Genomic DNA, 57,671 nt, shown 5'->3' with positions numbered 1-57,671 from the left:
AAACCTTATTAGATGTGTTTATGGGGTTTATCACCCGATTGGGGCTGATGCACGTGTTAAGAAACGCTGCCAAACCGATGACAGCTGACTTTGATCCTTTGTTTGATATCCTATGGCAAGCTATTTCACGGCATGACTAAGAGAATAACGCATTTTACAAATACACGAACAACAATCTAGGAATGTTTGTCCGCTATTATTAATAAATGAACGGTCCAGCACTGGCTGTAGCGCTTGCGCGCTATGTTTTTCTCTACGCAGAATAGCATTTATCTGTCCACACACCCTTGCGCTATCAATAAACAATAAATTAAAGCAGTTAGCAAATTCCGCTATATTCTTATCAATTATAATTATTAAGCTTTGTTATTATTCTGTGGAATAATAGCGCCATTCGATGATGTTTGATAGCGCTTGATAGCATTTCATCTCGAAAAAAATGAAAAATTTTGAGGATAAGGACAAATTGTCCTAAATATTGCATAAGGTATTGTAATGAAAAAAGTTTCTGCTCTACTTATTTCGGGGTTTAGTATTAGCTTGCTATTAGCAGGTTGCGAGCAAAATACCACCAAATCTGCCAATGCGGCAACCACCAATGAAGCACAGACCAATGACACTAAGAGCGGTGATTCAAAACCACTTGAAGAAGTGCGTATCGGATTACAAAGTTCAGGGGCGTTGGTGTATTTGCGTGAAAGTAAGCTGCTTGAAAAGTCGCTCGAAAAATCGGGCATCAAAGTCAATTGGGTGCAGTTTCAATCGGGACCGCCGCTGCTAGAAGCGCTAAATACCAACAATATTGACTTTGGCACCACAGGGGACACGCCGCCCATTTTTGCCCAAGCTGCGGGTAGTAATCTAGTGTATGTGGCCTATGAAAAACCTTCACCACAGTCTGAAGCCGTCATTGTCCCCGCGAGTTCAACCTTAAAGTCAGTGGCTGAATTAAAAGGTAAATCTGTGGCGGTGACTAAAGGCTCTAGTGCCAACTATACGTTACTAAAAGCATTGGAACGTGACAACTTGAGCTTTGCTGACATAGATGTCAAGTATTTACAGCCATCTGATGCCCGTGCTGCCTTTGAATCAGGGAAACTAGATGCTTGGACCGTTTGGGAGCCTTATCTATCGAGTGCTAAAATTGAGCTAAAAGCGCGAGTGTTGACCGATGCTACAGGTCTTAAGCCCAATAATACATCGTTTTATTTGGCATCAACGGATTTTGCTCAAAAACATCCCGATGTGGTTAAAGACATTGTCAAAGCCATTGATGAAGCGGATAAAGCCATTACCGCTGACCCGGTAGCTTTTAGCAAAATGATCCAAAAAGTCACCAATCTAAAACCTGACGTGGCGTTAGCCTCGGTGAAATCAAGAAATTACGGTGTCAACTATATCACCGATGACATCATTCAAGCGCAGCAGCAAGAAGCGGATACTTTTTATAAAAATAAATTGCTGCCAAAACAAATACAGGTAAAAGATATTGTCTGGTATCCACCCAAGTAAACCCTATGGCTAGTAAAAAAGGGTAGGTAACCTTTATGACGCTAGCTTGCACTTACTACTTTGAAGCGATACAGCCGACAGTTAAGCTTTTAACAGTCATTAATAAAGTTGCATTGATAAATTTGCATTGAGAGATTGTTTATGAAAACGTCAAGTTTTGTTGCGGATAATTCAGTGGTAGCGGCATCAAAGCCGCTACCGACGAAACCGATAAGGGTGAATGCGCCAGTCAAGACATTGTCAACCCGCAAGGTTGTTAAAACCCTATTTGGGCGTACAGGGGGTTGGTGGTTGCCGTTACTCATGTTGGCGGGTTGGCAACTGGTAGCAAGTTTTCAATTACTGCCTGAAGCTTACCTTAAAAATATTTCGTCACCCAGTGCCGTTCTTCAAGCAGGCTATGAACTCATAAAAAGTGGTGAGCTTTGGCAGCATCTCGGTATCAGTGCGCTGCGAGCGTTTGCGGGGTTGTTGATTGGCGGGTTGTTTGGGTTGGGGTTTGGGCTATTGACCAGCACTTTGCCTGTATTTCGCACGTTATTGGATACCACCTTTCAAATGCTGAGAAACATCCCACATTTGGCATTAATTCCCCTGGTCATCGTGTGGTTTGGGATTGATGAAGCGGCAAAGGTTTTTTTGGTGGCAGTTGGCACATTTTTTCCGATTTATTTGAATACCTATCACGGCGTTCGTAATGTAGATAAACATCTGGTCGAGATGGCAAAAAGCTATGATTTAACAGGTTGGGCATTGTTTAAAGAAGTGATTTTGCCTGGGGCATTGCCGAGTATTTTGGTGGGGGTGCGTTTTTCATTGGGCATTATGTGGCTGACGCTGATTGTGGCGGAAACCATTTCGGCTACCACAGGCATTGGGTATTTAGCCATGCACGCTCGCGAATTTTTTCAGATTGATATCATTATGTTCTCAATCTTGGTTTATGCATTATTAGGGTTTTTAGCCGATTTTATTGCCAAAAAGCTTGAATTTGTTTGGCTCAAATGGCACCCCGCTTATCAACAAGGAGCACACTAATGTCAACGCCATTGTCAGCACCATTGTCAGCGTCATCCAGAACGCCATCAAAAACCTCAGCAGGATTGGCTTTAAGCTTAACCAATGTGGTCAAAAAATTTGACAATCGAGAAGTCATTAAAAACCTAGATTTGCACATTCAAAGTGGTGATTTTATCGCTATTGTCGGGCACAGTGGCTGTGGCAAATCAACACTGCTGCGTTTACTTGCTCAGTTAGAAACGGCGAGTAGTGGGGAGTTGACAGCCATGTCAATTGCCAATCAAGCAATGTCGCCTCAGGCATGGCGACAATCTACGCGGCTGATGTTCCAAGATGACCGATTATTGCCTTGGAAAACAGTGCTGGAAAATGTGGGGCTTGGGCTAAAAACGCCAGACTGGAAAGCGCAAGCGTTGAAAGCGTTAGCGGAAGTCGGCTTGGCAGAGCGGGCTGACGATTGGCCATCGGCATTGTCAGGGGGGCAAAAGCAGCGAGTGGCTTTGGCTAGAGCGATTATTCATCGTCCCCAGCTGTTGCTACTTGATGAGCCATTGGGAGCGCTAGATGCATTAACTCGTCTTGATATGCAGCAACTGTTGGTTAAATTATGGCAAGAACATCGATTTACGGTGATTTTAGTGACCCATGATGTCAGTGAAGCGGTCATCACTGCCGATAGGGTGATTTTAATTGAACAAGGCAAAATTGGACTGGACTTGCCAATCTTATTGCCGCATCCTCGTAATAACATGACTAAAACTGCGCCACTTGAGCAAATTGTGCTGGATAAGATTTTAGCGGTGCATTGAGTCTCCCTATCGCTCAATGACAAGCCACTGATACCTTTTGGCACTCTTTGGCACCCTTTATTTAGCAAAAGCCCATTAAAAAATTAATGGGCTTTTTTAACGATAAACTTAATCGATTTGATTTTTTCTGTCTAGGCTAGTCAAAGCTTTGCTCAGCGCTTTTATTGGCGCTAAGTCAGTAAGTAAAAAACACCTAAACATTATGCGGTCACAGTACCGCCTGTTAGCATAATTTCTTATATTCATATCAGTTATGGTTATTAAGTATAATCAATAATTTATGAAATAATGCCTTTTTTATTTGATGCAAGTGTTATATCAATATTGGGAGAAAGGAGCGTGAGGTCATGAAATTTTTAAAAAATGAGGATAATTGGTCGGTTGTGCTGGGACTATTTATTGTGGTGGTGATTTGCACCTTGTATATATTGCAAATACCTATCGCCAACTTAAATGTCAAAATAAAACCTTGGTCAGACTTTAGTGAGTTATTTAACCTAATTAGCCATTCAATCCTAGGACTGCTAAGCTTAGGAATTGGTTTCGGGTTACTGCTATTTTTGGGCGCCAAATCAGCGCAACCTGAAATAAAGTTACCCCTATTTTTAGCCAAATTTATCCTATTGTTTTTGATGGCGGCGGGCATTTTGATTTTAAGCAGTAATAAGACTGTCAAAGCATGGCAACTAGAAAGTCCTTTAGTAGCCTTGTTCATTGGTCTGTTACTTGGCAATTTTACCTCAATTGCTGATAAATTAAAGGAAGTGCTGAGAACCGAATACTATGTCAAAATTGGTATTATTTTAATGGGGGCGACCTTACCCTTCACTACGATTTTAAAAGCGGGTCCGGCGGCCATCGTACAAGCCTTAATTGTTTCGGTTGTGACTTTTTCTACCATTTATTTCGTAGCAACAAAAGTGTTCAAGCTTGATAACCGATTTGCAGCGACCCTTGGGGCAGGTGGTTCGGTGTGTGGGGTGTCAGCGTCGATCGCCATTGGCGGTGCCTGTAGAGCCAAGCATGAGCATGTGGCGGCGTCAATTTCGTTGGTGATTGTGTGGGCGGTAATTATGATTTTTGCGCTGCCATTTGCTTGTAAGTTATTGGATTTGCCCCCTGCGATTGCCGGTGCTTGGATTGGAACGTCTGAATTTGCAGATGCTGCTGGTTTTGCGGCGGTTGAAGCGATTGGTAATGAGTCTGCTACCCAAGCCTTTACATTAATGAAAGTGGTAGGCCGAGATATGTTTGTTGGATTATGGGCATTTTTGGCAGCTTATTTATCGGTCACTGTCTGGGAGCGTGCTTCAACGAACGAGCGAATTGATAAATCAGAGATTTGGCGTCGATTTCCTAAATTTATTATCGGTTTTTTTATTGCCTCAATCATCACTACCTTATTTGTATTGATTGCACCCAACGCTGAAGCCTTTAATAAACAAGCATTGGGTCTTATCAAGGACTATCGCGGTTGGTTTTTTACCTTAACGTTTTTATCAATTGGTATGACAACGCGATTTAAAGCATTGGCAAGCGTGGGCATTAAACCTGTACTTGCGTTTACAGCGGGTGTTTTGGTCAATCTACCGCTAGGCTATTGGCTCTCTAACCATGTGTTTGCAAACTATTGGATAAATTTATGATTACCCAATCAACCACTATCAAAAGTCAAATCCCATTGCCAAAGACGGTGTTAGCGCAATTTGGCTTTAGCAATCATTGCTCCCAAGCCGTCTTTGATACGTGGGAGTTAAAAAAAGCCCTCAAAGCAGCGGGGATTGATGAAAATCAATATCAGCTGACAGTAAATTATCACCGGCAGTGGGGATATTTTTGATGGTTTGAAAAAAACTATGGCGACAAATTAGCTTTGTTATTGGTTTGAAATTTATCCAACAATTTACCTGTTGGTCTAAGCCCTGAGATAAGCCCATTAAAAAATTAATGGGCTTTTTTTATGTTTACCCAATCAATTAAATGACATGCTGTTCATCACATTTCTTGCTATAGATAGCAAAATATCTTGGTTATCTTTGCGAAAAAAAATCTTTACCATGATGTCTTATTCAAGCATTTAGCGGTAAGGAATTAGCATGACGGATTTTAATCAGCCACTTGATAAATATGCCAAAGCGCAACGCATTGTCACTGATGAGCAAGCCATTCAAGCTGCCAAGCAAGTGGCGGATTTTGCCCTCATCAAGCGCGACGAGCGCGACCAACAGCGACAATTACCTTTTGCAGTGATGGATCTATTTAGCCAAACCGGGCTTGGCGGCATACGTATTCCCAAACAATATGGCGGCGCCGAAGTGTCAAATCGCACCTTGGCAGACGTCTTTCGCATTTTGAGCAAAGCCGATGCCAATATTGGTTTGATTCCACAAAATCAAATCAGCCTACTCAATATCATCAATATCATCGGCAATGACAGTCAAAAAAGCTTTATTTTTGGCGAGATTTTATCAGGTAGTCGCTTAGCCAATGGCGGGCCAGAACGTGACACCAAAGACAGCAAAACCTTGGCAACGACATTGACCATTGCCAACAATGGTTACTATCTTAACGGGGAAAAATTCTATTCAACAGGCAGCAGTTTTGCCGATTACTTGGCGATTAAAGCCTTACACCCTGAGGGTCATGTGGTACTTACCATTATTGATAAAACCGCAACGGGCGTTGAGGTAGTAGATGATTGGGATGGTTTTGGACTGCGTACCACCTCAAGCGGCACGGTCAAACTCAACCAAGTCAAAGTCCTACCTGAGCTAATTTTTGATGAGCGCTTGCTTAGCGATGCACCGACGTATCGTGGGGCTTATTCTCAGCTGATACAAGCGGCGATTGATGTCGGAATTGCAGAAGGGGCGTTTGAAGATACCTTAGCTGTGGCAAAAAAAGCCCGTCCCATTGTCGATGCCAAAGTCGAAGCTGCGCGCTTTGAGCCGTATTTGCTACAAGTAGTGGGAAAGTTAAAAGTACGCTTGGATGCGGCTACCCTATTACTGCAAGAAGCGGCTGATTATTTGGATGCGCTGGATAGATTGGATTTTGTCACCGCAGAAGAGGCAGCACTCGCGTCTATCAAAGTGGCAGAAGCCAAAGTATATGCCAATGACGCCGCTCTCACGATTTCTGAAAAACTGTTTGAAATTGGCGGTAGTCGTTCATCACTTAGCGAGCATGGCTTGGATCAGCATTGGCGAAATGCCCGCGTGCATACTTTGCATGACCCAGTGCGCTGGAAGTTACACGCATTGGGCGATTATTACTTAAATCACAAATTGCCCAACCGTCATGCTTGGATTTAGAAAGTAAGGAAAACACCATGTCAGATACCATCACCCGTCCAGTAACGGACGCTCAAGCCTCGCTAGTCAAACCTGCGCCAGTCGCCCATATCATCAAGTCGGACAACGAAGCATTAGAAATCGCCTATCAGCTTGCCCAATCGTTTAAACAAGAACGTATAAAACGAGACCGCGAACGGCTATTACCCTTTGCAGAAATTGAAAGCTTGAGCCAATCAGGGTTATGGGCAATCACCGTGCCAAAACGCTTTGGCGGCGCTGATGTATCAAGTTGGACCGTCGCTCAAATCATTGCGCTATTGAGTGGTGCAGATGGGGCGATTGGGCAAATTCCGCAAAATCATTACTATGCGTTAGAAGTATTAAAAAACACGGGGACAGAAGCCCAGCAGCAACGCATTTTTGCTGAAGTATTACAAGGGGCGCGGCTAGGCAATGCGTTGGCTGAGTTTAAGCCCAAAAATGCCGTTGATAAAACCACCAAACTCACCTCGACGGCAGGCGGTTATCTAATCAATGGCGAAAAATTCTACTGCACAGGCAGTCTGTTTGCACACCGTATTCCGACCTTGGTAAAAGATGACAACGACCGCGAATTTTTGGCATTTGTGCAGCGAGGTGCCAAAGGTCTCACGCTGATTGATGATTGGCAAAGTTTTGGTCAACGTACCACAGGCTCAGGCACGGTCTTATTTGACCAAGTTTTTGTGGATAAAGACGATGTCATTGCTTTGGATACAGCCTATCAAAACCCAACGGTTTGCGGGCCGTTTGCCCAGCTGTTGCACGCCGCCATTGAGACAGGTATTGCACGTGGGGCGTTTGATGAAACCTTGGTACAAGTGCGGCAAGCTCGTCCTTGGATTGATTCGGGCGTGGATAAAGCGACCGATGACCCACTCACGCTATTGCAAATTGGGCGCAGTGCGGCAGATGTGCGAGCGGTGGAGGTGTTGCTCAAACACGCTGCCCAAACCATCGATGCCGCTCGTCCAACGCCCAATGAGCAAAATATTGCCCAAGCGTCATTGGCGGTCGCGGCAGTGCGCGCATTAAGCACCGAAGTGGCACTAAAAACCTCCTCACAGCTCATTGAGCTGGCAGGCAGTCGCGGTAGCCAACGTGACAAAGGGCTAGACCTGTATTGGCGAAACGCACGGGTGCATACCTTGCACGATGCGGCACGGTGGAAATACTACTTTATTGCCAATTATGCACTCAATGGGGTATTGCCGCCACGGCGAGGGACGTTGTGATGGGTGAAATGGTAAAAAAAGAAAATAACCCGCCAAAGCCGATTATTCTCAACGCCTTTGATATGAATTGCGCTGGGCATATCAATCATGGTTTGTGGACGCACCCAAGGGATGAATCTTATCGATTCAATGAGCTTAGCTATTGGACAGGCTTGGCAAAAACCTTGGAGCAAGGGCTGTTTGATGGGTTGTTTTTGGCGGATATCACAGGCTGTTATGACGTTTATCAACATAACATTGATGTGACCCTTAAAGAGTCGGTGCAATTGCCAAGCCATGACCCGACCACCTTGGTGTCTGCCATGGCGTCGGTGACCGAGCATTTGGGCTTTGGTATCACTATAAATTTAAGTTATGAGACGCCTTATCAATTTGCTAGACGTATGGCGAGTCTAGATCACTTAACCCAAGGTCGTTTGGGATGGAATATCGTGACAGGGTATTTGGACAGCGCTGAGCGATTGATTGGTAATCAAGGGCTAAAGGCGCATGATTTACGTTATGAGCAAGCGGACGAGTTTTTGCAGTTGTGCTACCAGTTTTGGGAAGGCTCATGGCAAAACGATGCAGTCAAAATAGACAAACAGACGCGCATTTTTACTGACCCTGCCAAGGTAAAAGCGATTCACCATCAAGGGCGTTTTTACCAAAGTGACGGCGTTTTTCAAGTGATGCCGTCTATTCAGCGCACGCCGGTGTTATTTCAAGCAGGGGCATCAGCCAAAGGTTTGGCATTTGCCACCCAGCACGCGGAGGCGATTTTTATTGGGGGTGGTGAAAAATCAGCGATTAAACGGCAGGTGGAGACGATTCGCCAGTTGGCAAAAGCACAGGGTCGCAATCCCAATGACATCAAAGTGCTGATGGGAATCACAGTAGTGACTGACAAGCGTCACGACCTTGCCCAAGCAAAACTGGCAGAATATGAAGGCTATGCCAGTAGCGAGGCAGGATTGGCACATTACTCAAGTTCGGTGGGGATTGATTTATCACAGTATGCCGATGACGAGGTGATTGCCTACCAACAAACCAATAGCATTGCGTCGGTAAACCAGCGCTTTCAGCAGCAGCAGGTTACCAAGGCGCAGCTGATAGCCGAGCATCGGTTAGGGGGACGCTATCCGCTAATCGTGGGTGATGGACGTGAGGTGGCTGAAGCATTGTTGACCTGGGTGGACGAGACAGGGATTGACGGTTTTAACGTCACTCGCACGGTCACGCCTGAGTCTTACGAGGATTTTATTCAGTATGTCATTCCTGAGCTACAACGTCGTGGACGCTTCAAAACCGAATACAAACAAGGCAGTCTACGCCACAAGCTCATTGGCAAAGGTGAGCGGTTACCCAGTTCACACCCAGTGCAAAGCTTTCGATATTAAGGGCTTGTTTAGAGGATATTTTTTAGTGCTATCAGTTTTTTATGTTTTAAGCAGCTATTTCTAAGCAGCTATTTTTAAACCATCATTTTTAAGGAGCTATTATGGCAATCGCAGCAAAACATCGTGCTACTGTTTTAGGGGTAACTATCATTGCTGTCTTGGTGTTACTGAGCGGCTGGGCATTTTACAATAAAAGCCAAGCATCAAACGTCACCAAAGATAAACCGTTAACCATCGGTATTAGCCCGCCTTTTGCCAATCCACTTAAAGAAGCAGTCGCGGCGGCGAAACAGCAAGGTATCAACGTTAAATTAGTCGAGTTTACGGATTGGAATACCCCAAATGTAACACTTAACAGTGGCGACATCGATGCCAATTATTTTCAACATCAGCCGTTTTTAACCAATGCACTCAAACAGCATCCAGAGTATAAGCTATCGGCTTTGGGGAAAGGGGTTGCCACCCATGTCGGTTTGTATTCTAAAAAATACCAAAGCCTAACAGCATTGCCGACGCGTGCCCGTGTGGTGGTGCCAAATGACCCTGTTAATCAAGGGCGAGCGCTACTACTGCTGCAACAGGCAAAATTAATTGGGCTAAAAGACCCAAATAATTTTCTGTCTAACTTAAACGATATCAGCAGCAATCCAAAACAATTGCAATTTGTTGAAGTCGAAGGCCCGCAGACCGCAAGAGCGGTTGATGATGCTGATTTGGTGTTTAGCTACCCGCATTATTTGCGCTTAGCCAAAACCATTGACCCCAATCAAGCCTTAATCCTTGATGATACCACCAACAACCGCTATGCGATTTTATTTGTCACCCGGGATGATTTTGCCCAAAAAAATCCTGAACGAGCCGAACAGCTGAAAAAATTTATTCACATTTATCAAACGTCACCCAACGTAAAACAAGTGCTTGATAAAGAAATCGGGGGAAAACTTTGGTTTCCAGGTTGGACCTCGTAATGCGTTAACAAGTTTTAGCCATAACAATTACAAAGGATCATGCTATGCAGTCGTTTACTCATATTACCCAAGATGACAGTCATTCATCACCTCCCTATATCCGAATCGATAAGGTCAATAAGTTTTATCAAGGACAAGCGCAAGCGATTCATGCACTAAAAGATATCTCGCTTGAGGTGCCAACAGGCAAAATTCTGGGTATTATCGGCAAAAGCGGGGCAGGCAAATCATCTTTATTACGCATTATCAACGGCTTGGAGTCGATTAGTGATGGCCATGTTTATATCGATGATAACAATGTGGCGGCACTCAACCAAGCACAGTTACGACAGCTTCGACAAGGCATTGGTATGATTTTTCAGCATTTTAATCTGCTGTCGAGCAAAACGGTACAAGACAACGTCGCCTTGCCATTAAAAGTCGCCAAGGTAAGTCAGGCTGATATCAATAAACGGGTGGCGCAAGTGCTAGAGATGGTGGGGCTCAGTGATAAAGCATTGATGTATCCTTCTCAGTTATCAGGCGGTCAAAAACAGCGGGTGGGCATTGCGCGGGCGCTCGTGAATGAACCCAAAATTTTATTGTGTGATGAAGCCACGTCAGCACTAGACCCAGAAAGTACCCAGTTAATTTTGCAGTTACTCAAGCAAATTAATAAAAAACTTGGCATTACCATTGTGCTCATTACCCATGAAATGCAAGTCATTCGAGATATTTGTGACCAAGTGATTGTCATTAACCAAGGGCAAATCGTTGAAACAGGACCGGTGTGGAAAGTATTTGCCTCACCCATGCACACCATGACGCAAGAGTTACTAGGCTATAACCAGTCATCCATTGATTTGGGTGAGGATAAACTCACCGACAAACACAATGCCACTCATACCTTGCTCAATCTAAGATACGTTGCCCCAGTAAAATCTGCGCCTGATTTAAAAGCAATTTTTGCGCAATTTGAAGCGCCCGTCTCTTTGTATCAAAGTCAAGTGGATACCATTCAAGGCTACTTGGTAGGCAATATCGTCGTTGGCGTCGCAACCACGGGTTTAGATGTCGCCCAGTTGGCGCATCGCTTGGGTCATCAAATTTTGCATGTGGAGTTAATCGGTTATGCTTGAGTTGTTACTGACGGGGTTGACTGATACGCTGATTATGGTTGGCGTATCAGCGATTTTAGCGTTTTTATTGGGGTTGCCGATCGCATTGTTATTGGTCAATTCAAGCGAGCAAGGTATTGCCCCATCATTTTTGACCAATCTAAGTTTGGGTTGGTCGGTGAACATCGTGCGTGCTATTCCCTTTTTGATATTGATGGTGGCTATTATTCCAGCCACTCGAATGATTGTCGGTACAAGCTATGGTGTGTGGGCAGCCGTGGTACCGTTAACCTTAGCAGCGACCCCTTTTTTTGCTCGAATTGCCGAAGTGAGTCTGCGTGAAGTTGACCCAGGGCTCATAGAAGCGGCACAAGCGATTGGCTGCAACCGTACACAGATTATTCGGTATGTCTTATTGCCCGAAGCATTGCCTGGCATTATTGCCGGGTTTACCGTGACGATTGTCACCATGATTAATTCGTCTGCCATTGCTGGCGCGATTGGGGCGGGGGGCTTGGGCGATATTGCCTATCGTTATGGCTATCAGCGCTTTGATGTGCAAATGATGGTATCAGTCATTGTGGTTTTGGTGACATTGGTGATGTTGGTGCAAGCCACAGGCGATAGTTTGGCTCAATGGGTCGATAAACGCCAATTGTAGCCATGCAGATTTACCACTTTGATATGGCAAATTTGATATAGCAAAAAATCAGCTAAATAATGCAGATATTGTTGTTTCACAAACGGCTTAATTTTTCGTTTAATGGGCTTATCGAAATGTCATCGATTTATCTGATTACACTAAATTAAGGAATAAAGATGTCTGCGACTCAACATCTAACCAATCAATCAAATCCAGCCATGCCACTCAATATCGTTGCGGTATCAGGTGGGCTCAACACACCATCAAAAACCGAAAGTCTGGTACAAAATATTGTAGATGAATTGGCACAAGCCACGCCCATCAACGTACATTTTATCAAACTTAGTGAAATCGGGCCTTTACTCAGTGGGGCGATTTATCGTAACCAACTGCCAGAGCGAGTACAAAACGACTTGGCAGCGATTGAGGCGGCGGACGCCTTGATTGTAGGAACGCCAGTGTATCGCGCGTCTTTTACCGGATTGTTTAAACACTTATTTGACTTTGTGGAGCAAACCGCGCTCGTGGATGTGCCGGTATTATTGGCTGCCTCTGGCGGTAGCGATCGTCATGCACTGGTTCTAGAGCACCAACTTCGCCCATTGTTTAGTTTTTTCCAAGCCCAAACATTACCAATAGGCGTGTATGCGACGGATAAAGACTTTACCCCAGAATACACCGTCTCAAGCCAACAGTTGCGTGACCGTATTGTGTTAGCGGTGGCGCGCGCGTTACCGATACTTGAGTGGGCACCCGCCAAAGGCCGACGCGCCCAAGCCATTAAAGAAAAATCAGCGCAAGCCAATCAGCAGTTAGGCATTAATAAACAAGTCGAACAAGCCGAAATATTACCCTCTGTGGCAGTGCCAGATTTATCGAGTGCCGAAGCCAGACTACACCCGCAAACTACTCAATCATCCCCTAAAAACCATCCATCCGTCGCCTAAAGGGCGCATGTCTTAGTGCGTATTAGCTGATATCAAAGGTTCAGTATGAGTGAATACAACCCGAGCAACAAACTGTTTGGGTTATTCAAATTTTGTTTTTTGTGTGATTGGTATATGTAATTTTGGAATATGAATTTGTTTGATAGGCGTTTGTTGTCCTAGGCCGCTCGGCTTACACTAATTTTATTCATTATCGGATTATTTGGGGCAACAGACTATGAACTTTCAACAACTTCGTATTATTCGAGAAACGGTACGCTGTGACTATAACTTGACGGAAGTAGGCAATGCATTATTTACTTCACAATCGGGTGTGTCCAAGCATATCAAAGACTTAGAAGATGAGCTTGGCGTCGGGCTGTTTGTGCGTAAGGGCAAACGGCTATTAGGTTTGACCGAGCCGGGTAAAGAATTGTTGGTCATTGTAGAGCGGATGCTACATGATGCCAACAATATCAAAACCTTGGCTGAACAATATACCAGCCAAGATAAAGGCGAATTGACCATCGCAGCCACCCATACCCAATCTCGTTATATTTTGCCGCCCGTTGTGCAAGCGTTTAAACAGCTTTTTCCTAAAGTGCATTTGCGCTTGCTACAAGCCGCGCCGCCAGAAATTGCGGCAATGCTACTTGATGGACGAGCGGATATTGGCATTGCCACCGAAGCCTTGTCAAGCTATAGCGAGCTTGTGACTTTTTCTTATTATCACTGGTATCATGCGATTGTGGTGCCGCCAAACCATCCGCTAACCCAGCTTGAACAGGTAACGCTTGCCGACATTGCCCATTATCCGATTATCACTTACATTAGTGGTCATACCGGGCGAACAATGATTGATGAAGCGTTCGCCAAAGCAGAATTACAGCCTGATATCGTGATGACGGCGTTGGATTCTGATGTGATAAAAACCTATGTGGAATTTGGTATGGGCATTGGTATTATCGCGGATATGGCGTTCAATCCCAATAAAGACACCCAGTTAACATTACTCAATTGCGAGCCGCTATTTCATCAAAATACCACCTTGCTCGCGGTGCGACAAGGGCATTTTTTACGAGGATTTGGCTATCAGTTTTTAGCCTTGTGTAACCCTACGTTAACCCAAGCAACAATGCATGATGCCATACAACCTAGCAGCTAACACTAAATCCTGATAAGCAAGGTTGCAAACTTATCGTGTGTTACATCCGAAATACGCGTCAAATTCGCTTGTTGTCTCGCTTGCTGTGCTATTTTTAAGATTTGGGCCTGTTTATCTGGTGTCGATATCAATTCATTTGACGATAAAACGCTTTATGGTGAAAACTGTAAAGCGTTTTTTGATGTCACTGCTTTAGCGATTAAATTGATAGGGTTAGCAGCAAAATTATTAAGTATTTTTTGTGCTAACCAAAGCAGTTTTTGTTATTTTTTATTGAGCGATATTTGCTTTAAGCTTATGGCTACCGATAAACCGCCCATGACAAAAGGCGAGTTATCTTAATCAATTTTTGAGCTTACAAGCAGGGGTTACGATGAAAATTTTTTGGTTTATACCGACACATGGCGATAGTCGTTATTTAGGCACGAGTAAAGGGGCAAGAACCGTTGACCATACTTATATGAAGCAAATTGCAGTGGCAGCCGATAATCTTGGCTATGAAGGCGTGTTGATTCCGACAGGTCGCTCATGTGAAGACCCTTGGTTGGTCGCTGCTAGTCTCATTGATGCGACCACTCGCTTAAAGTTTTTGGTGGCATTACGCCCTGGGGTGACGACACCCGCGCTTGCCGCTCGTATGACAGGCACCTTTGATCGTTTATCAAATGGTCGATTGCTGCTTAATCTGGTCACAGGCGGCGACGAACAAGAGCTTAAAGGCGATGGCATCTTTGAAGACCACGCGACGCGTTATCAGACAGCCAGTGAATACACCACGATTTGGCGAGAGATTTTAACCCGCTCGCACACAGGCGAATCCTTCACCTTTAACGGTGAACGCTTGCAAGTCGAAGATGCCAAATTGCTATATCCCCCTCTACAACAGCCATATCCGCCGTTGTGGTTTGGCGGTTCATCTGAGGCGGCGCAAACACTGGCTGCCGAACAAGTTGACAGTTATTTGACGTGGGGTGAGCCGCCTGCTGCCGTCAAAGAGAAGATTGAGCAGCTTAAAACCAAAGCCGCTGCCAAAGGTCGCACGTTAAGCTATGGTATTCGTCTGCACGTGATTGTGCGTGAAACCAATGAAGCCGCTTGGCAAGCCGCTGATGAATTGTTGAGTTATGTCACTGACGACACCATTGCCGCTGCCCAAGCCAAATTCGCCCAAATGGACTCGGTGGGACAACAACGTATGGCGGCCTTGCATGGCGGTCGCCGTGATAACTTAGAAATTTCGCCTAACTTATGGGCAGGGATTGGACTGGTGCGTGGTGGCGCAGGCACGGCACTGGTGGGCGACCCACAAACCGTTGCCGCGCGTATTCAAGAGTATGCCGATTTGGGCATTGATAACTTTATTTTCTCAGGTTATCCACACTTGGAAGAAGCGTATCGGTTTGCTGAATTGGTTTTCCCATTATTACCGATTGACACCCAAAACACCTTGGTCAAGCCAAATTTGACAGGACCATTTGGTGAAATTGTCGCTAATAACTATGCACCCCCGCAACAAACTAGCGGCATTGCAGCCTCAAAAACACCCGCCACTGAAACACCCAAACAAGCTATTGCCTCTTAAAGGCGTCTTAAATGCCTGTGATAAAACGTGCTAACTAAGGCACGTTTTACGCTTTGGCTATAATTATCTATATCTATCATCTGACAGGGTATGTGAGATGCACCCGAGCCATGATAAACCTTTTAACTGATAGACCTTTTTTTTAAAAGTGGTAGCCAGTTATGCGATGAGATTAGACCAACAACCTATTTTGCTAAAGTTAATCATCAAGGTGTCAATATCCCAACTTTTTTTTAGCAAATCCATAGCAGGAAAAACGACTCCTCTATAAATGGGTTACATTCACAATTTGAATAAATTATTGATAGCAATTAAAATTTTTAAATTACTACTGTTAATTTTGCAGTTTGTAGTATGTCATTTTTTAATCAATAGTTTAATTATGTAATTTTATGGGTGATAAAAGTTAATTTAGCGCTTTTTACTTTTTACGGCTTATATAATTAAAAAGATTTAAATTTTAAATAATAAAACAATGGGATAAATAAATTTAAATCATGCACCTCAATTAATGATCAACTAACTATAAGGGCAATAAAACATGACAACTGAAAACAACGAAAAACTTTCTTTATTAGATGATGTGGCATTGAAAGCACAAATGCTCATGGCAAACTTCAAAGAGGGCGCTAATGATGGCTATGACCATTCTGTCACCAGTGCCGGTGAAAAGGGCTTAAAATCAGGCAAAGTGTCTGAACTCACCGCCATCGCTCCCTTAACCAAAGATGGGGCAGCTCGTATCAAGCGAATTTTAGAAATCACCAAAGGCAATCTTGCAGGGGCGACCAATGTAGGCACCTTGCATGATTTGCGGTTGGTGTTTTTAGACAATGACACCAAGCTACTGTTTTGTACCGCCTATGATGGCGATTGGGACGCCTACATCAACGACTTTGCTACCAAAATTCCAGAACTCATGGACTTGATTTTTGGCAATGTAGAGGGTTGGCCTGGGATTAAGAGCCCGACTGTCAAGCAATTCATCCTTGACCATCAGATTACCGCTACCGGTTGGTATGTGGGTGTACCCCATCTAACGGTTCGTGATATTGCGCGTAATGACAAAATCGTGCGTGGCATTAATAAAGCCATTGAACAAGCCCAATAAGCCGACTTAGAACCTGTATTCACCATATCACGTTTATCGTACTATTATAAGGGTACTATTCCAAGCGTACGCTGAACGGGCAAGCTTTAGGTTAAAATTTCGATACAAAAGCCATTTGTTGCGTGATTTTTACCATAGGCGATATTTAGCGTGGTGTATGGTGAGCAGGTTCTTAGCATCAAATTTTTGAAATTCTCTGCTAGGAACGACCATGAATAACGACAACCCAGCGAATGAAAGCCTACTTGGCAAATTAAAAACCCATCTACAAGATGGTATTGAGCATGGCATAGAGGCCGTTAAAGACAAATTTGAACACAGCGATACACCCGCTGAAAAAGGCAGTGTCAAAGAACGGGTACACGAAGCCACACAAAAAATCAGCACGCAGCTGCACAGCGTCACCACACGGGCAACGAACGCTATCTATCCCAATATCGCTACGATGGAACTTGAGGATATTCAAGCCATCATCTTACATGACCGCCCTGCGCCTTACTATGGCACGCTTGTCGCGCTAAAAGTCAATGACAGCAACGCGGGTCGTGAATTACTAAAAGCGGTATTACCAAACGTCACAGGCTCAAAAAATTTCCAAAAAGATATGGATGCCAATTTGACTATTGTGATGACGTATGAGGGGCTAAAAGCTTTAGGCTTACCGCAAAGCTCGCTTGATTCTTTCCCAGAAAATTTCAAAACAGGTATGGCAGGTCGCTCTGATATCTTGGGTGACAAAGGCGATAATGACCCTAGCAACTGGCTTGCGCCATTTGGTGATAAAGGCGATATTCATATTTGTGGCGCGGTAATTGCCGATAGCCAAGAAAAATGGCAAGCCAAACTTACCGAACTTAAACAGGCGTTTGCCCCTTATCTAGATGCCAGCCGTAACGCTATCGAAATCTTGGTAGAACATGATTTTGGCGCAGATGGTGACGTCAAAAACGTGTTTGGTTATCGCGATGGCATCAGTAACCCAGAAGTTGATGGCAGTGGTATCACCCTTGAAAATAACACCGAACGTCCGATTGCGGCGGGTGAATTTGTGTTAGGTTATAAAGGTGAAGCGGGCGTCGTACCCCCCATGCCACAGCCTGAAGTATTGGGTAAAAACGGCTCGTTTATGGTACTGCGAAAATACCGCAGTAATGTGGCTGACTTTCACCGCTATTGCCTAGAACAAAGCGACAATGACCCAGCTAAAGCCGATAAACTGGGGGCAAAAATGTTCGGTCGCTGGCGTTCGGGTGCCCCCATCACCCTAAGCCCAGATCACGATGATGAAGCCCTCGGCAAAGACAATGTAGCAAACAATAAATTTGACTACACGGACGATCCCTATGGCAAAGGCTGCCCGTTTGGTGCTCATGCTCGCCGTATGAACCCACGCAATACCAAAGACTTTATTCTAAGCGATGTGCGTCTTCACCGTATCATCCGTCGTAGTGTATCGTATGGCGATATCGTGCCGCCCAACGTGACCCAAGACGACGGTCAAGACCGGGGTTTATTTTTTATCGGTATCAACGCGCATGCCATGGACACGCTTGAGTTTTTGCAAAGCCAATGGATTAATGACGGTAACTTTATGAACCTTGGGGAAGAACGTGACCCAATGCTAGGCGTACACGCAGGTAGTGACGCTGATAGCGATGTGTTCACTGTACCCGATGAGCCAATTCGTAAGCGTCATACCAATATTTTGCAATTTAATACCCTACAAGGCGGCGAATATCTTTTTGTACCAAGCTTGTCGGCACTCAAATGGATTAGTGAGCTTAACGAAAATTCATATTAGAGTAAAACTAAATAAAAAAAGGTTAGGCGTTTTTAGTACTGCTAATCTTATAAAATAATGAAAATAACAAAGGACAATCATCATGTTAAATAAATTATTCGGTCGTCGTTATGCGAAGTTTGACCCAGCCATCGACCAGCTTACTAGTGACGATGAAAAAGCCATCGACCAAATCACCGCAGATATTCGTGACTATATCGGCAAATCAGACACGGTTAGCAAAATCAACTATCACACACGAGATGCCCATGCCAAAGGCTACTGTGCGTTAAAAGCCAACTTTGAGATTTTACCAAAACTGCCCAAAGAATATGCCCAAGGTATCTATGCCAAACCCGCTCGCCATGAAGCGGTGATTCGTTTTTCTAATGGCTCATCTCGTGTGGCTGCCGACAACAAGTTGGGGCTTTCTCAAGGGTTGGCGATTAAAGTCTTTGGTGTCAAAGGCGAAAAATTACTGCCAGATGAGCCAGATAGCCCAAACTTTGACTACAATTTGATTAATTTTCCTATTTTCTTTTGTAACACCATTCAAGACTATAGTTATATTTCACGGCTATTTTTACAATTAAATGATTATTTTGCCAAAGGCGCAAAAGGTCAAGCCAAATTTGCCTTTGACTGGGTTACCCAATATGGCAAAAAACTGCCATCCAAAGAATCCCTCAAGACTTTTAGGGCTTTTAGTAAATTTAAAACCATCAAACCGCAAAATACCTTGTTATACAGTTTTTATTCACAAGGGGCAGTGCGTCATGGCGACTATATGGCAAAAATCCGTGTCGCCCCGACCAAAGCGTCACAAGCCAAAATCAAACGCCGTGACCTAGATGTCAACGCCACCAGCGAGGCGATTCGTCCTCTGATTTTACAAGAAATCCGTGAGCACGATTATGAGTTTGATGTGCAAATCCAGCTGTGCCGTAACTTAAAAGACCAACCCATCAATGACTTAACCAAAGAATGGGATGAAAAAGACGCACCGTTTGTGACAGTGGCAAAACTTACCATCCCTTGCCAAGATGTGCCGGATGACGGCAACTTTGACATTATGGAGCATTTGTCATTTACCCCGTTTCGCTGTATTGAAGCCAACCGTCCGATTGGTAATTTGCAACACGCAAGACTGCGTGCCTATCAAACCGCCTCGACCACGCGTCATCGTTTAAATCATAAAAAACGTGCCGAGCCAACCAACCTAAAACAGGCATTTGATAAAGATTTTTACAGCCTGTAAATTTGGCAAAAAATCAGTAGCGGGGCGGTTATAGGGGCATTGTTTGAGGTAAGATTTCACCCATTGGGTGAAAAACTACATCGCCCTCAATCATTCAACAACCGTTAGCCTGTGACTGGGCTAACGGTTTTTTTTCTTTTAATCTAATCAAAAATAGTCGACAGCAAATACGATAATAGCAAAAAATTTCCCTCACTCAGCTAATATAAAGTTGCGTATTTGCCCGTTAATCTAGGAGTATTGTATGTCAGAGTCGAATCCTCTTGTGAATTTTACCCATATCACAGTCGCGGGCAGTGGTGTTTTGGGCTATCAAATCGCCGTACAAGCGGCGTTTCATGGTTTTAAAGTCGTTGTGTATGATATCAATGACGAGGTACTCAATAAAGCCAAAACCAAATTTGCCGATATCGCCAAACGTCATCAGGCTGATTTGGGTGAAACAAGCGAACAAGCCAAACAGGCTGAGCAAAATTTGCGTTATAGCTCAGACTTAAGCGCCGCCTTAAAAGACGCCGATTTGTTGATTGAAGCGGTGCCCGAAGATGTCGCCATCAAAAAAGATTTTTATCAAAAAGCCTCCGCAGCCGCCCCCGAAAAAACCGTATTTGTCAGTAACTCATCTACCATGTTGCCCAGTGATTTGGTCAAATTTACCGACCGTCCTGCTAAGTTTTTGATGATGCATTTTGCCAATGAGATTTGGAAGCGCAACCTTGCCGAAATTATGTCACATGCCGATACCGACCCTAATGTATTTGATGCGGTGGCCGCGTTTGCCAAACAAATCGGCATGGTGCCTATTATCGTCAACAAAGAAACCTCGGGCTATGTACTAAATTCACTACTCAATCCTTGGTTAAATGCAGGGATGCAGCTGTATATCCAAGGCATTGCTGACATTCAAACCATCGACAAAACTTGGATGCTTGGCACAGGCTCGCCGATGGGACCATTTGCTTTTTATGATATGCTGGGGCTAACTACCCCTTACAATATTTACAAGCTTGCTGTGGCTAAGGGCAAACAACAAGACCAAGCGGTCGTCGATATGCTTAAAAAAGAGTACATCGAGCAACATAAACTGGGCGTGCCAACGGGCGAAGGATTTTATCAATATCCCAATCCCGCCTTTAACCACCCTGATTTTTTAAAACCACCCAAAGCGGATTTATCCAAAGTACCTTATAAAAATATTACTGTGGCAGGCAGTGGTGTATTAGGCAACCAAATTGCGGTGCAATGTGCGTTTCATGGGTTTAACGTGACTATTTATGACATTAACGATGACGCGATTGCTAATGCGAAAACCCGCTTTACCGACCTTGCCAATCAGCATCAGCATGACCTAGGTGAAACCGATGCCCAAGTGGCAGCAGCTAGTAAAAATTTAGCTTACACCACGGACTTAAATGAGGCGTTAAAAGATGCAGACCTATTGATTGAAGCGGTGCCAGAAAGCTTAGACATCAAAAAAGATTTTTATCAAAAAGCCTCAGCCGCCGCCCCTACCAAAACCGTGTTTGCCAGTAACTCATCAACGCTATTGCCAAGCGTGTTATCGACCTTTACTAACCGCCCAGAAAAATTCTTGATGCTGCACTTTGCCAATCACATCCATATCCGTAATACGGTGGAGTTGATGGCGGCAGCAAGCTGCGACCCACAAGTCTATGCTGACGTCATCGAATTTGCCAAAGCCATTGCTATGTTACCGATAGCGGTGAAAAAAGAACAATCAGGCTATGTACTTGATAGCTTATTGATTCCGTTATTGGTAGCGGGGTTAAAACTGTGGGCAAACGGCGTTGCCGATGCCGCAACCATTGATAAAACGTGGATGATAGCCACGGGCTCACCCTTTGGACCGATGGCGATTTTGGATAAAAATGGCATGAAAACCAACTACAACATCTTTAATGAACTGGCAAAAACGGACCCTTCTTTGCAGCAGCCCGCTGCAAAGCTTAAAGCAGAACTGGTCGATACCAACAAACTGGGTGAAGCCACGGGCGAAGGGTTCTATCAATATCCTAACCCAGCTTATTTAGCGAAAGATTTTTTAAGCTTATCTGACTAAACTGCGTTTGGTAGAGGAGAATAAACAAGGGTTAATTTGCTAACTTGACGTATCTACTGTTGCCACTACCGACATGCCGGGTATCAACTCATTCAGACGACTTTGGTTGCCATCGATGTCGATGCGTACAGAAATGCGCTGTACCACTTTGGTAAAATTCCCAGTGGCATTGTCGGTTTTAATGACACTAAATTCTGACCCTGTTGCGGGGGAGATGCTTTTGACTACCCCCGTAAATTTTTGTTTGCCTAGGGCATCGACAGTAAACCACGCTTTTTGCCCCATTTTCATTTTATCAATTTGGGTTTCTTTAAAATTGGCAATGACCCACATCGATTTTGGAATGAGGTAAACCAACTGCGTGCCTTGTGTCACCAACTGACCGGTACGGATATTGATTTGCCCTAATCTACCTGAGGTCGGGGCGGTGATTAAGCCATACTCTTGGTTGGTATTGGCTTGATTTAGCTGTGCATTGGCGCTTTTAATCTGTGCTACCAAACCAATTTTTGCCACTTCCGCGGTTTTTTGACCTTCGCGAGCGACATCGACACTGGCGATTGCTTGGCTCATCAGTGCTTCATTGTTTTTAACTGCCGCTTTGGCAGTGTCGACTTCATTTTGTGACACGGCGCCAACACCGACCAAGGATTCAAGTCGTTTCAGCTGTTGGATAGACAATTCTAGCTGGGTTTTAATTTGTGCTACTTTTGCCTGCGCGGCTTTGACATCGGCTTTGCGCTGCTCGATGATTTGTTGTTGGTTGGCTAAATTAGTAGTCGCTTGTTCCAGCCCTGATTCGGCTTGTACCACTTGCTGTGAGTAGTTAGCACTGCTGACTTTAACTAACGGTTGACCTTGTTTGACGTCCTCAAAATCGGTGACGTAGACTTTTTCGATATAACCATTAATTTGTGCCGACAATAGGGTGATATTGCCTTTGACATAACTGTTTTCGGTTTGTTGCAGTGGGGAGTTAAACGGACCCAAATGCCATGCCCATAAAATCACCCCAACACCGAGCAAAAAAACCACCAACATGATAATTAAGGTAAGCGGTCTAGGGTTGATAATCTTTTCAGGCGCCTGTGTGGGTTTATCATCGCTGTCATTAGCTGGCGCATCATTTTGGGTTGTTGCTTCACTACTCATGAGTTGGGTTTTCCGTAAGCATTTTATTGATGATTAAATTTTATTGGTCATTCAATTTATCATTAAACTGTTATTTAAAAAACCAGTTATCTAAAAACAGTTATCTAATTGGGTCGCCTTGTTATAAGCATCTAGCTTATCAAGTCTATGTTTGCTTAATTGCTGCTTTTTGCCGATTTTCAATGTATTTTTTGCGGGCGATATTAATCATACCCCAAGCAAATAAAAACGTGGCAATGTAACTGTTCACAGTAATGATATCGCCATACGCTTTAATCTGCGCTTCTCGCGTGACAATTTGGTTGAGGGATTGTTGGGCTTGTTGCTGCGACAAATTGCTGTCGGTGATGACGGGTTTAAACCCTGCTTGGTATTGTTGAAGCCGCTGGGTTACTGTGGCATCTGTCGATTGCATTTGCTGCAAAATACTTTGTTTATGATACTGGGTGCGCTGCTGTTGCAGGGTGCTATAAAAAGCCGAGCCTACCAACCCGCCAAAGTTTTGGGTAGCCCCAAACAATATGATAAAGGTGATGACATGATTGACGCTTTGTCGTAGCGTCAGCCCAAATCCCATCAATACCAATGGACCCATAAACAGTGAGCCTGCAAACGCGACTGCAAATTGACTGAGATAAAAATTTTGGGGTCGTACGTCACTGGTGAGCATATTGGCATCATACACACTGGCAATCGCTACGAGCAAAGTCGCTACCACCATCGGCGGAATCAAATGATCACGTGAAAAGGTCAGTGCGCTGACTATCAAACCTGCCAACATACCAAAAAATATGACCGTATAAAAACCCACAAACTGGTCGGACATGAGACCTTGGGATTTTAAAAAATTCACCACCGCGTAGCTTTGCTCAGACATAATCAAACGCAGTAAAAAAGCGCCTATTACAAAACGCCATAACGCAAAACTCCCCAGCCAGCGGGTCATAATCAAAGGATTTTTGCGGTAATGCTCAAAGAAAAAGCCTGACATCAACAGCGCCAACGCGCCAATGAGCATATACGCCAATAACGGTGAGTTTTCCCACCATAAAATAGGCCCTTGTACCAACACCCCACACAGTAACCCAAAACCGGGCGCCAATAACAAAAAGGTGAGAATGTCTTTCTTTTCATACACTTCGATCCGTAAACTTCGTGGCAACTTGACGGCGACCACCATCGCAAAACAACACAGCGCCAAACCAAACTCAAAGGTGTAAAGCCGAGTCCAGTCATTCACATTGACCAAATAAGGCGACATTATCCAAGCCAACGGAATCGCCAGCGCACTGACCCCAAAACCAATATACAAACCTTGCAGGCGATACTGACTACTAAAGGCTTGCATCACATAATAAAGCCCGAGTGAGGATAACGGCGCCGCGACAAAGCCTCCTATCGCCCTGACCAGTAAAGCCATCGGATAGTTTTGCACAAATATATGAATAAACATCACCAGCATGAACATCAGCAGGGATATTTCAGAAAACCAGCGTAATCCAAATTGTTGACGCGCTTTAAACAGCAGCAGGTTGGCGCTGACATTTGCCATCACATACACAGCAGGTATCCAAGCCACTTGTGAGAATGTCAGCGCATATTCGCCTTGGATTTGCGGTAAATTGGCGGTAATAATGCCATTGCCCAAGCCACCACAAATTGCAATAAAAACACCGATGACAAAGTACACAATGCTTTTTGATCGAGAGTGAGCAATACTCGGTGGGGAACCGGGTAACGCGGGTTTTTCATCCTCGGTCCAATTGGGTGGCGTTTCTAAGATTCTAGGTGATTTCAAAGGGTAGCTCGATTTTGATACTGTTAAGACAAGAGAGGTTGGCTATAGTGTAATCAAAAATAGGCTTAGCGTCAGCGACAAAATAGTTCGATAAATGTGAAATGATGCATATGACATGGACTAGCGCTATGCTAGACATCAATACCCAACCCATCATTATCACACTGGTCATTGAAACCCATTAGGCAAGCTACGGTCAAATTCATCCAGTAAATACACCCAGTCGATTAAGGTCTAACATTTTTAAACAAAAAAATTCGATTTTTTTTGGCACATAAGTATTTTTTAGTTGCCAAAATGCGCTAGGCTATCTGTTCATTCATCACTGATTCATCACTGCTATGAACCCGCTTTATCAAACCGATTTGCCGACACTGGGGCGCAATACTGACATTGACCACCATGCTGATTTACAAGTGTTGCAGCGTATCAAACGATTTTTATTGCCCCGTGATTTTGAGGTGTCAAAGGATTTATTGCAACAGATGCAGCAGGGGTATGGTGTTGCAGATCAGCCTGTCGATGCGCTGTTATCCAGCGGTATCAAATTCGCCAAACCCCTGCAGCAATTGATTTTGCATGAGCAAGGGATAGCGCAAACGGGTAATGTATCGGCAGCTAAAGCGTTATTGCAACAGCCAGCGTTTGAGGCGCTGTATCAGCAGTTTTGCCAATATCCGAGCTGGTATGATGCCAAGCTTGCCGAGATTGGCGCAATTGCCTATCGGCGCTATCCGTTGATGCTGATTTGGTTATTGCGTAATGTCGCGCTAATGGCAGGCTATAGTATCCCTGCGCTCTCATTGCCACTCATCAAAACAGGGGCATTAGTGCATGATGCATTGCCGAGGCTCATGCGAACCTATGCATATATTTTGGCAGTGTCTGAGTATCCAGCGATTAGCCGCAATCAGCAACCACCGTTGGCAATTGGCACAGAAGGCTGGCGACAAAGTCTGCAAGTGCGTCAGACACACGGTCTGGTACGACAACACTTATGCAGTCATGATTGGGACAGTGCCTACTGGGGGTTGCCCATTAACCAAACTGATATGGTGGCAACCCACTTGCAGTTTTCGCTACTCATTATGCGCGGACTAAAATTACTGGGGGCAAGAATCAGCGCCGAAGAATCACAAGGCATTATGCATTTATGGCAACTGGCGAGTTGGTGGATGGGGATTGAGCTGGCACGCATTCCTGAAGATGAAACCGAGGCGTGGGCATGGCTTTATAGCTATTTGGCAACCCAGCAATTAGATTTTGAATTTGGTAAACCCCTCGCCAAAGCGCTGCATGATTTACCCTCGCAAATCATGGGCGAGGATAACAGACGTGGACAGCTGGTTGAGCGGATCAATGCCAGTGTCACACGGACTTTAGTGGGTGATGATATTGGCGATGGCTTGGGACTACCTAGCCCAAAATGGCGCTATGGCGTGCTTGTCAGTGTGCCGATTGTATTTGGGCTTGATACCGCACGAGCGCACAATGCGGCTATTGCCAAAAGATTGGCGCAATTTCGCGCCAAACGCCAAGATAACATGAACTGGTGGCTCAAAAAGCACGACAACTATTACCAATGAACTAGCACATACGACGTTAGTAATTTATAACAGTGACAGTAACGCTTATCTATGCCGAGTTATATAGGCAAAGTTATCCATACAAGGTTGTCTAGGCATTGCAATCACTAGGCTTTTAATATCACCTTCATCATGTTCCAAAAGGTCTTGCCATACGGTGGTTGGAGCAAATGCGCGAAGTTAAGGTGACTTTGTTTAAACACCGCTTTTGGATGAGAGAAGGTGTCAAAGCTATATTTGCCGTGGTAACGCCCCATCCCTGATGCCCCGACACCGCCAAACGGCAGATTTTGCTGGGCAATGTGAAAAATCGTTTCGTTAATACACGCGCCGCCACTCACCGTATGCGCGAGCACGTAGTCGGTGTCGGTTTTGTCCTCGCCAAACACATACAGCGCCAGTGGGCGGTCACGCTCATTCACATACGCCACCGCTTGCGCCAAGTCTTGGTAGGACACCAGTGGCAATACAGGGGCAAAAATTTCCTCTGTCAGCAACTTAGCATCGCTTGGTAAATCAGTGACAATCATCGGTGGGAAAAATCCAGTCTCGAGATTCACTTCATAATCGGTCAGTGGAATGAGGGTGGCGCCGCGCTGTTTGGCTTCATCGAGATAACCTTGCACGCGGCTGGCTTGTTTGGGATTGATGACAAAGCTATAGTCAGGGTTGTCTGCAAGATTGGGGTAGTGGGCGTCAAGCCATGCGGTTGATTGTTCGATAAAGGCGTGTTTTTTATCCCCCTGCATCAACACATAATCAGGCGCAATACAGGTTTGTCCTGCGTTCATGGTTTTGCCTGTCCATACGCGGTTGACAGTTTTTGCCAAATCAGCGCTTGGCGTCACCACGACAGGAGATTTGCCGCCCAGCTCAAGGGTGACAGGGGTCAAATTCTGGGCAGCGGCTTTCATGATATGTTTGCCCACTGTGGTAGAACCGGTAAAAAACAAATGGTCAAACGGTAATTGGCTAAAGGCTTGCGCGACTTCGACACCCCCTGTGATCAAAGTCACTTCGTCTGCGGCAAAATACTTGGGTAACGCATTAGCCAGCCACCGCTCAAAATTCGGTGACGCTTCTGAGACTTTGAGCATCGCACGATTGCCTGCCACCAATGCGGCAGCCAGCGGCGCAATCACCAAATACAGCGGATAGTTCCAAGGTGCAATAATGCCCACGAGTCCTAACGGCTGCGGCTGGATATAACTACGAGCGGGCAAAAACCAAATCCCAGTTTTGACGGGCTGTTTGGCAGACCAAGCCTTGCCGTGCTTTTGTGTATAACGAATGGCTTCAAGCGTTGGGAACAGTTCAAGCATGGTGGTTTCAGCCGCTGGGCGTTGTCCAAAGTCGGCATGAATAGCGGTGATAATCTCGCTTTGGTTATCCATCACCAGCTGCTCTAATTTTTTTAGCCGCGCACTACGAATTGACCAATCGACATGTTGGTCTTGACGGCTAGCCGTTCGCATGATGTCAAACTGCTGCTGCATGGCATTGATAGTTGCATCCGAATTAGTTGCATCTGAGTTGTCTTGAGGTGTCATGTGTATTATCCCAATCATTTAGTTAAATTTTAACTCAACATAGCAGTTAAGCCGGTATCTTGCTAGCATCTTTTTGCACAACTGTCACGTTTTGCCTTGTGGTATCCGCAGGGTACGGTGACTGGGTTACTTTGTGTGGAATATGGCTCATGGCATGCTCTGTCAATGCTGTTATGGTGAGGCTTGGGTTGACGCCCAAGTTGGTCGAGATATTGCTGCCATCGCAGACATAAAACCCTTGATAATTAAACAATCGGTGGTACTTATCGACCACGCCATCTGCTGCTGAGTTGCCCAGCGAAATCCCACCCATACAATGCGCGGTGGTCGGGATGTTCAAAAATACTTCCGACAACACGCCATAACCGATTCCTCCCATTTGGGTTGCCATCTGCTCGGTAAATGCGCTTGCTTCTGGGATAAAGGCAGGGATGGCAGGACCATAGGTTTGCATCTGGTAGCGACTACCTAACCAAGCCCGCCACCACGGGCTTTTTTGATAGCGCATTTCAAGCGCATAGGGCGTGCTTTGCATACATAGCAAGATAAGACTTTGTTTTGCCATATTATGTGGTCGAAATGCACGCCACGCTTGACGGGGCTTGAGGATAAACTGCGCTATAAAACACCATAACCAAGCCAGTAGCGACATTTTTTTGCCGTTTTTATAATTGCTTAACGTCGCCAAAAAGGAGGCAATATTAAAACCTTCAGGATAGCGTGTCGCCTCAATGTGTGTGCCATCGCCCAAATAAATCCCAGAGCCGATAGCCACGCCATCGCTCATGGCGCCATGTTGCTCATCCAAAAATCGCACGCCTAGCAAAGATTCAGCATTGGTATAGATACGCTTGCCAAGATAAGGGGAAATATGGGGCATATTGCCTTTATGGCGCTGCTCAAACAGCAGTTTTTGGCTACCGAGGCTGGAGGCTGACAGTACAATCTGTTGGGTGGCGATTTGATACTCACCTTTATCCGCTGATTGCAGCGTCACCCGATAGCCTTGCGAACCGTTTTGATAGGCAGGGTCGCTTGGCGATTTGCTAGCATCTGCTATCGGTACTATATCCGTGACTTTGGTTTCAGCGAGCAGGGTAGCGCCATTCTTTTGGGCAAAATACAGGTAGTTTTTATCTAGGGTATTTTTGGCGCCATAACGGCAGCCCACCATACAGCCACCACAGCCTATACAGGGACTGCGCTTAGGACCTGCGCCGCCAAAATACGGGTCACCATTGACAGAAGGGTGAGCATACTTGTCATGTTCACTAAAGTAGGCGCCCACATCGGTAAGATAAAAACTATCACCCACGCCACTTAGGTTTGCCATTTTTTGTAGCATCAAATCTGCGTTGCCGATTTTTTTGTTTTGGCTCACGCCTAGCATGCGTTTGGCGGTCTCATAATGTTGTGGCATCACCGCTTGCCAATCGTGAAGCCCTGCCCAGCTACCTTGTTGCCAAATTTTGTCTTCTGGCTGTAATAAGGTGTTGGCATAAGTGATTGAGCCACCGCCCACTGCATTACCATGCAGCACCATAACATGCTTAAATAGCTGAAGCGAAAAAAAACCTTTGTACTTGAGCGCAGGCAACCACAAAAATTGCTTGATATCGCGCACGGTTTTGGGCATGGTTTCAGGAGAGATATGCTTGCCTTGCTCCGCGATAATCACGCGATAGCCTTTTTCGGTCAGTCGCATCGCTGAGACGCTACCGCCAAAGCCTGAGCCTATGACCAAAAAATCCGTATCAAATGATTGACCTTCCATGTATCGCTTTCCTTATTTTCCTTAATAGTTGTCCTTAATAGTTATCTTGAATAGTTGTCCTTACAGCTGACCTGCCGCGGGCTACTTTGCAGTGACTTTTTGGCTGTATCTGTCTTTCTATAACAGCGGTTTACTGCTAAACAGTTCAACCCGCTACCTGATTAGGGTATACTAATTTTTCAGCAGGCTACTGCAACTGTGACATTTGGGTTCGTTTTGTTTTGATAACTTAAGTAAAGGATTGAGTTGAAAGGATTAACGCGTGCCAAAGCCAACCTTCACACCGCTTCCATCGCCCACGGGTACGAGTATTGAGTCGAGCTTGAGTGATTTTGGACAGCAGGCGCATATCATGGGCAATGCCAACACCGTGGTCAGACGCTCGCTCGCCATAGCGCTGCTCAAATTCATGGAATCCACCCCATTTGCTGATATCAGCGTCACCGAGCTGACCCAAAAGGCAGGTGTGAGTCGCATGGGCTATTACCGCAATTACGATAGTAAACTTGCGTTACTCAAAGACTATTTGGCGCAGATTGAGCATGATTTTCCTTTTATCGACTTGACGGCGGCAAGCGAGTCCGAGTTTTATGCGTTTTTGGTACGCGTGTTTGACTATCTGAGCAAGTTTGAGTTATCAACCAAGATTTTGCTCAATCAAGGCTTTGAAGGGTTGATTTTAGACACCCTCCTTAATAGCAAAATTTTTGTCGAATACCGCAAAAAGCAGGCATTGACTTGCCAAGCTATGACCGCGACACAGGATAAAAGCGGGGAGTACAATTTGGTATTTGCCTCAGGAATGCTGTATCACACCTATATTCATTGGGTGCGACAAGGGCAAACAGAAACGCCACAGCAACTAGCAAGCTGGCTCATGACGGGTGGGTTTTATCGGTTATTTCACCCTACTGATGACTAAACTGATTGGGTTTTATCAAACGCTGTCACTATTCCCATACCCACTAGCATGGCGATAAAAAACACCATCCCCTGCCAGATACCCATGCCCATGAGTACCACCGCAGGGGCAGGGCAGATACCAGCGATGCCCCAACCGATACCAAATATCATCGACCCAATCGCCAAGCGCTTATCAATACCGCGGCGAATCGGTGGAAACGGCGCACCCGATAGACTGGTCTTTTTTAAGTGACTTAAGTTAAAACCGATGGTGGCGACAATGAGCGCGGCAACCATCACAAACATCAACGCAGGATTCCAATCGCCTGCTAGGTCAAGAAAGCTTTGCACGGTTTTTGGGTTTGCCATATCACTGACAATCAAGCCTGTACCAAAAACCAACCCACAGATACCACTAATCAATAACACAATTTCTTTTCGCATGATATATGCCCCTAACGTCTCAATTAAATCAATGACAACAAATGACGACCGATAAACACCGTCACAAACCCTGCGGACATAAAGGCAATGGTTGCCACCAATGAACGGGGCGAAAAGCGCGCATTACCACAGATGCCATGACCACTGGTACACCCTGAGCCCATCCGCGTACCAATACCCACTAGTAAACCTGCAATAATATACAGCCAAGGCGATGAGGTTACCTCAATGGTTGGCAAACCAAATAACTGACCAACCACCCAAGGCGATACCACTAAGCCAATAAAAAACGCCAATTGCCAAGTAAAATCGGGTGAGTTTGGTTGCAATAAACTTGACACAATGCCACTGATGCCAGCAATCTTGGCAATACTCCACCACAGCATAACCGCAGAGAGCCCAATCAACATACCACCCACCAATGGATGACTATAATCTGCAATAGAAAATAACAACATACGCCACCTAAGCATTTCACAATAATATATATTATACAATATTGTATAATATATAGCGCGTTTAAGGGTGAATTTTTTTTAAAATGGGATAATAATCAACGAAAAAACGCCGACCAACGCGCTTTTTGCAAAAAAACTATGTTAGATTAAAGCTAGATTAAAATAAGTACAAAACCATGATGATAGGGCTTCACGGCTTAACAGTTTAATAAGGTAACCCATGTATAAACTCACCACATACATACCGACCGACTATCTAGAGGCTGTAAAGCAAGCCTTGTTTGACGCAGGGGCAGGGCAGATTGGCAATTATCAGTATTGCTGTTGGCAAGTGTTGGGTACAGGACAGTTTATGCCATTGGCAGGCAATCAAGCCTTTATTGGTATCACCAATCAATTACAAACAATCGAAGAATGGCGAGTCGAGATGGTGGTTGCAGATGAGCGCATCAAAGCGGTGGTGCAAGCCTTAAAACAGGCACACCCGTATGAAACCCCCGCTTATGATGTGCTAAAGCTTGAAGATATTTAGTCATCCAGTTTATCGTCACCCGATGACTGATTCGCTTACCTATCTACTTACATGCCTAAGGTTATTAAACGCCTTTTTTGGCTCGACTACAAGTGAAAAGTATGACCAGAATATAGGGTAAAAAGCGATTGTGGCTTGGTTTTAAATGGTCTATAGTCAATAGTAAATAATTTGTTACACTTTACTTTAACCCATCAGCCGACCATTGAATTTAAGGAGTGAGACATGGCAAATCCTCCCAATAGCACAGCGGTAAATAGCGCCAAAACTGACAGTACCAAAACTGACAATGCCAAAACGGATAAAGCGAAGCCCCAAAAGTCGCAGCCTACCAAGACCCTAGCTGTAAAGACCCCAGCGCGCCGCAATACTAAAACACCAGCGACCGAGCGCATTGACCAGCCTTATGAGACCGATCCCACAGTGTTGCTTGAGCAGTCTCAGCAAGCAGGGGTGAGTGAAAAAGCCAATGCCAAAAAACGCGCCATCGAAAGCATCATGAATAAAGACCTGACCACAGGCAATGTCGAGAAAATGGCAGAGCACTTGCAGGCGCTGATCAATGGTATGTCCAATGATGAAATCAACGAAGTCAAAAAACTATTTAGCAGCCAAACCACCACCGTGCAAAGCAAAATCAACAAAGACGATGAATTGGCGGACAACTGGCGTGAAGGCGGTTATCCCTACAAAAACCGTATGTCACGCAAAAACTATGAAGCCCAAAAATACGAGCTACAAGTTGAACTATTAAAACTGCAAAAATGGGTCAAAGATAGCGGGCAAAAAATCGTTATCATCTTTGAAGGTCGTGATGCCGCAGGTAAAGGCGGTACCATCAAACGCTTTATGGAACACTTAAACCCGCGCGGTGCCAAAGTCGTTGCCCTTGAAAAACCCACCGAGCAAGAAGCGGGTCAATGGTACTTCCAGCGTTATGTCCAGCATCTACCGACCAAGGGCGAAATCGTGCTATTTGACCGTTCATGGTATAACCGTGCTGGTGTCGAGCGTGTCATGGGTTTTTGTACCGAAGAACAATACAATGACTTTATGCGCCAAGTCCCAGAGTTTGAAAAACATCTGATTAGCTCAGGTATTCATTTAATCAAATTTTGGTTCTCAGTCAGTCGTGAAGAGCAGCGCCGCCGTTTTGCCGAGCGTGAAGCGCATCCGCTCAAACAATGGAAACTCTCGCCCATTGACAAAGCGTCACTCGACAAATGGGATGATTATACCCTTGCCAAAGAAACCATGTTCTTTAACACCGACAGTGCAGAATCGCCTTGGATTGTCATCAAGTCAACCGATAAAAAACGCGCGCGTTTGAATGCGATGCGCTATGTATTAAGCAAACTACCTTACGACAATAAAGACCCGAAAGTGGTAGGCACGGTTGACCCATTGATTGTGGGTCGTGCCGGGGCTTTATATGAAAAAGGCGAATATAACGAATTGGCGGTACCCAATATCTCGTTTAAAGCCCACAAATAATTACCCAGTAAAATAATGGGTCAAACACCGCAAAACAACAACACAATAACCCCAGTGCATGGCATTGGGGTTTTTACTTTAAAGAGAGCAACAAGTAGTTCACTACTATTGCTGCCAAACCATTGTTGCCAAAAGGTGGGGACATATCAAAAAAGCCAAAACTACATTTTATTATCGACAATCGCCTATTTTTCGTCACCCAAAGTCAAGCCAGCCAAATTCAAGATAGACGGCAAGCGTATTCAATACCCCCGAATTTTGTTAAAATAGGCAAAAATTTATCTAGCTGAGAGCCCCATGAATTCAAATAACTCAAACAACTCGACAACCAACCAATTACTGTTTAAACAAGCCAAAGCCCATATTCCAGGAGGCGTGAATTCACCTGTGCGGGCATTTGCGGGCGTGGGAGGGACGCCTGTCTTTATCAGCCGTGCCCGTGGCAGCAAGATGTATGATACCGAAGGCAAACCCTATATAGATTATGTGGGCTCATGGGGACCGATGATTTTGGGTCATGCGCACCCCCATATTATCGAAGCGGTCAAAAATGCGGCAGATGACGGGTTAAGCTTTGGCGCCCCCACCACGTTTGAGACCACGGTGGCGGACAAAATCTGCGAATTGATTCCCAGTGTTGAATTAATCCGTATGACCAGCTCAGGTACTGAAGCCACCATGTCCGCGATTCGTCTAGCACGGGGCTATACAGGGCGCGACAAAATTGTCAAATTTGAAGGCTGTTATCACGGTCATAGCGACAGTCTGCTGGTCAAAGCGGGTTCGGGCATGCTAGATATCGGTGAACCCAGCTCAAAAGGGGTTCCTGCTGATTTTGCCAAACACACCCTCACCATTCGTTACAACGACCCGCAAGCCATCAAAGACTGCTTTGCGCAATTTGGCAATGACATCGCTTGTGTGATTGTCGAGCCTATCGCCGGCAACATGAACATGATTGTACCCACGCAACAATTCCACGATACCTTGCGTGCCGAGTGTACCGCGCATGGCGCTGTGCTAATTTTTGATGAAGTGATGACTGGGTTTAGGGTTGGCTTACAGTCAGCGCAAGCCCATTTTGGCATTACCCCTGATTTGACCACATTTGGTAAAATCATCGGTGCAGGTCTGCCAGTCGGGGCGTTTGGTGGTAAACGTGAGATTATGGAGTGTATCGCGCCGTTAGGCGGTGTGTATCAAGCAGGCACCTTATCGGGCAATCCACTGGCAATGCGTGCCGGTATTGCCATGTTTGATTTGCTCACGGCTGAGGGTTTTTATGACGCATTAAGCGAAAAAGTCGTTTACTTGACTGATAATCTTGAACAGTTGGCGAAGGACGCGGGTATTGGCTTTAAGACCACGCGCTGTGGCGGTATGTTTGGGCTGTTTTTTACTGATAGCGATACATTGCCACAAAACTTTGAAGAGGTGTGCCAATGCGATGCGCAAAAATTTGCGACATTCTTCCACGGTATGCTCGATCGCGGTGTGTATCTTGCGCCATCAGCCTTTGAGGCAGCATTTATAAGTAGTGAACATTCGCAAGAAGACTTGGATGCGACCTTGCAAGCGGCAAAAGAAGTGTTTAGCGAAATGGCGAAAGCATAACGGTTGCACATAAAAAATTTGCCAAAGGATTTTTAATTGCGTTTGGATGGTTGCCTTTGGTGAAGTTTGCCAAAGGTCAGAGCGCAAATAGTGATTTAAATACTATCAATTTTCGATCAAATAGATTTTAGAGAATAAAAACTACCCATGCGACAACTCCCCCAAGCGTTAACCCCAGCATCCATTGCACAGCGTAATCTTGAAGAAAGTCAGCAGCCGCAACACTTTTTTGACGACTTTGCCAAATCTGTTACTCTCTATCGTGATGACGACATTTGGGTCATCGACAAACCGCACGGGCTGTTATCGGTGGATGGTAAAGAACTCAAAGTAAGCTTGCAATCGCGTTTGCTCAAAGCCGACCCCAACGTCAAACTTATTCACAGACTTGATATGGACACCTCAGGCATTATTATTTTTGCGCGCCATAGCGAGGCGCAAAGCCATATCAGCAAACAATTTATCGAGCGTATTCCGAGCAAAGAATACCAAGCGCTGGTCTGGGGAACGCCGCCGCAGCAAGGCGAAATCGATGTGCCCGTGCGCTACGACCCGCCACAAAAACCCAAGCATATCGTTGATATGAATTGGGATAAACGCGCCTATACGAAATATGAAACCTTGCACCATGAACTGCGTGAGGGTAAGGCTGTTAGCCGTGTCGCCTTGTATCCGGTCACAGGGCGAAGTCATCAACTACGCGTTCATATGCTGCATATCGGGCATGTGATGCTTGGCGACCCCATCTACGCGCAAGATGTACTGGACGGTCAAGCGTTTGATTTATCGCCTAGGCTTTGCTTACATGCACACAAATTACGTTTAAAACATCCCAATACGGGTGTATGGATGGAATGGGAAAGCCCCGTGCCGTTTTAACTATGTGGGTTGTTAGCAATCTATCTTTTAAAATGATAGGGTTTAGAGTACTGTTTTCATCCTAAGGTTAGCAGCAAAAAAGGGGCATACTCACCATGTCCCTTGTTTAATTACCCATGTTGGTGCAACCAATCAAGGGTTTGCTGCCAAAGTAGCTGGTTTTGTCGGCTAAAAAACTTCATATGACCGATATGCTGTAAGCCATAATCTTTGGGCTGTAGTGTTTTGGTGGTGGCTTGCATGTTAGGAAACACCCGAATCATATCGGCGACATTCTTATCATTGGCGATATCATCATCGGGCGCATTGAGCCACAGTGCCGGTAATTTGACGTCATCATAGTAGTGTTTTTTTACGGTTTTACCGAAGGCAGTTTTGATATAGCCTGCGCCATTGCACCAATCTCGCCACTGTTTGGCGACGTTTTTGGGCAAGTCTTCGCCCATGCCAATCTTGCTTGATTGGGTATAGCCAAACAACACATTGGACACAGGAATAAATACATCCATAAACCACATGGCTTTGGCACGATATGGCATCGCCATATTACGAATTTGCCCCGACGAACAGGCAACGTTAAACACGGATGTGAACTTGTGATGATTGGGCATCAAGCCAAATAATTGACCGCCTGCGCTGTGACCAACCAGATGATAGGTGGTATTGGGAAACTCTTGAATCAGCCTATCAAGCACCGCAGTCATATCGTAGCGTCCCCAACTAATCAATGACGCATTAGAGTGCTTGAGGTCGCCTTGCATCGACTCGCCAATATCTTCATTGTCATAGCTGATGACGCCATACCCATGCTCCATTAAATACTGCGCAAAATTTTGATAAAACTGGCGTTTGATACCTGTTGCGGGCGCAATCATCACGGCGGCTTTAACGGTATCGGGTCGAAACACAGTCGCCGCCAGTGTGGCAGGGTGTTTGGTGGCTATTTGAATGGTTTCCTGTGTAGTGTGTGTGGCTAATGCTGACGGTGTTTTTAGGTTTAGGTTCGACATGACTGTTATCTTCCTTGGTAATCAACTTTTTATACAAGCTTATACGAACACTCAGCCAAATTTTGACAAATGACGAGGAGACTCGTTTAAAAGCGACTATAGCAAACAATTTATGGGTGCAAAAAAGTTATCATGAACATAACAGTCATAAAAAAAGCAATCAGCGGCGGCTAATTGCTTGCTTGAATCGTTGACGAAAAAACTAAGGGGTTTTAACGACAACTTTTTGGTTGGTGTCGATTAAAATCTCAGAAGGTCCATCAACGGTGACGCGCACTTGGTTATTATTAGGGCGCTGTGAGCGAAAATATTGGTCTTCAGCAGGGGTACAGCCCAAGCAGCGATCGAGTGCCGCCAGTGGCTCAAGAATCAGCTTACGTTCTACCTGATCGATTTCATCGTTATAGATGGTAAATGGCATACTGGCAATCGCCGTTACCACGCCACCCACCACTGCCAATGCACCCAATGGCTTACCCACAATGGTATCAGCGACCATGGAGCCATAGGTTGGACCAAAATCTTTTTCATCAATTTCGGTAGCGGCAAAGCTGCAAGTCGTCGTTGCAACCATCAAGGCTACGGCTGACGCAATTGTATTTAATAGTTTCATAGCAGGTTCCTAACTGGCAGCAAGCCCCCATTAACGAGGTAACTAGCTAGCTAACTAAATAAATAAATAAATAATTAGGCAACTAGATAACCAAATAACTGGGGTTGACTGACAGGTTGTACCTAACAAGTTTTGCTAGGTTGTTGCTGAATAGTTCAGGAACATTACATCAATTTTGCCAAGAATTATCAAGTAAAATTGTCTTTGTCGCAGGTTTTTTTACGTTAAGGGAGAGCGGTTATTTTTTGAGTGGTTTTTTAAGCAGTTTTTTCACTGTTTTTTTGTGGGTTATCAGCGGCTGGCAAGTGGGACAGAACGTGCTCGCCCGTTGATTTATTTTGACGTTTTCAATGGTAGTGCCACAGCTCGGACAATCACCGCCTTTATGCCCATACACCAATAACGTCTGCTGAAAATACCCCGTTTGTCCATCGGCTACGGTAAAATCTTTTAACGTTGAGCCGCCTTTTTCAATCGATGTTTGTAGGACTTGTCGAATATGGGCGACCAAGGTGGTCAGCTGTTCATGGCTGATAAGATGGGCAGGGGTCAGCGGATGAATTTTTGATAAAAATAGGCTTTCGGTTGCATAGATATTGCCCACACCGACCACAATCTCTTGCGCCATAATCAACGATTTGATGGGGCGCTCAATCGTTTTTTTGCGATTATGGATATGGTGATATAGATAGTCAGCGCTAAAATCTTCTGACAATGGCTCTACACCCAAATGGGTAATCAGCTTGTCTTCATAGTCATCCAGCCACAGTAACATGCCAAACCGCCGTGGGTCATGATAATGCAGTTGGGTGAGTTTTTTGCCATTATTAAACGTCAAAATCACGTGATCGTGTTTACGCTTGTCAAACCCCACAGGATGCTGCTGTAAGCTACCCGACATCCCCAAGTGAATGAGCAGTTTTTTTTGCGCCGCAGCCCCTTTAAAGGTAAGAATCAGATATTTGGCTCGGCGCTCAATGTCGATAAGTTGATAATCTACCAAACTTACCAAGTCATCAGGCACCGCCCAGCGCAATTTGGGCTGAAAGACGCTAACTTTTTCAACGGTTTGATTGAGCAAAGGTTGCAGACTCGTCGCTGTGGTCTGCACTTCGGGCAATTCTGGCATGTGCCGCGTGACTCCTATTTAAAGCATTAAGACTTGTTATTGACGATACGACGCGCCAAGATAATACCATGTTGCTGCTCTAGTTTTGCCAGCAGTTTGGATAACTGACTTAACCCCGTCACTTCTATGGTAAAATTTAACCGCGCGATATCATCATTGCCACTTAGGGTATCAACCTGACGGATATTGACGTTTTCTTGGTCGATGATGTGGGTTAGGTCTTTGAGTAAGCCACGCCTGTCATACGATTCAAGGTATATTTTTACCAATTGGCTTTTGCCTTTATTGCCATACCAAGCGGCACTAATAGCGCGTTCAGGCTCCCGCTCTACTAGTCGCTCGTATTCGACGCAATCACTGCGGTGGACGGATACGCCATTGGACTGAGTGATATAACCCGCAATTGGCTCACCTTGCACGGGCGAGCAGCAATTTGCCAAGTGAATAGCGATGTTATCCAAGCCATCGACTTCGATTTTATATGCATCTAGCTTGCCTGTGGCTTTGGGGTGAATGCTGGGGATAAGCTCGGTATCAGTGACTTCGGGCTCTAAATCTAGATGACGACTGATATGACCGGTCAAATTATGCAATTCAACGTTGCCATTGACTAGCCCTACCAAAATATCATCACTGTTTTTGGCATTAAAAAATTTGACGTAATCATTTAAATCGATACTGTTAGGGTGCACCGACATGCGCGCCAATTCTTTGGTTAATATGTGCTTACCTGTTTCGATATTTTTATCACGGTCTTGCTTATTAAACCATTGGCGCAGTTTGCTGCGAGCGCGACTGGTATTGATATAACCTAAGGATGCCACGAGCCAATCACGGTTTGGCTCGCGTGATTGCTTGGTAATAATCTCAACTTGCTCGCCTGTTTTGAGCTGATAGGTGAGCGGCACATAGCGTTTGTTGACTCGGGCGGCTTGGGCGCGATTGCCGACATGGGTATGCACATGATAGGCAAAATCGAGCACAGTTGAGCCTTTGGGCAATTCGATGATATCACCATCACGACTAAACACATAAATCCGCTCAAATTCACCAAAATCAACGACTTGTTCTTCTTCATCGAGCTCGCCATGCTCATGCTCAACATGTTTATCTAATACAAATTTTAAGGGGTCATGATTGTCAGCATTTTCTTGATTGAGCAATAACTGACGCAGTGAGCTGATTTTTTTGGTTAGATAGTCGTCTTTTTTGTTTTTGGTGCCTTCTTTATAGTTGACGTGTGCACACATGCCAAGTTCGGCTTCATAGTGCATGTCAAAGGTACGAATTTGTACTTCCAGCGATTTGTTCTCGGCAATCACCGCGGTATGTAGCGAGCGATAGCCATTGGTTTTTGGGTTGGTGATATAGTCATCAAACTGTTCGGGAATATAGCGCCATAAACCATGTACCAGCCCCAATACGTGATAACAATCGGCATTGTTATGCACCAGTACCCGCAATGCGCGGATATCATATAATTGGTCAAACGACAGTGATTTGAGTTTCATCTTACGATAAATCGAATAGATGTGTTTGACACGACCAGTGATTTCCCCGTCAATCCCTTGTGCAGCTAACGCCTCGCGCAGTTGTTGGGCAACCCGGTCGATATAGGTTTCGCGCTCGCTACGTTTTTCGGAGAGTAATTTGGCGATTTCTTTGTAGCGATCAGGCGCAAGATAACGAAACGATAAGTCCTCAAGCTCCCATTTAAGCTGTGCAATACCCATACGATGCGCTAGCGGCGCGTAAATTGTCATGACCTCACGCGCGACGCGTTGCTGACGCTCTGGACTGGCATACGACAGCTCTCGCATCGCAAAAGTACGCTCAGCCAATTTGATTAGCACCACGCGCACATCGTTGGTCATGGAGATGAGCATATTATAAATGCCCGATAACTGCTCGCGCTGGTTGTTATTAAAGTGGTCTTCTAAGCGCTTGTTGTTCTCTATCAAATCCGACAGTCGCCCCAGCGCTAGGGTCTCTTGAACCAGCTCTGCGACTTCATCGCCAAAGGTGGCTTGGATTTGTTTGGGGGTAAAAATTTGGATACGCGCGGCACGATATAACATCGCAGCAACGAGCGTGGCTTCATCTTGGTACAGATAACCCAAAATATCGGCAATCCCAATCCCAGTCAAAAACGCATTAGAGCGGTTGCTTTCGGTACTTAAATCTTGATTTTTGAGCAGTTGACAGGCTTTGGTCAGCTCAGGCAGCTCGGTGAGATGGGCGCGTTTTGCCATCGATGCCAGCCAAGCTTCGGTATCAATGGTATGCTCATCGATGATGTGGCTGGCAGGCTCAGAGACAATGGGCAAGTCAGTATGGGTGAAATGACGCTGGCTGGCAGTAATACTCGCAATCATCGTGGTACTATCATGATCAACGTCTTTTCCATCCAATAGCGGCAAACTTTCTCGTATTTTTACCATGTCAATTCTACACCTTACTTACCAAATTCCTCAAAGAGCAAAAAAACTAACCTTGTTCATTTAAAATTATCAACTCACTTTCCCTGTGAATTTTTGTGTGATTAAGTTTGATTTGATACTGCGCTAGCAATAATAAAATATGACAGAGTAGTCGCTATAGCAGCGCGTTTTAGCTATGATAGTGCGTTGGTTTTGGGCGTGTTAAGCCTTAAAATAAATGTTAAACGTTAAAATAAAGCAAATGCCATAGTCACTTTATATATCTTAACCGTTTTAGGGTTGCCCATGTTTAGCCATTTAACACTAACTTTATTACGCTTACTCATGTGTTAATTTTATTAAGATGTGTCTATTCGCAAACAATTGCAAGTCAACCCGTCGATAAAATTTTTGTATCACTCAAATGAGTGTTAGGCAACGACCCAATCAGCGATTTGAGTGAAGCTCAATCCAAATTAAGATAAAACTATCTTGTTCAGTATAGGTGAGTTTAATGAAATTACCATCTCATTTTGTTACAAATGCGACTACTATAGCGTCAGATTTTACCATGACCCGCGCAATAAGCCTTGCGAACTTTGGTAAAACCCTGTCAATGTTGGCGATAACGCTGACTTTATCGCTTGGGTTGACAGGGTGTGATTATTTTCAAACGCAAACCGACGCTAACTCGCCCGTTGGTGCCAAACAAATTGCCAAACTGATTCCCAAACGTGGACAAGATAGCAAAAGCTGGGCACAAGACATCAACCAAATATTTGATACCCTAAAAATAGAAAAAAATGCGCAAAATATTTGTACCGCTGTCGCCATTATCGACCAAGAGTCTAATTTTAAAGCCAATCCGCCCGTCCCGAATTTGGGGCAATCAAGCCTAAAAGCGATGAATGAGGAGTTGGAAGAAAAATTAGGCTCAACGCTAGCGCCATATTTTCGCACCATGTTAAAAACTGAGCCCACGCCTGACAACAGCTTTGAAAAACAAATCGCTAAAGTCAAAACCGAAGAAGAACTTGACGACATCTATCATCAGATGTTTGCGTATTTTTCAAGCAAATATTATGCCAGCAAGCTGAACAGCGTCACCAAATTGGTGGGCGGGGATATCGAAGAAAAATTAGACCCGATTACCACGTTAGGCTCAATGCAGGTGCAAGTAAGTTATGCGCGTGACCATCGCCGTATGAATGGCAATAACCTTGAACTGCGTAAAGACCTATATAGCCAATATGGCGGATTGTACTATGGTATCCATCGCTTACTACTGTACAAAGCCAATTATCAAGACCCGATTTATCGCTTTGCTGACTACAATTCAGGGATGTATTCTAGCCGTAATGCCGCTTTTCAAAAAATGCTAAAAGAGTTATCCAAAGCCGAAATAGACTATGATGGCGATTTATTGATTTATGAAAAAGGCAATAAAATCAGTGCCAATATCAGCCAAAGTGAGCAGGCGCTGATATCAATGATACAACAAGGCATGATTAGCCTAACAGAACGGCAAATACGTATGGATTTGGCAAAAGAAAAAAGCCAAGATTTTGAAAATACCGAAACCTACCGCACCATTGGTAGTCTTTACAAAATGAAAACTGGCAAAAATGCCCCTGCCGCCATCATGCCACAAGTGGTGATTTCTGGGGCAAAACTCAGCCGCGATTACAATACCAAATGGTACGCCGACAAAGTCAACGTACGCTATTTAAATTGTATGAGTAAAGCCAAATTTTAGCGTTTCTCAAAGCGTGCAATGCTTTCCACATGCCCTGTATGGCAGAACATATCCATCACGCCCGCGTGGGTGAGTTTATAGCCTTTGTCAAGCAGCACAGCGGTATCGCGGGCAAGCGTAATCGGATTGCACGACACATACACGATGCGTTTGGCATTGAATTTATCCAGATACTGCATCACTTCTAAGGCGCCTGAGCGGGGTGGGTCAATCAGCAGTGCATCGACTTGCCCAACCCAAGGCTCAGCAGAAAAATCTTTGGTTAAATCTTGGGCAAAAAAGTCGGTATGGTGCAAGCCGTTGGCGGTGGCATTCATTTTGGCGCGTTCGGTCATCTCACTGCTACCTTCCACCCCAATCACAAAGCCTGTATCACCCACTTGACGCGCCAGTGGCAGACTAAAATTGCCCAAACCGCAAAACAAATCAAGCACTCGCTCGCCTGGCTTCAATTCTAACAAATCAATTGCCAGCTTGGTCATTTTACGATTGACTGACAAATTGACTTGGGTAAAATCCAGTGGCGAGAATTCAAACGTCACATCAAACTCGGGCAACCGATAAAACAAACCGCCCGTCGGTGGCACGGTCAAGCTTGATGGGCGCGCATGGGGATTATTTTCATATAATGGGTCAATACGATGTACCGTGTCGCTACCTTTGGGCTGTAAAAATAACTGCCAGTTACGCTCTGCAAAAAAAGCTTGCAGTTTTGCGATATCATGTTCACCTAAATCCACCATGTGACGGACAATGACGGCGATGGATTTTTTGCTATCGATAACATCATCAAGCGTTTCACCCATCGCTAACTCAAGCTGTGGAATATGGTCACGGGCGTCAAGCGAGCTAATAAGCGCTTTTAAGTTCTCAATTTCAAAGCCGATACGCGGGTCAAGCACATGGCATTCGTTTAAATTTGCCAAAAAATTGCTAGCGCGCTCACGAAAACCGACCAATGCTGTGCCTTTTTTCTCGACATAGCGCACGCCCATACGTGCCTTGGTGCGGTAGCCCAAACGGTCAGCCACCAATGGGGGAAGCCAGTTTTCAGGCTGGATATGGGCTTGGTGTTCGAGCAGCTCTGCCAGTACCGATTGTTTAAATTGAATCTGCCCATCGGGTTGCCAGTGCTGTAAGCTACAGCCACCACACACCCCAAAATGCGGGCAAGGCGGGGTCGTGCGTTCAGGGTTTGGGTTTGCCAACACGAGAGCCGCGTCACCTTCTTCCATGCTTTTACGTGAACCTGTGATTTTGACGCTCACGGTCTCGTTGGGCAGCGCAAAGCTGACGAATACTTTTTTGCCATGTTTATCGAGGTGATGGTCGGGTTGGCCACCGTAACTTGCCACGCCACGTCCGTCATGAGCAAGGTTGGTCACTGTTAGGGTAACGGGTGGGGCGTCTTGCAAACGTTTACGCACCCGCGCGGTGGGTTTGATTTTTTTGCTTGGGTTTTTGGTGAGTTGCGAAGACGATGTTTGGTCAGCGGTAGCGTTTGACATTTATTAAAAAACCTATTTAATCGAGGGTCAGTGTAAATATTTATTACAAAATTCATCAAAATTTTGCGGTTATGATAGCTTAAAATGGATTTTTTTTATATCAATACCTGACTTTACATCGCTCAAAAAAGAAGGTTTGGATGTGATTGCATAACTGGCCATCACTTATCATAGGTCATTTTTTAAATGCTTTAAAATTTTACCAACAACAAATGAGCCAAGTGGTTATTTTTAAAAAGCAAAGTTGTGCTATGATGGTGTTTTATCCGTTAGCTATATAGGTTAATCGACACCATCATGCACGAACTAGAACTCAAGTTTGCTGTCCCAAGCTATCAACAAAGCGTCTTAAGAAAAAACATCGACACCAAAACTGCGCGGCAACAGCGGCTATCGGCGTATTATTTTGATACCCCCAATCAACATCTTGCCAAAAAAGGCATTGCCCTGCGTATCCGCTTTGAAGACAGCCAGTGGGTACAAACCCTCAAAACAGCCGGTGATGGCGTTGCCAAACGCGTTGAGCTCAATACCGTGCTGAGCCTGACGGGTACGCCAGATACCCTTGATGTTAGTAGCCTTGTGCCCGATGTTTCACTGATTACAGAGCCAACAGTCGTAGCGCAGTTGACTAGCATCATGCCGCTCGACCAGCTTGCACAAGCCTTAACCGTGCAATATTTTACCGATGTCCAACGCACTTCTCGCCAAATTAAGAAAAATAACAGCCGCATCGAAATCGCTTATGATATCGGCAAGGTTGGCATAGGTAGCCTAACCTCACGAAAATCCGCGAATAATCATGGGTTAACCCAATCGGATATTCATGAAATTGAATTTGAACTCCTTGAAGGTGACCCAAGTGATTTGATTGAGGTGGCTAAAACTTGGTGTAAGAAATACAAATTATATTTATCAACCGTTACCAAAGCCCAGCGGGGTGGTCTGCTACTCGCGAATAAGCAATTTGCCCAGCCTGTCAAAGCGGATTTGGCTGTACTGCAATTACACAAAGGCATCAGCCAATTTGCGTTTTTGCAGGCAGTGGTCAATAACTGCCTCGTGCAGATTTTGCCCAATGCCTCTGCAATTGCTGAAGGCAGTCCCGATGGCAACTTAGTACATCAACTGCGTGTCGGTATTCGGCGTTTGCGTACTGCCCTCAAACACTTCAAATTTGCCCCAGATTATATCGACCCAACTTGGCTGATGGTACTCAAACAAACCTTTAGCCTATTAGGGGAATATCGTGATAAAGAAATCTTGCAAATAAAAACCCAGCCCCTACTAGAATCAGTCGGTGCACCGCATGTCGAGTGGTCAACGGCAGTCGATATCATGCCGATTGATGCCGTCAGAGCCAATGATTTTCAAATTCTGTTGTTAGAGCTGATTGGTTTTACCCATTTGCCCGTACCTGCGGATAATCCAAAAGCCAAAGCCACTGTTGCCAAAAAGTTGGAAAAACTATTTACCGCGATTGCCGTGGCGAGTGATAAGTTTGCCAGTCTCGATACAGAAAGCCAGCATGGTGTGCGTAAAGACCTAAAAAGCCTGCGGTATGTCAGTGAGTTTGCTGCGCCGCTTTTTGCCAGCCAAACTAATGGCAAAAAAGGGAAAAAAGCGACGAAGCTCAATGCCTTTTTGCAATACTTAGAGCCTGCACAAGACGTACTCGGTGAGTATAATGACAATGTGGTCGGTCATGCTAACTATCTTGAGAAAGCCAAAACCGACCCAAATGCACTATTTGCAGTGGGTTGGTTTAGCGGGCGTGAGCAAGCGAGTGCCGAGCAATGCGCGGTGAGTCTAAAAACGGTTAAAAATGCGCCAAAGTTTTGGTAGTAGTTTGGCTTGATTGTAGGCATGTGAATTAAAGAAAATTGCCTCTGCAGAAAGCACCAATCAGTCAATCACTGTATGACTAGTTAGGTCAGTCATGGATGACAGCATTTAGCCGCTAATTTCGATACCGACAGTAGATAACATGATGTATATTGTCGGGTTTTTACTGAGCTAATTTTTTAGTTAATGGCAATCAAATTTATATAAAAAAGCCAATACCGTCAGATATTGGCTTTTTGCTGTCACTAGCACTAGCACTAGCACATGCATTGTAGTGCACATTAAAAAATTATTTTCCGTAAACTTTTAAGCGTTTTTCAATAGGTTCAAAGGTTTTTTCACCTGCTGGGGCGGCGATACCACCAAATACCATCTGCGCAATAAGTTTCCAGTTGCTATCGATGTTCCATGTTTCTGCCACTTTTTCATCAATCACGCCATTGTAATGCTGTAAGTTTGCACCGATGTTGAGCGCGGCTAAGGCGTTCCAAATCGCATATTGGTGCATGGCACTGGTGTGTTCTGCCCATACTGGGAAATTATGCGCATACAGCGGGAATTGTTCTTGTAAGCCTTTGACCACTGATTGGTCTTCAAAATACAAGATAGTCCCTGCACCGGCTTTAAACATGGCCATTTTATCGGCAGTTGATTTGAATTTTTCATCATCATTCACCATCGCACGTAGCAAATCTTCGGTGATTTGCCAAAGTTTTTGATGGTCTTCACCAAACAATACCACCAAGCGGCTTGATTGTGAGTTGAATGAAGAGGGGGTATGTAACACGGCATGTTCAACCAGTTTAACTACCTCATCTTTTGAGACAGGTAATTGGTCATTGAGCATATAGATAGAACGGCGAGTTTCTGCAATATTGTGTAATGTTTCGACTGACATAATCAGCTCCTTTTCATTGTTATTTGATAATCAATCTACCTTATTAATTAAAGTTAAAGCCGATTGATGTGACACGGCTATTATATGCCTAAAATACTAATAAATAAAAACTATTTTGTAATTTTTTTTAACCATTAATTGTATTTATTAATTTTATCTAATATATTATTAAGGTTAATTTTGATAAATTTACGGCAAAATTTCGACCGCTGTACCAATATCCACTTGGTCATACAGTGTGATAATGTCTTGATTGCGCATGCGGATACAGCCATGAGAAAGCGGAATGCCCATCGGCTCGGTATTGGGCGTCCCATGAATGTAAATGTAACGCGCCTTGGTATCACACACCCCTTGCTCATTGGCGCCTTTATTAAAGCCCGTTTCATTTCCCTCTAACCACAAAATCCGTGTCAAAATCCAGTCTCGATTGGGGAATGTAGTTGCCAAATGATCGTCATAAATTTCGCCGGTAAATTGACGTGCCACAAAAACACTGTTGATAGGTAAATTATCACCAAATTTTTCGCTAATCAGGTGCGCACCGAGCGGTGTACAGCCAGTATCCTGTAGTTGTCCAATACCATTTTTGGCAGTAGAGACGGGGTAAGTTTGTGATTGGGTGGGGCTCAGATGTAAAGTAAGTTGTTGTTTTTTTATTGAAATAATGATTCTTGGGTAACACATAATCGACTCGTTTAACATTAAGCTTAGACTATCATAACAAAAAAGCCCATCATATTCATGACAGGCTTTTTAAGAAAAATTTGAAAACATACAACCAGTTATTTGATGTCAGCAGTGGATACCCACAAGGTAGAATCGGCAATGTTCACAAAGCCATTTTTGGCTAATACCCAGCTAAACTTGACGCCTTTGGGCATGGTCTGCACCACGGGGCATAGACGATTGGGACAAGAACGTACAATCGCATCTTTGTTGGTTTGTGCTCGATGAACGCTATCGGCTTGCGCAGTGAGTGGTAAAACCACCCATACCAAAGCCGCAGCCAAATTTGTCAGTTTATACTTAGCAAGGAATGATTTAATGCTCGAACTCATGATTTTTCAAAAATACAGTCAAATAAATACAGCCAAATAGTGAGAAAATTTTATCAAAAAATTATCTATCAAAACAAAAAAACTATTTTCATATTCACGTAAAAATACTGTGACAATAGGTATAACAAAAACTTAAAAAAGAAAAAGGCCTACGAAAACGTAAGCCTTTTTAATTTGGTCGGAACGGCGGGATTCGAACTCGCGACCCCTTGCACCCCATGCAAGTGCGCTACCAGACTGCGCTACGCCCCGAAAGGTGTACTATTCTACCAAAAATGACAGAATTTGCAATACCAACTTATCCAATTAGTTCTTTTAACAGCTGATTAACTTGAGCCGGGTTGGCTTTACCTTTGGAGGCTTTCATCACTTGACCGACAAGACCGTTAAAGGCTTTTTCTTTACCTGACTTGTACTCATCGACCATCGCTTGGTTGTTTTTCAACACGTCTTCGACAATCGCTTTAATCGCGCCTGTATCGGTTTCTTGTTTCAAACCTTTATCGGCAATGATTTTATCCACGGCTGTTTCATCGTCACCGCCTTCGCCAGCGAATAGGGCGATAAAGGCTTGTTTAGCCAGCTTGCCTGATAGCGTATTGTCTTTGATACGCTCTAGCAGTTTGGCAAATTGGGCGACAGAAATCGGGCTTTGCTCAATGGTTTTTTCATCTTTGTTGAGCGCACCGAGCAGGTCACCCATTATCCAGTTGGCAGCCAGTTTGGCGTTATCATGACCGACTTTTGCCACTACTTGCTCAAAGTAATCAGCGAGCGAGCGGCTAGCGGTTAAAATACGGCTATCATATTCAGGTAAGCCAAGCGCCGATTGAAAACGCTCACGACGTGGCACTGGCAATTCTGGCATGGCGTTTTTGATTTGTTCAAAAGTTGCGGTATCAATATGCACAGGTAGTAGGTCAGGGTCTGGGAAGTAGCGGTAGTCGTTGGCTTCTTCCTTGGTACGCATTGAGCGCGTTTCGTCTTTGTCGGGATCATATAGGCGAGTGGCTTGTATGACTTTGCCGCCGTCTTCAATCAAGTCAATTTGACGCTCGATTTCCACCGTGATGGCGCGCTCGATAAAGCGAAACGAGTTGAGGTTCTTGAGCTCACAGCGAGTACCTAAGTCCGCACCGGGTTTTCGCACGGAGACGTTACAGTCGGCACGGAATGAGCCTTCCGCCATAATGGCATCAGAAATACCGAGCCAAGTGACCAACTGGTGAATGGCTTTGACATAGGCAACCGCCTCAGCAGCTGAGCGCATATCAGGCTCTGAGACGATTTCAATCAGCGGCGTACCGGCGCGGTTTAAATCCACGCCTGTCATTTGTGGCACCGCATCATGCACCGATTTGCCCGCATCTTCTTCTAAGTGAGCACGGGTAATGTGAATACGTTTGGGATATTCGTTTTTTTCACCTTCATTGACCACGATGTCGATATAGCCTGTACCGACAATCGGGTGCGCCATTTGGCTGATTTGGTAGCCTTTTGGCAAGTCGGGATAAAAATAATTTTTACGGTCAAAGGCGTTCATCATGCCAATTTCAGCATTGACGCCAAGCCCAAACATCACCGCTTTTTCTACCACATCTTTGTTGAGTACAGGCAGCGCCCCTGGCATGGCTAGGTCAACAATATTGGCTTGGGTGTTGGGTTCTTGCCCAAATAGCGTTGAAGTCGATGAGAAAATTTTGGTGTTGGTATTAAGCTGGCAGTGGATTTCGATACCGATAACCACTTCATAGCCATCAACTAAAGGCGCTTGCGGTTTATTTTCGTTTGTCATAACAAGGCTCCTTAGGCTTTGGCGATGGGTGATAGTTGTTGGTGAAAATCAGTGACTTGCTGATACGCATCGGCAGTTTGCAGTAGTGTCTCTTCGTCCCATGCTTTTGCAATCAGCTGTAAGCCCACAGGCAGATTGTCATCATCAAAACCCACCGGATGGCTTAATGAAGGTAAACCGGCTAAATTCACGCCAATGGTATAAACATCGCCCATATAAATTTCGGCAGGGCTAAGGCTTGCACCGATTTTATAAGCCGTCGTTGGCGCAGTTGGGGTGGCAATGACATCACAGCTTTCAAAGGCTTTGGCAAAATCTTGGCTGATGAGGCGGCGCACTTTTTGCGCTTTGACATAATAGGCATCAAAATAACCCGCTGATAGCGCATAGGTACCCATCAGAATACGGCGCTGTACTTCGGCACCAAAGCCTTCAGAACGAGAGCGGGTGTATAAATCTTCCAAGTTTTTTGGGCTATCACAGCGGTAGCCATAACGCACCCCATCATAACGCGATAAGTTAGATGAAGCTTCGGCTGGGGCGAGCAAATAATAAGTGGCAAGGGTGATTTCAGGTTTGGTCAAATTCACATCCACCAAGCTTGCACCCAAGGCTTGGTATTGTTTTAATGCCGCTTCTACGCCAGCTTTAACCTCGCTATTTAAGCCATCGGCAAAGTATTCGGTTGGGATACCGATGCGTAACCCTTGAAGCAGTTTATCATGGCTAGCGTTGGCTTGGCGTTTGCTGGTCAAACTAGCGACAAAATCGGGCACGTCTTTGTTGGCAGACGTTGAGTCTTTGCTGTCATGACCTGATAACACGTTGAGCAAATAAGCACAATCTTCTGCGGTTTTACCAAAACTGCCAGCTTGGTCAAAACTTGACGCATACGCCACCATCCCATAACGTGAAACACGTCCGTAAGTTGGCTTAATCCCTGTTAAGCCACAAAATGACGCAGGTTGACGAATCGAGCCGCCGGTATCTGAGCCTGTGGCAAAGGGCGCAAAACCTGCCGCAACCGCAGCTGCGCTTCCGCCCGATGAACCGCCTGGTACACGGCTGATATCCCAAGGGTTGTGCACGGCGCCAAAGTATGATGACTCATTGTCCGAGCCCATCGCGAACTCATCCATGCTGGTTTTGCCAAGCATGACTAAGCCTGCATTTTGGCAGTTTTCAACGATGGTGGCGTTGTAAGGCGCCACAAAGTTTTCGAGCATTTTTGAGCCACAAGTGGTTAAAACGCCTTGGGTACAAAAAATGTCTTTATGAGCCAGTGGTACGCCCGTCAAGTCTGCACCTTTGCCTTCTGCCAATAATTTATCAGCGGCAGAGGCTTGCGCTAACGCTTGTTCAGGTGTGACCGTGATAAAGCTGTTGATGGCTTTATCATGCTGGGCAATCCGATTAAGAAAATGTTGGGTAAGTTCGGTACTGCTAAAGTCTTTATTTTTTAGACCTGCCGCCAATTGGGCAACCGAAAACGTATGTAGTTCAGACATAATTTTCACTTATAATTAATTAACAAAAATTTGACAAGTTATTCGATGCGCTGTGGCTTATTCAATGACCTGTGGCACAAGGTATAGACCATCAGCGACGCTCGGCGCAATGGACTGATTTAGCTCACGATTGACTTCGACCCCATTACCGCCAATAACATCTTCACGCAGTGGCTGGGTCATATCATGGACATTGGTAAGCGGGGCGATATTGTCAGTATTGACCTCTGCCAAAATATCCATCATCGATAGAATTTTGCTTAGGTCATTGGCATAACTATCTGCCTGCTCAGCGTTAACGCCAAGCCGAGCAAGTTTTGCGATGTTCATAATTTCATCAGTTGAAAGCGTCTGCGACATGATGACTTCCTTAAGTACAAACAAAAATAAAAAACGGACAAACAAGGCAAATGTTCGATGCGATTTTAAACCAGCCAATTATAGCAACAGGCTATAATAAAAGAGGATAAAACCTGATAAAAACAGTTGCTTTAGTTTAGTTACTTTTAATAACAAATTTGAAAAAATAGGGTGATGTGACCTAAATAATTTGTCACAAAAAATTCGTGAATAAAGATAGAATGTGATTAAATCACTATATTTTGCGATATTTTACCGCTATAATCTAGCACTATTCTTACTAAACGCAAATTAATCGCATTAAAGTCACTATCGCCTAAACTTCTTTAAAATCATCGTCACCTTTTTTATCTAAAAAGATAGCCTTTTAACTGTGAATCGTTAAGAGTTTCTTGCTATTTTTTATGTAAAATATAGCGGCTGTAAGCAGCTTGCTTGAGATTTTTTGCTAGTGGGCAAATAGGGTGGTTTTAAAACATAGGCATTAGAAACATCGGTATTAAAAGCTTTTAAATGAACGCTTTTAAAAAATGCGTCGTTGACTCGATGTGCGATTAAACACCCCGCTAATTTCTGCTTTGCTTGCAGTGTAGTTTTGTTATCACTGGGAAATGATACATGAGCCTTTTCGGATTTTTATCAAGTAATATCGCCATCGACCTTGGCACTGCCAACACGTTAATTTTCACCCCAGGTAAAGGTGTGGTCCTCAATGAACCAACGGTTGTTGCGCTTCGTAGTAACCGTACCCAAAATCCTACCGTTGCGGCCGTCGGTCTTGATGCCAAACAAATGCTAGGTCGTACCCCAGATAATATCACTGCGATTCGTCCACTCAAAGACGGTGTGATTGCCGATTTTGAAGTGACCCAAAAAATGCTCAAGCATTTTATCAACAAAGTGAAAGTCAAACGCTTTTTAGCCAATCCAAACGTGATTGTTTGTGTGCCTTGTAAATCAACCTTGGTAGAACGTCGTGCGATTCGTGAAGCGGTTGAATCAGCAGGCGCAAACAAAGCCTTATTGCTTGAAGAGCCTATGGCAGCTGCGATTGGCGCAGGGTTACCCGTGCATGAAGCCAGTGGTTCGATGGTGGTGGATATTGGTGGTGGTACCACAGAGATTGCGGTGATTGCGCTATCAGGCTGCGTGTATGCCGACTCCATCCGTATCGGCGGTGATGTGTTCGATGAAGCGATTATTACTCATGTCCGCCGTACCCATGGCTGTGTGATTGGTGAAACCACGGCTGAACGCATCAAAACCGAAGTAGGGACGGCTATTGAAGATCCTGAAAACCCCTTGGAAGTGGAAGTGCGTGGTCGTAGTATGGCAGAAGGGGTGCCTAAGTCATTTGTGGTGACATCTGCCGAAATCCAAAAAGCCTTAAGCGATCCTATTGCTGGTATTATCTCAGGTGTCAAAGCGGCGCTTGAGCAAACGCCGCCTGAATTATCAGCCGATATCGCAGAGCGTGGTATTGTATTAACCGGTGGTGGCGCACTATTACGCAATCTTGATGAGCTGATTTCACGCGAGACAGGCTTGCCTGTCACGGTAGCCGAAGACCCACTGACTTGTGTCAGCCGTGGGGGTGGTAAAGCGCTAGAGTTTATCAATAACAAAGCATTGAATATGATTTTTGTCTGATGTGAACTGATGTGTTACCGTTAACCGCTATTTTTTAATAGCGGTTTTATTGCTTTATTGACAAGATGATTTTACGATAGCTTTTTTTTAAAAGATTTTTGCTATCCTGATGGCTTGTTATCGCGCGCTGTATTGACTGCCACGGATTTTACTTGGATGTTACTTATGTCACTTACCATTTTTACCCAACAACCACTCGCCATTCGCAAGACCCTTATTGTGGTGTTTGCGGCGATTGTGCTGATGTTATTGGATAGTAAAAATAGCAGTTGGTTTCAGCCAGTACGTACCGCGACCCATGCCGCCATGCAGCCCATCTATCAAGTATCGGCTTATCCAAGTTTTTTTGCAGGCTGGCTTGATAGTACCATGACCGAAAAAGAAGCGTTACGCCGTGAGAATGTCCAGTTAAAAGCTGAGCTTGTGCATGCCAAAGCGCAGTTGCAGCAGCAAGATTATCTTGTCGCGCAAAATGCCCGACTGCAAGGGATTTTATCTGCCACCACACCAGACCAGTTTAATTTGCTGTTATCGCACGTGATTGGTACCGATAGCAATCCACTGCGGCAAATGGTGGTCATCAATAAAGGCAGCAAAGACGGGGTGATTGTCGGGCAAACGGTGGTTGATGAAAACGGTATTCTTGGACAAGTCGTTAATGTTTATCCCGATACCTGCCGTGTGGTGTTAATTAGCGATGACCAACAATCGGTTGCCGTGACTATCAAACGTACCGGGCAAAAAGCTATCGTGTCGGGCAAAGGTAATCCGCAGTATTTGGTGCTAGATTATATCTTTAAGGCATCGGATGTACGCATTGGCGATGAGCTTATTTCATCCGGGCTTGGCGGTCGTATTCCTGCCGGATTTCCTGTTGGGCGTGTGGCAAAAGTAGAAGCCGAGCAAGCGGGGGGCTATGCCAAGATTATGGTGAAACCCGCTGCCAATTTTATCAATACGTCTTATGTTTTACTGCTTCAGCAAAAGGTATAAAATCACCGATTATGGTCGTCGTTCAGCGCAAAAAAACCAAACAGCATTTATATATTGTGATGGCAATCAGTTTTATCATCGCATCGGTACTCAGTGTGTATCCGCTGTCGGCAGAGATTGCGCTATTTCGTCCGATGTGGATGATCATGATGCTGATTTTTTGGCTGATATTTCAACCGACTTTGATTGGGATGGGATTGGCGTTTGTGGTTGGTTTGTTTGCTGATTTACTCACAGATAGCCGAATCGGTCAACAAGCCTTATGTGCGGTGCTGGTGGCATTTTTTATCAAATTTGTCAGTGGTTATTTACGCCAATTGTCCTCTAACTTGGTGTGGCTGCTTGCAGGCGCCTGTTTGCTGATTTATCAACTTGCGTTAATTTTTCTGCATTTATTTACCCAAGGGGTGTTTGCACCCCAATTACTTTATACCGTTGCCGTCAGTACCTTAATTTGGCCACTATTAGTCGCTGTCATGCTGCGTTATACGCGATAAGCGTATTGAGAAGTTATTATGTATCAATTTAATGCCACTATACCGATTATCTTGGCGTCCACATCACCGAGGCGGCGTGAGTTGTTAGATCAAGTTGCGGTGCCACATACTTGCGCGGCAGTCAGCATTGATGAATCACCGCTAGCAGAGGAATCGGCGATTGACTATATTGGGCGTATGGTGAGTCAAAAAGCGCAAGCCGCTTTACAAGTTTTGCCAACTGTTATGACCGAGTGTGTTGTGATTACCGCCGATACCATTGGCGTATTGCCGGATGGGGCAGTGCTACAAAAACCTATGGATTTCGCCGATGCTTGTGCGATGTGGCGGCAAATGAGCAATGCCTCGCACCAAGTATGGACTGCAGTGCAAGTGAGCCGCATGGCACAGCGTGACGGTCAATGGCAGATGGATTATGCTGAGCGCACTGTGGTGAGAACCGATGTCAAATTTATCGCACTCACTGACAGCATGATGGCGCATTATTGGCATACGGGCGAACCACAAGACAAAGCTGGCGGTTATGCCATTCAAGGGCTGGGCGCTGCGTGGGTCAAAGCGATTGATGGTAGCTATAGCAATGTGGTTGGACTGCCGTTGGTGGAAACGTTAGACTTGCTTTCTCAAGTGATGCAAGCCCATCAGTAACAATTTACCCAATAAAAAAGCCGTAAGCACAAATCTTACGGCTTTTTTTAGGATGTATGGATTAAGCCAATGTCGCTTTGACCAACTTTGAAATCAAAGCGGGGTCAGCGCGACCTGCGGTTTTGACTTTTAACGCATTCATCACAGCGCCCATTTGCTGCATTGAAGTGGCACCTTGCTCAGCAATTTCAGCAGCTACCAGATTGGCAATTTCTGCTTCACTCATGGGTTGTGGCAAGAATTGACTAATCGCATCAATCTCAAATTGTTCTTTTTGTGCCAAATCTTCCCGACCATTGGCGGCAAAAATCGCGAGCGACTCTTGGCGCTGCTTGGTTTGCTTTTGTAAGATGTCTAGTACACCTGCATCATCGAGCGTTATTTGGCGGTCAATTTCGATTTGTTTTATCACCGCTTGTACGCTGCGTAGCACTTTAACTTTTTCAAGCTCACGCGCTTTCATGGCAGTTTTGACCACATCGGTCAGGGTGTCTTTTATGGTAGTCATGGTTTTAACGCTCCTTAATGTTAGCTAATGGCGTTTTTAAAATTGTGGTTAGCAACATAGCATAAAAAAATCCACTTAACAAAGTGGATTTTATCATTTACTGGTATTGGGTGTCTTGCGACAAATTACCTTAGTAAAGACGAGTCGTGCGTACTGATTCACGTGACATTTTCTTTTTGTAACGTTTTACCGCAGCTGCTTTTTTGCGTTTACGTTCTTGAGTTGGTTTTTCATAGAACTCATGTTTACGTACATCTGCTAAAATACCGGCTTTTTCACAAGCACGTTTAAAGCGGCGAATTGCGATATCTACAGGTTCGTTCTCTTTTACCTTTACTGCTGGCATGTAGACTCCTTAAGTCTAGGCTGATTGATAGACAATCAATGTGCTATCAACAAAGCGGGGTTAGTGGGTCAGGAACATTAATCTGGCTGTATAGGTGATTATTAGCCAACCTACCCATGGTTTGGCATCAGCTCAGATTAGGATAAAAATAGGTGCGAATTTTAACTAAATATCGAATGTAAGTCAATGTAAATTTTAGCTTTTTCATAACCTGTTAAATTAAAAAATCCCCCTCCTAGCCAATTGCCCTATTTTATCTAGCCAGTAAAAAAATTTTGCCTGTCATCGTAACAAAATACACAACGATAGTAATGATTTAGCAAGGTGGCTTTAAAATGTTATTTTATTCATACCGCAGTAATGCTAATATAGTCACTAATTCTCATGTGATAACAACATACCGCCAAATGTCGTACTAGCCATTTGCCAGTCGACATTACCACGCAAAATATTACCGTGCAAAAACAGTTTGTAGGGCTATTAAAAATTTATACATTGATGTGAAATTAGATTTCACCTTATTTGAAAGGAAAAGGTTATGCTACCGATATCAACACGCAATGCCACGCTAGCCAGTCTTATGCTTGCCTTGGGTCTTACCATGAGCGCATGTAGTAAGCATGAGTCAGCCGAAAGCAAACCAACCGAAGAAATTGCTGCACAGCAAGGTGAAATCGCTCGTGCAAACCATCCTATGCCAGTGGCTTCACAGCCTGCTTCATTTGTGCCGCCGACAGCCGCCTCAGCCGCTGCCACCACGACGACCGCAGCCGCTACCCCAGTTTCTGCTGATGCTGGCGAAAAATTGTTTGGTAGTGTATGTACCACTTGCCACACAGCAGGCTTGATGGGCGCACCAAAATTTGGTGATAAAGCCGCTTGGGCACCTCGCATTGCGCAAGGTAAAGACACGCTGTATAAACACGCCATCGGCGGCTATCAAGGAAAATCCGGTGTAATGCCAGCCAAAGGCGGTAGTCAAGCCTCTGATGATGAAGTAAAAGCTGCCGTTGATTATATGGTCTCAAAAGCAAGCTAATAG

Annotated in this window: 51 protein-coding genes and 1 tRNA gene (1 of these 52 running past the window's edge); 32 read left to right on the top strand and 20 right to left on the bottom strand. The window is 44.8% G+C overall.

The window, feature by feature from the left end; all coding sequences use genetic code 11:
• The 19 genes from RT034_RS03810 to RT034_RS03720 all read left to right on the top strand — a co-directional run.
• Positions 1 to 140: the end of a TetR/AcrR family transcriptional regulator gene (locus RT034_RS03810; RefSeq protein ID WP_313013856.1), read on the top strand. Its footprint begins 523 nt before the window's first position; the window shows 140 of its 663 coding nt (coding positions 524-663); its start codon lies beyond the left edge, outside the window; its stop codon occupies positions 138 to 140.
• A gap of 355 nt (positions 141 to 495) precedes the next feature.
• Entirely contained in the window at positions 496 to 1,512 is a 1,017-nt protein-coding gene (locus RT034_RS03805) for an aliphatic sulfonate ABC transporter substrate-binding protein (RefSeq protein WP_313013854.1), read from the top strand.
• A 141-nt stretch (positions 1,513 to 1,653) separates the two neighbouring features.
• Complete coding sequence (locus tag RT034_RS03800) at positions 1,654 to 2,550, top strand: ABC transporter permease subunit (RefSeq protein ID WP_138018502.1); 897 nt, start codon at positions 1,654 to 1,656, stop codon at positions 2,548 to 2,550.
• A complete protein-coding gene (locus RT034_RS03795; protein WP_313013851.1) occupies positions 2,550 to 3,341 on the top strand; it encodes an ATP-binding cassette domain-containing protein in 792 nt (263 codons plus the stop codon). The genes RT034_RS03800 and RT034_RS03795 overlap by 1 nt, the downstream gene beginning before the upstream one ends.
• A 347-nt stretch (positions 3,342 to 3,688) precedes the next feature.
• Complete coding sequence (locus tag RT034_RS03790; protein WP_313013848.1) at positions 3,689 to 4,987, top strand: YeiH family protein; 1,299 nt, start codon at positions 3,689 to 3,691, stop codon at positions 4,985 to 4,987.
• The gene (locus RT034_RS03785) at positions 4,984 to 5,181 is read left to right on the top strand and encodes a hypothetical protein (RefSeq protein ID WP_007117079.1); all 198 of its coding nucleotides are present in this window, start codon (positions 4,984 to 4,986) and stop codon (positions 5,179 to 5,181) included. The genes RT034_RS03790 and RT034_RS03785 overlap by 4 nt, the downstream gene beginning before the upstream one ends.
• Positions 5,182 to 5,437: 256 nt before the next feature.
• On the top strand, positions 5,438 to 6,655 hold the full coding sequence (locus RT034_RS03780) for an SfnB family sulfur acquisition oxidoreductase (protein WP_313013845.1): 1,218 nt from the start codon (positions 5,438 to 5,440) through the stop codon (positions 6,653 to 6,655).
• Between the two features lie 17 nt (positions 6,656 to 6,672).
• Positions 6,673 to 7,911: an SfnB family sulfur acquisition oxidoreductase gene (locus tag RT034_RS03775; protein WP_313013843.1), complete on the top strand. Its 1,239-nt coding sequence runs from the start codon at positions 6,673 to 6,675 to the stop codon at positions 7,909 to 7,911.
• A gap of 8 nt (positions 7,912 to 7,919) precedes the next feature.
• Positions 7,920 to 9,290, top strand: a complete 1,371-nt coding sequence (locus RT034_RS03770) for an LLM class flavin-dependent oxidoreductase (RefSeq protein WP_313014141.1) — start codon at positions 7,920 to 7,922, stop codon at positions 9,288 to 9,290.
• A gap of 101 nt (positions 9,291 to 9,391) precedes the next feature.
• On the top strand, positions 9,392 to 10,258 hold the full coding sequence (locus tag RT034_RS03765; RefSeq protein WP_313013839.1) for a MetQ/NlpA family ABC transporter substrate-binding protein: 867 nt from the start codon (positions 9,392 to 9,394) through the stop codon (positions 10,256 to 10,258).
• 44 nt (positions 10,259 to 10,302) lie between these two features.
• The gene (locus RT034_RS03760; protein ID WP_313013837.1) at positions 10,303 to 11,376 is read left to right on the top strand and encodes a methionine ABC transporter ATP-binding protein; all 1,074 of its coding nucleotides are present in this window, start codon (positions 10,303 to 10,305) and stop codon (positions 11,374 to 11,376) included.
• Complete coding sequence (locus RT034_RS03755) at positions 11,369 to 12,016, top strand: methionine ABC transporter permease (protein ID WP_313013835.1); 648 nt, start codon at positions 11,369 to 11,371, stop codon at positions 12,014 to 12,016. Before RT034_RS03760 ends, RT034_RS03755 begins: the two co-directional genes overlap by 8 nt.
• Before the next feature lie 200 nt (positions 12,017 to 12,216).
• Positions 12,217 to 12,945 carry an FMN reductase gene (gene msuE, locus RT034_RS03750; RefSeq protein ID WP_096489682.1) on the top strand — a complete coding sequence of 243 codons (729 nt, stop codon included), beginning with the start codon at positions 12,217 to 12,219 and terminating at the stop codon, positions 12,943 to 12,945.
• A 217-nt stretch (positions 12,946 to 13,162) separates the two neighbouring features.
• A complete protein-coding gene (locus RT034_RS03745) occupies positions 13,163 to 14,089 on the top strand; it encodes a CysB family HTH-type transcriptional regulator (protein WP_062332006.1) in 927 nt (308 codons plus the stop codon).
• A gap of 373 nt (positions 14,090 to 14,462) precedes the next feature.
• Positions 14,463 to 15,671, top strand: coding sequence for an FMNH2-dependent alkanesulfonate monooxygenase (ssuD, locus tag RT034_RS03740; protein ID WP_313013831.1), 1,209 nt, complete (start codon positions 14,463 to 14,465; stop codon positions 15,669 to 15,671).
• Between the two features lie 541 nt (positions 15,672 to 16,212).
• Complete coding sequence (locus RT034_RS03735; RefSeq protein WP_007117067.1) at positions 16,213 to 16,782, top strand: hypothetical protein; 570 nt, start codon at positions 16,213 to 16,215, stop codon at positions 16,780 to 16,782.
• 211 nt (positions 16,783 to 16,993) lie between these two features.
• Positions 16,994 to 18,583: a Dyp-type peroxidase gene (locus RT034_RS03730; protein ID WP_313013830.1), complete on the top strand. Its 1,590-nt coding sequence runs from the start codon at positions 16,994 to 16,996 to the stop codon at positions 18,581 to 18,583.
• Between the two features lie 82 nt (positions 18,584 to 18,665).
• The gene (locus RT034_RS03725) at positions 18,666 to 19,820 is read left to right on the top strand and encodes a catalase family protein (protein WP_313013827.1); all 1,155 of its coding nucleotides are present in this window, start codon (positions 18,666 to 18,668) and stop codon (positions 19,818 to 19,820) included.
• Positions 19,821 to 20,064: 244 nt separating this feature from the next.
• Positions 20,065 to 21,900, top strand: coding sequence for a 3-hydroxyacyl-CoA dehydrogenase (locus RT034_RS03720; RefSeq protein WP_313013826.1), 1,836 nt, complete (start codon positions 20,065 to 20,067; stop codon positions 21,898 to 21,900).
• 39 nt (positions 21,901 to 21,939) lie between these two features.
• On the opposite strand, the gene RT034_RS03715 is transcribed toward RT034_RS03720, so the two are convergent.
• Positions 21,940 to 23,052: an HlyD family secretion protein gene (locus tag RT034_RS03715; protein WP_313013824.1), complete on the bottom strand. Its 1,113-nt coding sequence runs from the start codon at positions 23,050 to 23,052 to the stop codon at positions 21,940 to 21,942.
• Between the two features lie 145 nt (positions 23,053 to 23,197).
• Complete coding sequence (locus RT034_RS03710; RefSeq protein ID WP_313013822.1) at positions 23,198 to 24,850, bottom strand: MFS transporter; 1,653 nt, start codon at positions 24,848 to 24,850, stop codon at positions 23,198 to 23,200.
• Positions 24,851 to 25,191: 341 nt separating this feature from the next.
• On the opposite strand from RT034_RS03710, the gene RT034_RS03705 reads away from it, so the two are divergent.
• A complete protein-coding gene (locus RT034_RS03705; protein WP_313013819.1) occupies positions 25,192 to 26,436 on the top strand; it encodes an oxygenase MpaB family protein in 1,245 nt (414 codons plus the stop codon).
• A 107-nt stretch (positions 26,437 to 26,543) separates the two neighbouring features.
• On the opposite strand, the gene RT034_RS03700 is transcribed toward RT034_RS03705, so the two are convergent.
• The gene (locus RT034_RS03700; protein ID WP_313013817.1) at positions 26,544 to 27,986 is read right to left on the bottom strand and encodes a coniferyl aldehyde dehydrogenase; all 1,443 of its coding nucleotides are present in this window, start codon (positions 27,984 to 27,986) and stop codon (positions 26,544 to 26,546) included.
• 46 nt (positions 27,987 to 28,032) lie between these two features.
• The gene (locus tag RT034_RS03695) at positions 28,033 to 29,760 is read right to left on the bottom strand and encodes a GMC oxidoreductase (RefSeq protein ID WP_313013814.1); all 1,728 of its coding nucleotides are present in this window, start codon (positions 29,758 to 29,760) and stop codon (positions 28,033 to 28,035) included.
• 262 nt (positions 29,761 to 30,022) lie between these two features.
• On the opposite strand from RT034_RS03695, the gene RT034_RS03690 reads away from it, so the two are divergent.
• Positions 30,023 to 30,682, top strand: a complete 660-nt coding sequence (locus RT034_RS03690) for a TetR/AcrR family transcriptional regulator (RefSeq protein WP_313013809.1) — start codon at positions 30,023 to 30,025, stop codon at positions 30,680 to 30,682.
• On the opposite strand, the gene RT034_RS03685 is transcribed toward RT034_RS03690, so the two are convergent.
• Positions 30,679 to 31,107 carry a DUF6691 family protein gene (locus RT034_RS03685; RefSeq protein WP_313013805.1) on the bottom strand — a complete coding sequence of 143 codons (429 nt, stop codon included), beginning with the start codon at positions 31,105 to 31,107 and terminating at the stop codon, positions 30,679 to 30,681. The two genes, RT034_RS03690 and RT034_RS03685, sit on opposite strands and share 4 nt — an antisense overlap.
• Positions 31,108 to 31,130: 23 nt before the next feature.
• Complete coding sequence (locus RT034_RS03680) at positions 31,131 to 31,565, bottom strand: YeeE/YedE family protein (protein WP_313013802.1); 435 nt, start codon at positions 31,563 to 31,565, stop codon at positions 31,131 to 31,133.
• Between the two features lie 220 nt (positions 31,566 to 31,785).
• Here RT034_RS03680 and RT034_RS03675 point away from each other — a divergent pair, with 220 nt between their 5' ends.
• The 4 genes from RT034_RS03675 (at position 31,786) to RT034_RS03660 (ending at position 36,084) form a co-directional block, all read left to right on the top strand.
• Positions 31,786 to 32,097: a YqfO family protein gene (locus RT034_RS03675; RefSeq protein WP_313013800.1), complete on the top strand. Its 312-nt coding sequence runs from the start codon at positions 31,786 to 31,788 to the stop codon at positions 32,095 to 32,097.
• A 567-nt stretch (positions 32,098 to 32,664) separates the two neighbouring features.
• Positions 32,665 to 33,591 (top strand): polyphosphate kinase 2, encoded by a 927-nt coding sequence (gene ppk2, locus RT034_RS03670; protein WP_409566303.1) that lies wholly within the window; start codon positions 32,665 to 32,667, stop codon positions 33,589 to 33,591.
• A 297-nt stretch (positions 33,592 to 33,888) separates the two neighbouring features.
• The gene (gene hemL / locus RT034_RS03665; protein WP_313013798.1) at positions 33,889 to 35,205 is read left to right on the top strand and encodes a glutamate-1-semialdehyde 2,1-aminomutase; all 1,317 of its coding nucleotides are present in this window, start codon (positions 33,889 to 33,891) and stop codon (positions 35,203 to 35,205) included.
• Between the two features lie 147 nt (positions 35,206 to 35,352).
• Positions 35,353 to 36,084 (top strand): RluA family pseudouridine synthase, encoded by a 732-nt coding sequence (locus tag RT034_RS03660; protein ID WP_313013796.1) that lies wholly within the window; start codon positions 35,353 to 35,355, stop codon positions 36,082 to 36,084.
• Between the two features lie 110 nt (positions 36,085 to 36,194).
• On the opposite strand, the gene RT034_RS03655 is transcribed toward RT034_RS03660, so the two are convergent.
• The 4 genes from RT034_RS03655 to RT034_RS03640 form a co-directional block, all read right to left on the bottom strand.
• Entirely contained in the window at positions 36,195 to 37,094 is a 900-nt protein-coding gene (locus RT034_RS03655; protein WP_313013795.1) for an alpha/beta hydrolase family protein, read from the bottom strand.
• 202 nt (positions 37,095 to 37,296) lie between these two features.
• A complete protein-coding gene (locus RT034_RS03650; protein ID WP_128681680.1) occupies positions 37,297 to 37,707 on the bottom strand; it encodes a hypothetical protein in 411 nt (136 codons plus the stop codon).
• Positions 37,708 to 37,945: 238 nt separating this feature from the next.
• Positions 37,946 to 38,836, bottom strand: coding sequence for a bifunctional DNA-formamidopyrimidine glycosylase/DNA-(apurinic or apyrimidinic site) lyase (gene mutM, locus RT034_RS03645; RefSeq protein WP_313013790.1), 891 nt, complete (start codon positions 38,834 to 38,836; stop codon positions 37,946 to 37,948).
• A gap of 26 nt (positions 38,837 to 38,862) precedes the next feature.
• On the bottom strand, positions 38,863 to 41,277 hold the full coding sequence (locus tag RT034_RS03640) for a RelA/SpoT family protein (RefSeq protein WP_313013788.1): 2,415 nt from the start codon (positions 41,275 to 41,277) through the stop codon (positions 38,863 to 38,865).
• A 550-nt stretch (positions 41,278 to 41,827) separates the two neighbouring features.
• Here RT034_RS03640 and RT034_RS03635 point away from each other — a divergent pair.
• Positions 41,828 to 43,012 carry a DUF1615 family protein gene (locus RT034_RS03635; protein ID WP_313014136.1) on the top strand — a complete coding sequence of 395 codons (1,185 nt, stop codon included), beginning with the start codon at positions 41,828 to 41,830 and terminating at the stop codon, positions 43,010 to 43,012.
• On the opposite strand, the gene rlmD is transcribed toward RT034_RS03635, so the two are convergent.
• Positions 43,009 to 44,520 (bottom strand): 23S rRNA (uracil(1939)-C(5))-methyltransferase RlmD, encoded by a 1,512-nt coding sequence (gene rlmD, locus RT034_RS03630; RefSeq protein ID WP_313013785.1) that lies wholly within the window; start codon positions 44,518 to 44,520, stop codon positions 43,009 to 43,011. The two genes, RT034_RS03635 and rlmD, sit on opposite strands and share 4 nt — an antisense overlap.
• A 297-nt stretch (positions 44,521 to 44,817) precedes the next feature.
• Between rlmD and RT034_RS03625 the strand changes: the two genes are divergently transcribed.
• On the top strand, positions 44,818 to 46,365 hold the full coding sequence (locus tag RT034_RS03625; protein WP_313013783.1) for a CYTH and CHAD domain-containing protein: 1,548 nt from the start codon (positions 44,818 to 44,820) through the stop codon (positions 46,363 to 46,365).
• Between the two features lie 289 nt (positions 46,366 to 46,654).
• On the opposite strand, the gene RT034_RS03620 is transcribed toward RT034_RS03625, so the two are convergent.
• The 7 genes from RT034_RS03620 to gatC all read right to left on the bottom strand — a co-directional run bounded on the left by RT034_RS03620 (position 46,655) and on the right by gatC (position 51,987).
• Entirely contained in the window at positions 46,655 to 47,263 is a 609-nt protein-coding gene (locus RT034_RS03620; RefSeq protein ID WP_050324646.1) for a nitroreductase family protein, read from the bottom strand.
• A gap of 189 nt (positions 47,264 to 47,452) precedes the next feature.
• Entirely contained in the window at positions 47,453 to 47,950 is a 498-nt protein-coding gene (locus RT034_RS03615; RefSeq protein ID WP_050324647.1) for a L,D-transpeptidase, read from the bottom strand.
• A 98-nt stretch (positions 47,951 to 48,048) separates the two neighbouring features.
• Positions 48,049 to 48,324 (bottom strand): hypothetical protein, encoded by a 276-nt coding sequence (locus RT034_RS03610; RefSeq protein WP_313013779.1) that lies wholly within the window; start codon positions 48,322 to 48,324, stop codon positions 48,049 to 48,051.
• Positions 48,325 to 48,499: 175 nt separating this feature from the next.
• Positions 48,500 to 48,576, bottom strand: a tRNA-Pro gene (locus RT034_RS03605).
• Positions 48,577 to 48,622: 46 nt separating this feature from the next.
• Positions 48,623 to 50,119: an Asp-tRNA(Asn)/Glu-tRNA(Gln) amidotransferase subunit GatB gene (gatB, locus tag RT034_RS03600; RefSeq protein WP_313013776.1), complete on the bottom strand. Its 1,497-nt coding sequence runs from the start codon at positions 50,117 to 50,119 to the stop codon at positions 48,623 to 48,625.
• 11 nt (positions 50,120 to 50,130) lie between these two features.
• Positions 50,131 to 51,627 (bottom strand): Asp-tRNA(Asn)/Glu-tRNA(Gln) amidotransferase subunit GatA, encoded by a 1,497-nt coding sequence (gene gatA / locus RT034_RS03595; RefSeq protein WP_313013774.1) that lies wholly within the window; start codon positions 51,625 to 51,627, stop codon positions 50,131 to 50,133.
• 57 nt (positions 51,628 to 51,684) lie between these two features.
• Positions 51,685 to 51,987 carry an Asp-tRNA(Asn)/Glu-tRNA(Gln) amidotransferase subunit GatC gene (gene gatC, locus RT034_RS03590; RefSeq protein ID WP_076775185.1) on the bottom strand — a complete coding sequence of 101 codons (303 nt, stop codon included), beginning with the start codon at positions 51,985 to 51,987 and terminating at the stop codon, positions 51,685 to 51,687.
• Positions 51,988 to 52,605: 618 nt separating this feature from the next.
• Here gatC and RT034_RS03585 point away from each other — a divergent pair.
• The 4 genes from RT034_RS03585 (at position 52,606) to RT034_RS03570 (ending at position 55,775) form a co-directional block, all read left to right on the top strand.
• Positions 52,606 to 53,637: a rod shape-determining protein gene (locus RT034_RS03585; protein ID WP_065253383.1), complete on the top strand. Its 1,032-nt coding sequence runs from the start codon at positions 52,606 to 52,608 to the stop codon at positions 53,635 to 53,637.
• Positions 53,638 to 53,802: 165 nt separating this feature from the next.
• Positions 53,803 to 54,630 carry a rod shape-determining protein MreC gene (mreC, locus tag RT034_RS03580; protein ID WP_313013767.1) on the top strand — a complete coding sequence of 276 codons (828 nt, stop codon included), beginning with the start codon at positions 53,803 to 53,805 and terminating at the stop codon, positions 54,628 to 54,630.
• Between the two features lie 11 nt (positions 54,631 to 54,641).
• Positions 54,642 to 55,127, top strand: a complete 486-nt coding sequence (mreD, locus tag RT034_RS03575; RefSeq protein WP_159676651.1) for a rod shape-determining protein MreD — start codon at positions 54,642 to 54,644, stop codon at positions 55,125 to 55,127.
• An 18-nt stretch (positions 55,128 to 55,145) separates the two neighbouring features.
• Positions 55,146 to 55,775 (top strand): Maf family protein, encoded by a 630-nt coding sequence (locus tag RT034_RS03570; protein WP_313013763.1) that lies wholly within the window; start codon positions 55,146 to 55,148, stop codon positions 55,773 to 55,775.
• A gap of 61 nt (positions 55,776 to 55,836) precedes the next feature.
• Here RT034_RS03570 and RT034_RS03565 read toward each other — a convergent pair whose 3' ends face one another.
• Positions 55,837 to 56,283 (bottom strand): GatB/YqeY domain-containing protein, encoded by a 447-nt coding sequence (locus tag RT034_RS03565; protein ID WP_313013761.1) that lies wholly within the window; start codon positions 56,281 to 56,283, stop codon positions 55,837 to 55,839.
• A 130-nt stretch (positions 56,284 to 56,413) separates the two neighbouring features.
• On the bottom strand, positions 56,414 to 56,629 hold the full coding sequence (rpsU, locus tag RT034_RS03560) for a 30S ribosomal protein S21 (protein ID WP_007115522.1): 216 nt from the start codon (positions 56,627 to 56,629) through the stop codon (positions 56,414 to 56,416).
• A 538-nt stretch (positions 56,630 to 57,167) separates the two neighbouring features.
• Between rpsU and RT034_RS03555 the strand changes: the two genes are divergently transcribed.
• Complete coding sequence (locus tag RT034_RS03555) at positions 57,168 to 57,668, top strand: c-type cytochrome (protein ID WP_313013758.1); 501 nt, start codon at positions 57,168 to 57,170, stop codon at positions 57,666 to 57,668.
• Positions 57,669 to 57,671: the final 3 nt, after the last annotated feature.

Origin of the sequence: Moraxella sp. CTOTU48841, from assembly GCF_032061225.1 — a bacterium.
GTDB classification, from domain to species: domain Bacteria; phylum Pseudomonadota; class Gammaproteobacteria; order Pseudomonadales; family Moraxellaceae; genus Faucicola; species Faucicola cinerea.
This window is presented reverse-complemented; position numbering and strand designations above follow the sequence as displayed.

What these genes read in the sequence shown, in the direction of transcription:
- RT034_RS03805 (WP_313013854.1), top strand. Translation starts at nt 496, where the DNA reads ATGAAAAAAGTTTCTGCTCTACTTATTTCGGGGTTTAGTATTAGCTTG.
- RT034_RS03800 (WP_138018502.1), top strand. Translation starts at nt 1,654, where the DNA reads ATGAAAACGTCAAGTTTTGTTGCGGATAATTCAGTGGTAGCGGCATCA.
- RT034_RS03795 (WP_313013851.1), top strand. Translation starts at nt 2,550, where the DNA reads ATGTCAACGCCATTGTCAGCACCATTGTCAGCGTCATCCAGAACGCCA.
- RT034_RS03790 (WP_313013848.1), top strand. Translation starts at nt 3,689, where the DNA reads ATGAAATTTTTAAAAAATGAGGATAATTGGTCGGTTGTGCTGGGACTA.
- RT034_RS03785 (WP_007117079.1), top strand. Translation starts at nt 4,984, where the DNA reads ATGATTACCCAATCAACCACTATCAAAAGTCAAATCCCATTGCCAAAG.
- RT034_RS03780 (WP_313013845.1), top strand. Translation starts at nt 5,438, where the DNA reads ATGACGGATTTTAATCAGCCACTTGATAAATATGCCAAAGCGCAACGC.
- RT034_RS03775 (WP_313013843.1), top strand. Translation starts at nt 6,673, where the DNA reads ATGTCAGATACCATCACCCGTCCAGTAACGGACGCTCAAGCCTCGCTA.
- RT034_RS03770 (WP_313014141.1), top strand. Translation starts at nt 7,920, where the DNA reads ATGGTAAAAAAAGAAAATAACCCGCCAAAGCCGATTATTCTCAACGCC.
- RT034_RS03765 (WP_313013839.1), top strand. Translation starts at nt 9,392, where the DNA reads ATGGCAATCGCAGCAAAACATCGTGCTACTGTTTTAGGGGTAACTATC.
- RT034_RS03760 (WP_313013837.1), top strand. Translation starts at nt 10,303, where the DNA reads ATGCAGTCGTTTACTCATATTACCCAAGATGACAGTCATTCATCACCT.
- RT034_RS03755 (WP_313013835.1), top strand. Translation starts at nt 11,369, where the DNA reads ATGCTTGAGTTGTTACTGACGGGGTTGACTGATACGCTGATTATGGTT.
- msuE (WP_096489682.1), top strand. Translation starts at nt 12,217, where the DNA reads ATGCCACTCAATATCGTTGCGGTATCAGGTGGGCTCAACACACCATCA.
- RT034_RS03745 (WP_062332006.1), top strand. Translation starts at nt 13,163, where the DNA reads ATGAACTTTCAACAACTTCGTATTATTCGAGAAACGGTACGCTGTGAC.
- ssuD (WP_313013831.1), top strand. Translation starts at nt 14,463, where the DNA reads ATGAAAATTTTTTGGTTTATACCGACACATGGCGATAGTCGTTATTTA.
- RT034_RS03735 (WP_007117067.1), top strand. Translation starts at nt 16,213, where the DNA reads ATGACAACTGAAAACAACGAAAAACTTTCTTTATTAGATGATGTGGCA.
- RT034_RS03730 (WP_313013830.1), top strand. Translation starts at nt 16,994, where the DNA reads ATGAATAACGACAACCCAGCGAATGAAAGCCTACTTGGCAAATTAAAA.
- RT034_RS03725 (WP_313013827.1), top strand. Translation starts at nt 18,666, where the DNA reads ATGTTAAATAAATTATTCGGTCGTCGTTATGCGAAGTTTGACCCAGCC.
- RT034_RS03720 (WP_313013826.1), top strand. Translation starts at nt 20,065, where the DNA reads ATGTCAGAGTCGAATCCTCTTGTGAATTTTACCCATATCACAGTCGCG.
- RT034_RS03715 (WP_313013824.1), bottom strand. Translation starts at nt 23,052, where the DNA reads ATGAGTAGTGAAGCAACAACCCAAAATGATGCGCCAGCTAATGACAGC.
- RT034_RS03705 (WP_313013819.1), top strand. Translation starts at nt 25,192, where the DNA reads ATGAACCCGCTTTATCAAACCGATTTGCCGACACTGGGGCGCAATACT.
- RT034_RS03700 (WP_313013817.1), bottom strand. Translation starts at nt 27,986, where the DNA reads ATGACACCTCAAGACAACTCAGATGCAACTAATTCGGATGCAACTATC.
- RT034_RS03695 (WP_313013814.1), bottom strand. Translation starts at nt 29,760, where the DNA reads ATGGAAGGTCAATCATTTGATACGGATTTTTTGGTCATAGGCTCAGGC.
- RT034_RS03685 (WP_313013805.1), bottom strand. Translation starts at nt 31,107, where the DNA reads ATGCGAAAAGAAATTGTGTTATTGATTAGTGGTATCTGTGGGTTGGTT.
- RT034_RS03680 (WP_313013802.1), bottom strand. Translation starts at nt 31,565, where the DNA reads ATGTTGTTATTTTCTATTGCAGATTATAGTCATCCATTGGTGGGTGGT.
- RT034_RS03675 (WP_313013800.1), top strand. Translation starts at nt 31,786, where the DNA reads ATGTATAAACTCACCACATACATACCGACCGACTATCTAGAGGCTGTA.
- ppk2 (WP_409566303.1), top strand. Translation starts at nt 32,665, where the DNA reads ATGTCCAATGATGAAATCAACGAAGTCAAAAAACTATTTAGCAGCCAA.
- hemL (WP_313013798.1), top strand. Translation starts at nt 33,889, where the DNA reads ATGAATTCAAATAACTCAAACAACTCGACAACCAACCAATTACTGTTT.
- RT034_RS03660 (WP_313013796.1), top strand. Translation starts at nt 35,353, where the DNA reads ATGCGACAACTCCCCCAAGCGTTAACCCCAGCATCCATTGCACAGCGT.
- RT034_RS03655 (WP_313013795.1), bottom strand. Translation starts at nt 37,094, where the DNA reads ATGTCGAACCTAAACCTAAAAACACCGTCAGCATTAGCCACACACACT.
- RT034_RS03650 (WP_128681680.1), bottom strand. Translation starts at nt 37,707, where the DNA reads ATGAAACTATTAAATACAATTGCGTCAGCCGTAGCCTTGATGGTTGCA.
- mutM (WP_313013790.1), bottom strand. Translation starts at nt 38,836, where the DNA reads ATGCCAGAATTGCCCGAAGTGCAGACCACAGCGACGAGTCTGCAACCT.
- RT034_RS03640 (WP_313013788.1), bottom strand. Translation starts at nt 41,277, where the DNA reads ATGGTAAAAATACGAGAAAGTTTGCCGCTATTGGATGGAAAAGACGTT.
- RT034_RS03635 (WP_313014136.1), top strand. Translation starts at nt 41,828, where the DNA reads ATGACCCGCGCAATAAGCCTTGCGAACTTTGGTAAAACCCTGTCAATG.
- rlmD (WP_313013785.1), bottom strand. Translation starts at nt 44,520, where the DNA reads ATGTCAAACGCTACCGCTGACCAAACATCGTCTTCGCAACTCACCAAA.
- RT034_RS03625 (WP_313013783.1), top strand. Translation starts at nt 44,818, where the DNA reads ATGCACGAACTAGAACTCAAGTTTGCTGTCCCAAGCTATCAACAAAGC.
- RT034_RS03620 (WP_050324646.1), bottom strand. Translation starts at nt 47,263, where the DNA reads ATGTCAGTCGAAACATTACACAATATTGCAGAAACTCGCCGTTCTATC.
- RT034_RS03615 (WP_050324647.1), bottom strand. Translation starts at nt 47,950, where the DNA reads ATGTGTTACCCAAGAATCATTATTTCAATAAAAAAACAACAACTTACT.
- RT034_RS03610 (WP_313013779.1), bottom strand. Translation starts at nt 48,324, where the DNA reads ATGAGTTCGAGCATTAAATCATTCCTTGCTAAGTATAAACTGACAAAT.
- gatB (WP_313013776.1), bottom strand. Translation starts at nt 50,119, where the DNA reads ATGACAAACGAAAATAAACCGCAAGCGCCTTTAGTTGATGGCTATGAA.
- gatA (WP_313013774.1), bottom strand. Translation starts at nt 51,627, where the DNA reads ATGTCTGAACTACATACGTTTTCGGTTGCCCAATTGGCGGCAGGTCTA.
- gatC (WP_076775185.1), bottom strand. Translation starts at nt 51,987, where the DNA reads ATGTCGCAGACGCTTTCAACTGATGAAATTATGAACATCGCAAAACTT.
- RT034_RS03585 (WP_065253383.1), top strand. Translation starts at nt 52,606, where the DNA reads ATGAGCCTTTTCGGATTTTTATCAAGTAATATCGCCATCGACCTTGGC.
- mreC (WP_313013767.1), top strand. Translation starts at nt 53,803, where the DNA reads ATGTCACTTACCATTTTTACCCAACAACCACTCGCCATTCGCAAGACC.
- mreD (WP_159676651.1), top strand. Translation starts at nt 54,642, where the DNA reads ATGGTCGTCGTTCAGCGCAAAAAAACCAAACAGCATTTATATATTGTG.
- RT034_RS03570 (WP_313013763.1), top strand. Translation starts at nt 55,146, where the DNA reads ATGTATCAATTTAATGCCACTATACCGATTATCTTGGCGTCCACATCA.
- RT034_RS03565 (WP_313013761.1), bottom strand. Translation starts at nt 56,283, where the DNA reads ATGACTACCATAAAAGACACCCTGACCGATGTGGTCAAAACTGCCATG.
- rpsU (WP_007115522.1), bottom strand. Translation starts at nt 56,629, where the DNA reads ATGCCAGCAGTAAAGGTAAAAGAGAACGAACCTGTAGATATCGCAATT.
- RT034_RS03555 (WP_313013758.1), top strand. Translation starts at nt 57,168, where the DNA reads ATGCTACCGATATCAACACGCAATGCCACGCTAGCCAGTCTTATGCTT.